The sequence below is a fragment of the Streptomyces sp. NBC_01481 genome (assembly GCF_026339995.1).
Lineage (GTDB): Bacteria > Actinomycetota > Actinomycetes > Streptomycetales > Streptomycetaceae > Streptomyces.
Genome location: NZ_JAPEPT010000002.1, coordinates 235001 through 290906, shown reverse-complemented (window position 1 = coordinate 290906; position 55906 = coordinate 235001). Strand labels below are relative to the sequence as shown.

The following is a 55906-nucleotide window of genomic DNA, read 5'->3' as shown; positions in this document are numbered from 1 at the left end:
CGAGGTATATCCGGCCGCTGCTCGGCTCGATCAGGCGATTGACCATCTTCATGGTGGTGGTCTTGCCGCAGCCGGACGGCCCGACGAGCGTGACCAGTTCGCCCTCGGCGACCTCGAACGACAGGTCGTCGACCGCTGTCGTTCCGTCCGGGTACCGCTTGGTGACGTGCTCGAATCGGATCATGGTTCCCCATTGTGACGGGTGTTGTGTGAAGGCCATGTTGCTGCAATGTGGCGGCCCTCGGCGATTGTCAGTGCTCAGGGATATGGTCGCCAGACATACGTTCGGCACTGCTGGGGAGGTGGGGGTGCATGGGTTCGCAGGTGGCTGCGCAGAGCTGTCTGGCAGCCAATGACTGGATCTGCGGGGAGTATCTGCGCACCCGCAGCCAGGAGTTGACCGACGCGACGATCCAGCATGTCTGGATCACCGTGGTGTCCGTCCTGATCGGGTTTGCCGTGGCCTTTCCGCTGGCTCTGCTCGCGCGCGCCAAACCGCGGTTCGCGGGCCCGGTCCTGGGGCTGACGACTCTGCTCTACACCATTCCGTCGCTGGCGATGTTCTCGCTGCTGCTGCCCGTCTTCGGGCTGTCGGCCGCGCTGGTGGTCACCGGCCTGGTGCTGTACTCGCTCACCATTCTCGTACGGAACATCATGGCGGGGCTCGACGCGGTGCCCGGCGAGGCGCGGGAAGCCGCGCGCGGGATGGGGTACGGCCCGGGGCGGCTGCTCTGGGAGGTCGAACTGCCTCTCGCGCTGCCCGCGTTGATGGCGGGCCTGCGCATAGCGACCGTCTCGACGATCGCGCTGACGACGGTCGGGGCGCTGGTCGGCAAGGGCGGTCTGGGCAATCTCATCGACGACGGAGTGCAGACCACCTTCAAGGCGCAGGTGCTGACCGCGTCCGTGCTCTGTGTGCTGCTCGCGGCCGTCGCTGATCTGCTGCTGCTCGGCCTGCAGCGGCTGCTCACCCCCTGGACCCGAATACGCACGGCGAAACCGGCAGCGGCGCCGGCGCCGAAGGTGAAGGTGGCGGTCTGATGGGAGTCCTCGCCGACGCGTGGACGTGGCTCACCACCGGTTCCAACTGGTCGGGGGAGAGCGGTGCCTGGCACCGGCTGGGCGAGCATGTGTACGTCAGCGGGGTGTCCCTGGCGCTGGCCTGCGCGATCGCCCTGCCGATCGCGCTGTGGCTGGGGCATCTGGGCAAGGGCGGCGCGCTCGCGGTCAACATCTCCAACGCGGGCCGGGCGATCCCGGTCTTCGCGGTCCTCGCCCTCTTCATGCTCACGCCGCTGCGCAGCGCCGGCTATCTGCCGACGATCATCGCCCTGGTGCTGTTCGCCGTGCCGCCGCTGCTGACCAACGCCTATGTGGGGATGCGAGAGGTGGACCGGGCGGTGGTCGAGGCCGCGCGGGGGATGGGCATGTCGGGCGGCCAGCTCTTCTTCCGGGTCGAACTGCCCCTCGCCTACCCCCTGCTCATGACCGGGCTCAGGTCGGCCGCCGTCCAGGTGGTGGCCACGGCCACGATCGCCTCGATGGTGGGCCAGGGCGGCCTGGGCCGGATCATCACCGCGGGATTCAACACGTACAACACCCCGCAGGTGGTGGCGGGCGCGCTCCTCGCGGCGCTGCTCGCGCTGTTTGTCGAGGGGGTTCTGGTCGCGGCCGACCGGCTGCTGAACCCCCTCCGTAAGAACGTGTGACAACACTTGGACGGAGAACCTGATGATCAAGACCTCGCGCATCGCGGGTGCTGTACTCGGTGTGGTGGCCCTGACGGGTTCTCTCGCCGCATGCGGCGGCGACAGCCTGGAGAAGGAGAAGGGCGGCTCGGCTTCGGGCGGCGGCTCGGACAACAAGGGCACGCTCGTCATCGGCGCCGCGTCCTTCACCGAGTCCAAGGTGCTCGCCGAGCTCTACGCACAGCTCCTGGGCGACGCCGGATACAAGACCTCGGTCACCACGGTGAAGAACCGTGAGCTGTACGAGCCGTCCCTGGAGAAGGGCGAGATAGACGTCGTACCGGAATACGCGGCGACGATCGCCGAATTCCTCAACGCGAAGGTGAACGGCCCGAAGGCGCCCGACGAGAAGCCGGTCGCGTCCGGCGATGTCGCGGCCACCGTCGCGGCTCTCACCAAGCTTGCCGAGCCGCGCGGACTGAAGGTGCTGCCGGCCGGTGCGGCCGTCGACCAGAACGCCTTCGCGGTGAGCAAGGAATTCGCCGAGAAGAACAAGCTCACGACGCTTTCCGACCTCGGGAAGTCGAAGCTCAAGGTGAAGATCGCGGCGGGCGACGAGTGCGAGGTGCGGCCCTTCTGCGCGCCGGGACTGAAGAAGACGTACGGCATTGATGTCGCGGGCATCGACCCCAAGGGCGTGGGCACTCCCCAGTCCAAGCAGGCGGTCAAGGACGGCGCCGACCAGCTGGTGCTGACCACAACCACGGACGCGGTGCTGGACGGACTGGTCTTCCTCGAGGACGACAAGAAGCTCCAGAACGCCGACAACGTCCTGCCGGTGGTCAATGCCAAGGACGCGGGTTCCCAGGAGATAGCCGACGTACTCGACAAGCTCACCAAGGTGCTGACCACCGAGGATCTTGCCGAGCTGAACCGCAAGGTGGACGCGGAGCGCGCGAAGCCCGAGGACGCGGCGAAGGCATATCTCGAGTCCAAGGGCCTGCTCAAGAAGTAGCGAGAGGCCGCCTTGGAAGTGGCGGCGGTGCGGCCCGGCGTTCTTGAGCGAGAGATTTGCCGGGCCGACACCCCATTCGGCGTCTACGCAGGGTAAATTTCGGGCCATGCCACGTGGACGCCACCGTCATTCCCCACCCCTTCACAGGCTGCTGCCGCCCTCGGCGGTCGCCGGAGCGTCGGTTCTGTGTGCCGCCGGCGCGTGGTTTCTCACCGAGCCAGTCATGCTCCGTTCGCTGGTCACCGCGGCGACGGCCGCGGCAGTGACCGGTGCGGTCCTCATGCGCAGTTGGGACCGTTCCGCGGGTCGCCGCGTCGCGGAGCTCACCCGCGCCCGCGCGAGCGACGCGTGGAAGACCGAGGAGCGCATAGCCGAACTCGAAACCGACATCGACGAATCGCGCGAGCTGCGCGCCAAGCTCGATGCGAAGCTGCGCGCCAAGCGCGTCGAGCTGGCGGCGCTCCGCGGTGAGCACGCGGCCCTGCTGCGGCGTTACGCGACGGCCGAGACCGACCGGGCCGGTGTCCTGGAGGACCGCCGGCAGCTCGCGCTGGAAGCCGCGTCCCCGGTCAAGGCGCTGCCCCCGGCGGGGACCACGCCCACCCCGGCGACCTATCTGCGGGCCAACAAGGCGCTGGACGAGCTGTCCCGCAACGCCGCGGCCCAGGAGGCGAAGAGAACCGTCGAGGAGGCCCGCGCCCGGGATCTGGCCGAGCGGTCCCGTGAGGCGGACGAGCCGCAGGGGAAGCACGCGGCGGTCGCCGGGGGAGAGCAGCACACCCGCCCGACGTCCGCCGTTCCCGCCCGTCGTCCCGTCCCCGCGGCCACCGCGATCGTTCCGTACGGCCCGCAGCGTCGCCCCGTCAAGCGCCCCGAGGGCGGCTTCGACTTCTTCGGCACGGCCGCCGAGGGCGCGGGCGCGCAGACGGCGATCGAGGCCGCGCAGAACGAGGATCTCGCCGATGTCGTGGGCGAGGAGGCCCTGGCCGCGGAGCATCCGGCGGACTCCCGTGCCGTCGGCAAGGTCATCGACCTGACCGCGCACGACGAAACGGAGACGCTCGACGTGGTCGAGCTGCGCGACGCGGTCAGCTGACCGGCCACTCGCCTACTTGTCGATGTCGCCGACGACGAAGAACAGCGATCCCAGGATCGCGACCATGTCGGCGACCAGCGTGCCCGGCAGCAGCACGGTCAGCGCCTGGATGTTGTTGTACGAGGCCGAGCGCAGCTTGAGCCGGTAGGGCGTCTTCTCGCCCTTGGAGACCAGGTAGTAGCCGTTGATCCCGAGGGGGTTCTCGGTCCAGGCGTAGGTGTGGCCCTCGGGAGCCTTCAGCACCTTCGGCAGCCGCTGGTTGATCGGGCCGGGCGGCAGTTCCGCGATCCGGTCCAGGCAGGCGTCCGCCAGCTCCAGCGCGTTGTGCGTCTGATCGAGCAGCACCTCGAAGCGGGCCAGGCAGTCGCCGTCCGCGCGCGTGACGACCTTGAGGGTGTCCTGCAGCTCCCCGTACGCGAGGTACGGCTCGTCGCGCCGCAGATCGAAGTCGACGCCGGACCCGCGGGCGATCGGGCCGCTCACTCCGAAGGCGTGCACCGCCTCGGCCGGGAGTACGCCCACGCCGCGCGTACGGCCGCGGAAGATCTCGTTGCCGAGGACGAGGCGGTCGTACACGTCCATCCGCGAATTGAGCTCCGCGATCGCGTGCCGTGCCCGGCCCAGCCAGCCCGCCGGCAGGTCCTCCTTGAGGCCGCCGACCCGGTTGAACATGTAGTGCATCCGGCCGCCGGAGACCTCCTCCATGACGTGCTGGAGCTCTTCCCGCTCGCGGAAGGCGTGGAAGATCGGGGTGATTCCGCCCAGTTCGAGAGGATACGACCCGAGGAACATCAGGTGGTTCAGCACCCGGTTGAGCTCGGCGAGGAGCGTACGGGTCCAGACCGCGCGCTCCGGGACCTCCATGCCGAGCATGCGCTCGACGGCCATGACGACGCCGAGCTCGTTGGAGAAGGCGGAGAGCCAGTCGTGGCGGTTGGCCAGCATGACGATCTGGCGGTAGTCGCGCGCCTCGAAGAGCTTCTCGGCGCCGCGGTGCATATAGCCGATGACCGGCTCGGCGTGCTGGATGCGCTCGCCGTCGAGGACGAGGCGCAGGCGGAGGACGCCGTGGGTGGAGGGGTGCTGGGGGCCGATGTTGAGCACCATGTCAGTGCTCTCCGCCGCGCCGCCGATGCCGACCGTCGTCTCCGTCATGCGGCCAGTATCCCTTGTGGGGCGAGCACCCGGGGCTCCGCCCCGGACCCCGGTCATCGGATGCGCTGCACCAGCCAGCCGAAGTCGCCGAGGCCGCCGCGGGCCGTCAGTTCCGCCGCCTCGCTCGCCGAGGCCAGCGCGCGGACGTAAGCCGCCGGGTTCGACGATGCCTGGGACAGCGGTGGGCGTGCGCCGGTCAGGCCCAGGTCGCGCAGCGCGTCCCGCTGGGTGCGCAGTTCCGCGCCCGGCAGTGCGCAGGCGTCCAGGGCCACGTGCGCCGTGATGTCGCAGTTGCCGTCAGGGACCGGGCGCACCTCGCGGCCCGCGCGGAAGCCCGTCAGCGTGCCGAACGGCGGCCGGGACCCGGCCGAGTGCGCGTAGTCGACCGCGACGGCGAGGCCCGCGCGCAGCGTGCCCACCGCCGACGCCCACGCCTCGTCGCGCGGGCGCCCGATCTCCGCCCGCGTTCCGGGCTCGGTCAGCGGCCACCAGCGCGCCAGCCACCTCGCGTCAGCGCCGTCGACGGGGGAGCCGAGGCGCTCGGTGCCGTCCGGGCGTACGAGGACGTAGCGCGCCACCCCGTCGGGGTCGGCCTCGGCGACGTCCACCGGGACGTTGTCCAGCCATTCGTTCGCGAACAGGAGTCCGCTCACGCCGGCGGGCGGCTCGGCGCACCACTCGATGCGCGGGTCGAGGTCCGCGGGCCGGGGAGCCTGTTCGACCGCGTACGCCCGGAGCGGGAAGCTCGAGGGGAGTGCGGCCAGTACGCCGGTGAGGAGCTCACCGCGGCCCGCGCCGACGTCGACGAGTGCCATGTCGTCGAGTTCGAGTGAGGTCAGCAGACGGGCCACTGCCGAGGCGAAGAGGGGCGAGGTGTGCACGGACGTACGGAAGTGCCCGGCAGGTCCCTCGGGCCGCAGATAGAAGCCGCCGGGACCGTACAGCGCGGCCTGAGCGGCTTCCCGCCAGCCCCGCCATTGACACGTCTCATCAGTCACGTCATCCATCACGCGCACAAGTCTCCACCTTGGGGAGTACGCCCCGGCCGCCCGGATCGCTCCTCCGGTTGACCCCTGCACCTATCTGCTTTCCCTACTCTGGGTTACGTGCAGCGCCTCTATGACTTCATCCGCAGACACCCGACGGGCGTCGACACCTTCTGGGCTGTCGTGCTCTTCGGTTTCTCCATGCTGTGGGTGATCGACGTGCCGGTCGGGGTCGAGACCCAGTGGTCGGCGGGATTCATCGTTCTCTTGCTGAGCGTGGTGGTGGCCCTTCGCCGCCGGATGCCGGAGAAGATGCTGATTCTCGCCGCGCTACTGGGTGCCGCCCAGCTCGCGCTCGACGTCGACGTCAACCCGGGCGACTTCGCGATGCTCGTGATCATCTACACCGTCGCCGCCCATGACGGGGCGCGCTGGACGTCCCGTCTCGCGCTCGCCGGAGGAATGTCCGCGGCCACCCTGGCGCAGCTGCGCTGGCCGGAGGAGGAAGGCGGCGTCGGCGGCAGGATCTTCGTCACGATCGTCATGACGGTGCCCTTCGCCCTCGCCTGGGTGCTCGGCGACTCGATACGCACCCGGCGGGCGTACTTCGCCCAGCTCGAAGAGCGTGCCACCCGGCTGGAGAAGGAGCGCGAGGCGCAGGCGAAGGTCGCCGTCGCGGCGGAACGGGCGCGGATCGCCCGCGAGCTGCACGACGTCGTCGCGCACAACGTCTCGGTGATGGTCGTGCAGGCCGACGGCGCCGCGTACGTGCTCGATGCCGCGCCCGACCAGGCCAAGCAGGCGCTGGAGACCATCTCCAGCACCGGCCGCCAGGCGCTCGCGGAGATGCGCAGGCTGCTCGGCGTCCTGCGCACCGGCGACGCCCCCGAGAGCGGGGAGTACGTCCCGCAGCCCGATGTGCAGCAGATCGAGGACCTGGTCGAGCAGGTGCGCCGCGCGGGCCTGACCGTCGACTTCAAGATCGAGGGCACACCGCGGCCACTGCCGAGCGGCGTCGAGCTCACGGCGTACCGCATCGTCCAGGAGGCGCTGACCAATACCCGCAAGCACGGCGGCCCCGAAGCCGGAGCCAGTGTGCGGCTGGTCTACTTCGACGACGGCCTCGGCCTGCTGGTGGAGGACGACGGCCGCGGTTCGGCGCACGAGCTGTACGAGGACGGCGGAGCCGACGGAAAGGGCCACGGCATGATCGGCATGCGCGAGCGCGTCGGTATGGTCGGCGGCACGCTCGACGCGGGGCCGCGGCCCGGCGGAGGCTTCCGTATCAGCGCACTGCTTCCCCTCAAGCCCGCCCACTAGGCCCGCCCACAAGAGACCGAGGAACCGACTGACATGTCCATCCGCGTGATGCTCGTCGACGATCAGGTGCTGCTGCGCACCGGATTCCGCATGGTGCTCGCCGCCCAGCCGGACATGGAGGTCGTCGCGGAGGCCGGCGACGGCGCGGAGGCGATCGAGAACCTCCGCTCCACGGCCGTGGACGTGGTGCTGATGGACGTACGCATGCCGAGGCTGGACGGGGTCGAGGCGACGCGCCGGATCTGCGCCGAGCCGACGGCGCCCAAGGTGCTGATCCTGACCACCTTCGACCTGGACGAGTACGCCTTCTCCGGGCTGAAGGCGGGCGCCAGCGGCTTCATGCTCAAGGACGTGCCGCCCGCCGAACTGCTCAGCGCGATCCGCTCGGTGCACAGCGGCGACGCTGTGGTCGCGCCGTCCACGACCCGCCGGCTGCTCGACCGCTTCTCGCCGATGCTGCCGAGCAGCGTGAACGAGCCGCAGCACAAGGAGCTGGAGCGGCTCACCGAGCGCGAGCGTGAGGTGATGATGCTGGTCGCGCAGGGACTGTCCAACGGCGAGATCGCCGCGCGTCTGGTGCTCTCCGAAGCCACGGTCAAGACCCATGTGGGCCGCATTCTCACCAAGCTGGGCCTGAGGGACCGGGTCCAGGTGGTGGTGCTGGCGTACGAGACCGGCCTGGTGCGGGCGGGCGGCGGACAGGCGTTCTGACGGGATGCTGCTCTGGATCAACGGCCCGTTCGACGGCGGCAAGACCCGGACCAACGCGAGACCGTGCTGCGGCGGCTGACCGAGCGGGGGCTTGGCCGTGGACTCAGGCGCGAGAGCTTCGCCGTGCGGCGGCTGGACCTGTGTCTGGAGCGTCTGCGCGGGCCGCAGTTCGCCGAGCACGTCCACACCGACCGGGTGAGCGTGCCTCAGGTGGCGGACCGGATCGCGGAGTCGGCGGGGCTGACGCTGGAACCCAACACGGACGGGGCGTTGCGGCACCGGCTGCGCCGCATCCGGATCGGCCTGCGGCACATCCGCTCCGATTGAGGTCCCGTCCGGCCGATCTTGCCGCGCTCGCGCCTGATCGGCCGGACAGGGCGCCCCAGAGCATGATCCAAACGGCAGGCCCTAGTCGATGACGACCGGGCCGTCCTTCGTGTCCGTGCCCTTGTCGGGCGCCGACAGGCGTCCCGGAAGCCCGAGCCTGCCGTCGGCCTTCTCCGGCTTCTCCGCGCGCTGATCGGAACCGCTCAGGTTCTGCCTGACCGAGTCCAGGATCGTCAGCCCCTGGCCGACCAGGCCCGCCGCGATCTCGCCGAGGCCGTCGGCGCCGTTGAGCACATTGACGTTGGCCCCCGCGAGGCCGCCCGCCGCCTCCTTCACGATCTGCGGCAGCTGGTCGATCAGCATCCGGTCCAGCGCCACCCGGTCGTACGAGGCGGCGGCCTCGGCCTGGATCTTCATCCGCTCCGCCTCGGCCACGGCCAGCACCCTGATCCGCTCGGCCTCGGCCTCGGCCGGCTTGACGATCTCGGCCATCAGCTCCTGCTGGCGGAGCTGGGCCGCCCGCTGGGCCAGCTCGGTCTGCGCGGCGAGCACCTCCTGCTGTGCGTGCGCCTTCGCCAGCGGCCCGGCCTGCGCCGCCTTGGCCTGTGCGCGCTCCACCTCCGCGGAGTACTCCGCCTTCACCACCGCGGTCTGCCGCGCGTACTCGGCCTGGTTCCGCGCGGCCACCTGCTGCGCCTCGACCGACGCCTGGGTGGCCTGGGCCTGGGCGATCTGGGCCTGCCGCTGGATGGCCGCCTTGTGCGGGGCCGACATGGCGTCGATGTAGCCGGTGTCGCCGTCGTCGATCGACTGGATCTGCAGCGAGTCCACGATCAGACCGATCTTGGCCATCTCGGTCTTCGAGGTGTCCAGGACCTCGGCCGCGAGCTTCTGCCGTTCGGTGACGATCTCCTCGACCGTCATCGAGCCGATGATCGCGCGCAGGTGGCCGGCGAAGATCCGCCCGGTCAGCACCGACATCTGGTCCTGGTCGGAGAGGAATCGCTGGCCCGCGTTGATGATGCTCTCGTGGTCATTGCCGACCTTGAAAGCGATCACGGCGCGGACGTGAAGTGCGATGCCCTGCCGGGTGACACACGTCTCGGTGACCTCGGACTCGCACATCGACAGGGTGAGGAAGCGCGTCTTGCGGAAGATCGGGAGCACGAACTTGCCGTGGCCTGTCACCACACGGAACGGCGCACCCCCAAGACCCCGCCTGCCTCCCGAGATCAGCATCGCCTCGTCGGGGGCCGGAACCCGGTAACCGAACATCCTTCGTCTCCTTAACCAGCGCCGACGGCGCCGCCGCCCAGCGCATCCAACGGATCGGCCCACTCGATGACGTCCACCTGGCGATGGCCGCGGGATCCGATCACCAGCACGGTCGCGCCCCTCGGCAGGGGTTCTTCGGACCAGGCGAGGAAGGTCTCGGATCCGCCTCTGACCCGTACCAGGATCTCGCCGGGACCGGCCGCTCCACGTGTGCCGATGAGCAGCTCTCCGGGGCAGCCGATCACGGCCTCGTCCTGTGCCACTGGCGGCCGCCTCCCATCGTTCTGTCCCCGATTTCAGACCTTAGACCCGCTGGTATCGGCGGCGTGTCCTCGGGGCCCAGTTTGATCCACAAGGCGGACGGGCGGTGGATCTCCCGGTCACTTCCGAACTAGCGGAGCACCGTCTCCAGGAAGTCGCTGCCGAGGCGGGCGACGGCGGTGACGTCCAGCTGGTGCAGTACGTAACGGCCGCGCCGCCGGGTGGAGATGAGCCCGGCCTTCTTCAGCACGGCCAGATGCCGTGAGACCTCCGGCGCGGTGATCGCGTACGTGTCCGCCAGCTCGCTCGTCGTGTACGGGGCGCGGGCGAGGTTGCGGCACAGGCGCATGCGCATGGGGTGCGCCAGCGCCTCCATCCGGAGCTTCAGCAGCTTTACGGGAGCCGGTCCCGGCAGCGCGGGCGAGCCGACCGGGTAGTGGATCACGGGCCGCCAGCCGGGCGCGTGCAGCACCGCCCGTGGGGAGCTACCCCACCCGCCGTACGAACTCCTCCACCGCGTCCCGCACGTTCTCACCCGTCCACTTCAGCCCCTCCGACCCCACCGTCACCTCAGTGACCGCGATCCCCGGCGGGCACCCCTCCGTGAACCAGTGGCGGAACAGCGTCACGCCCGTCTCCTCTGCCTGGGTCAGCGACGCCACGTTCAGCGCCTCCGCGTGGCCTGCCAGCCAGACCTGGAACTGGTGGGTGTGCGGCTCGCCGGGGTGGACCCGGAACCACGGCACGCCCGCCGCCGCCAGACCCTCCCGCAGCGCCGCCGCGACGAGCTTCGCGTGGGCCACGTACGACGGCAGCCGGGGCAGCTCGCGCTCCAGGCCGAGCAGTGCCGACAGTACGGCGGGGTACTGCTGGAAGAGCATGCCGCCGTACCGGTGGCGCCAGGCGCGGGCCTCGTCCATCAGGTCCGCCGGGCCCGCCAGTGCCGCGCCCGAGAGCGCGTCGAGCGACTTGTAGAAGGACACGTACACGCTGTCGGCGAGCGAGGCGATCTCCTCCAGCGGGCGGCCGAAGTGCGAGACGCACTCCCACAGGCGCGCGCCGTCGAAGTGGACCACCGCGTCGCGGGAGCGCGCCGCCTCGACCACGGCCACCAGCTCGTCCCACGCCGGCAGCACGAACCCCGCCTCCCGCAGCGGCAGTTCGAGCATCAGCGCCCCGAAGGGCTCCTCGAAGTCCCGTACGTCATCCTCTGTGGGCAGCCGCGGTTCACTCGTCGGGTGGACAGTGCGCAGCCCGCTCAGCGCACCGAACGCGCCCCGCTCGTGCACTTCCGGGTGCGCCCTGGGATGCAGCGCGACCGTCGTGTTCCCGGTACGTCCCGCCCAGCACCGCAGTGCCACCTGCTGCGCCATCGTTCCGGTCGGGAAGTACACCGCGGCCGGGAAGCCGAGCAGTTCGGCCACCCGCTGCTCCAGTTCGGCGACGACCCCGTTGCCGTAGACGTCGGTCCATTCGTCCAGGTCGTAGACGGATCGAGCGTCCGCCGCCAGAGCCGAGAGCCGCTCCCCGACGCGGCGGTCGGCCGAGCCCCGCGACAGCACCCGGTCACAGGCCCGCCATGCCGCAAGTCTGCGCCGGCGCTGGTCCTGCTCGCTCTGCTCAGTCATCCACAGATCATCGCCCACGCCCGTGTCGTACGAACGACCCACAGCCTGTGGACAACCGCAAGGGGTGGACAAGCGCTGGCGTAGCATGACGGGAAATCGTCCGGTACCCCCCGCGGACTGGAACGGAAGGCCCCGCCGCGTGAATGCCACAGCACCACAGGAACCGCTCGACCCGCGGGACCGTCCCGCCCGCCTGAGCGTCGGCGTTGTCGGAGCGGGCCGTGTCGGTCCCGCTCTCGCGGCGTCGCTGCGGCTCGCGGGGCACCGTCCGGTCGCCGTCTCCGGAGTCTCCGACGCGTCCGTGCGGCGGGCGGCCGCTCTGCTCCCCGACGTTCCCCTGGTGACACCCGCCGACGTACTCGCCCGCGCCGACCTGGTGCTGCTGACCGTCCCGGACGACGCCCTGCCCGCGCTCGTCGAAGGACTCGTCGATACCGGCGCGGTCCGCCCGGGGCAGCTGCTGGTGCACACCTCGGGGCGTTACGGCACGAAGGTGCTGGCCCCTGCCACGCGGGCCGGTGCGCTGCCGCTCGCGCTGCACCCCGCGATGACGTTCACGGGGACGAGCGTGGACGTCCAGCGGCTGGCGGGCTGCTCGTTCGGCGTGACCGCCCCCGAGGAGCTGCGGCTGGCCGCCGAGGCGCTCGTCATCGAGATGGGCGGCGAGCCCGAGTGGATCGAGGAGGAGAACCGCCCGCTCTACCACGCGGCCCTCGCCCTCGGCGCGAACCACCTGGTGACCCTGGTCGCCCAGTCGATGGAACTGCTCGGCAAGGCCGGGGTGGCCGCTCCCGACCGGATGCTCGGCCCGCTCCTCGGCGCCGCCCTGGACAACGCCCTGCGCTCCGGTGACGCGGCCCTGACCGGACCCGTCGCCCGCGGCGACGCGGGCACCGTCGCGGCCCATGTCGCGGAGCTGCGCAAGCACGCCCCGGGAACCGTCGCCGGTTATCTGGCGATGGCCCGCACCACCGCCGACCGCGCCCTCGCGCACGGCCTGCTCAAGCCGGAGCTCGCGGAGGATCTGCTGGGCGTTCTTGCGGAGGATGACCAGCGATGAGCCATGGTTTCGAACTCGTTCCGGCCGTGGACGAACTGAACCGCGTCCTCGGCCTGCGCGCCGTCCCCGGCCGCACCGCCGTGGTGATGACCATGGGCGCGCTCCACGACGGCCACGCCACCCTGATCCGCACCGCCCGCGCGCACGTCGGCCGCGAGGGTTTCGTCGTCGTCACGGTCTTCGTCAACCCGCTGCAGTTCGGCGCGGGCGAAGACCTCGACCGGTACCCCCGTACCCTCGACGCCGACCTCAAGACGGCCGAAGACGCGGGCGCGGACGTCGTGTTCGCCCCCTCGGCCGACGAGGTCTACCCCGGCGGCAAGCCACAGGTCACCATCGCCGCGGGCCCGATGGGGGAACGGCTCGAAGGGGCCTCGCGCCCCGGCCACTTCGACGGCATGCTCACCGTCGTCGCCAAGCTGCTCAACCTCACCCGCCCCGATGCTGCCTTCTTCGGGCAGAAGGACGCGCAGCAGCTGGCCCTGATCCGCCGGATGGCCCGCGATCTGAACTTCCCGGTCGAGATCGTCGGCGTACCGACGGTGCGGGAGCCGGACGGCCTCGCCCTGTCCAGCCGTAACCGCTATCTCTCAGCCGAGGAGCGCCGCACCGCCCTCGCGCTGTCGGGGGCGCTGTTCGCGGCCCGCGACCGGCTCACCGCCCAGCAGGCGCTGCGCGCGCGTGCCCGGTCGCAGCCCGCGTCGCAGTCCCGGGCAGCCGCGCTCTCCAAGCTCGGCGAGGCCCGCGCCGCTGCCGACGCGCACGCGGTGGCGCAGGCGGGACCGGGCGGCGCCGATGCCGTACGGGCCGCCGCCCGCGCCGTCCTCGACGAGGCGGCCAGGGCCAAGCCCCCGCTCGTACTGGACTATCTGGCCCTCATCGACCCGGCCGACTTCACCGACGTCCCCGACGACCACACCGGCGACGCCGTCCTGGCCGTCGCCGCCCGGGTGGGCACCACGCGGCTGATCGACAACATCCCCCTGACCTTCGGAGCCCCCGCATGACCGGAATACGGCTGAACGCTCCCGCCCCCGGCTGGGCCATCGACGCGGACGTCGTCGTGGTCGGCTCCGGCGTCGCAGGCCTGACCGCGGCGCTGCGCTGCGCGGCCGAGGGGCTGAGCACGGTCGTGGTCACCAAGGCCCGCCTGGACGACGGCTCCACGCGCTGGGCACAGGGCGGCATCGCGGCGGCGCTCGGCGAGGGGGACACCCCCGAGCAGCATCTGGACGACACCCTCGTCGCGGGGGCGGGGCTGTGCGACGAGGAGGCGGTACGCACCCTGGTCACCGAGGGGCCGGGCGCCGTACGCCGCCTGATCGCCACCGGGGCGCACTTCGACACCTCCGACGCCGGCGAGATAGAGCTCACCCGCGAGGGCGGGCATCACCGGCGCCGTATCGCGCACGCGGGCGGCGACGCCACGGGCGCCGAGATCTCCCGGGCGCTGGTCGAGGCGGTGCGCGACGCGGGCCTGCGGACCATCGAGAACGCCCTGGTCCTGGACCTGCTGACGGACGCCGAAGGCCGTACGGCCGGTATCACCCTGCATGTCATGGGCGAGGGCCAGCACGACGGCGTCGGCGCGGTCCACGCCCCCACGGTCGTCCTGGCCACCGGGGGCATGGGCCAGGTCTTCTCCGCCACCACCAACCCCGCGGTCTCCACCGGCGACGGCGTGGCGCTCGCGCTGCGAGCCGGGGCGGAGGTGAGCGACCTGGAATTCGTGCAGTTCCACCCGACGGTGCTCTTCCTCGGCGCGGACCGCGAGGGCCAGCAGCCGCTGGTCTCCGAGGCGGTACGGGGCGAGGGCGCCCATCTCGTCGACGCGTCCGGGACCCGCTTCATGCTCGGACAGCACGAACTGGCCGAGCTCGCGCCCCGCGACATCGTCGCCAAGGGCATCATGCGCCGGATGCAGGAGCAGGGCGTAGCCCACATGTATCTCGACGCCCGCCACTTCGGCGCCGAGATGTGGGCCTCCCGCTTCCCCACGATTCTCGCCGCGTGCCGCGCCCACGGCATCGACCCCGTCAGCGAGCCGATCCCGGTCGCGCCCGCCGCGCACTACGCCTCCGGCGGCGTCCGCACGGACCTGCACGGCCGCACCACCGTCCCGGGCCTGTACGCCTGCGGCGAGGTGGCCTGCACGGGCGTCCACGGCGCGAACCGGCTGGCGTCCAACTCCCTGCTGGAGGGCCTGGTCTTCGCCGAGCGCATCGCCGCCGACATCGCGTCCCGGGCCCCGCTGCGCGCCGGTGCGCCAGCCGCGCCGACGACCCCCTCCGTGCTGCCGCTCATCGCCCCCGAGACGCGCGCCGAGATCCAGCGGATCATGTCGCACGGCGCGGGCGTGCTCCGCTCGGCCGAAAGCCTCACCGCCGCTGCCGCCGCGCTCGATGCCGTCCACCGCGACGCCGTCGAGGGGCGCAACGGCTCCGCCGCCAAGACGGCCGAGCCCGGCGTCGAGTCCTGGGAGACCTCGAACCTTCTGTGCGTGGCCCGCGTGCTGACCACCGCCGCGCTGCGGCGCGAGGAGACCCGCGGCTGCCACTGGCGCGAGGACCGCCCCGAGCGCGACGACGCCCAGTGGCGCCGCCATCTCGTCGTACGCCTCGCCCCGGACCGGTCCCTCGTCGTCAGCCGCACCGAGAACACCGCATTCGCCCCGACCGTCCCCGCCGTCCCCGTCGCCCCCAGGGAGCCCCAACCGTGAGCACGCCCGAAGAACGTCCGCGTCCCGTGGACGTACCGCTGATCCAGATCGGCGCACCCGCCGCGGCCTCCACCGGCGGTTGCGGCGACGCGTGCGGCTGCGGAGGCGACGAGGAGGGGTACGACGACCTGGAGTGCGGCCTCGACCCCGGCCTCGCCCAGCTGCTGGCCGACGCGGGCCTCGATCCCGTACAGGTCGAGGACATCGCGCACCTCGCCCTCGCCGAGGACCTCGACGGCGGCGTGGATGTCACCACGGTGGCAACCGTCCCCCAGGACGACGTCGCCACCGGCGACTTCACCGCCCGCGAGGCCGGTACGGTCGCGGGCCTGCGAATCGCCGAGGCCGTCCTGTCGATCGTCTGCACCGACGCCTTCGAGGTCGAGCGGCATGTCGAGGACGGCGAGCGCGTCGAGGCGGGCCAGAAGCTGCTGTCCGTCACCACCAACACCCGCGATCTGCTCACCGGCGAGCGCAGCGCCCTGAATCTGCTGTGCCGCCTGTCCGGCATCGCGACCGCCACGCGCGCGTGGGCCGACGTGCTCGAAGGCACCGGCGCCAAGGTCCGCGACACCCGCAAGACCACGCCCGGACTGCGCGCCCTGGAGAAGTACGCGGTGCGCTGCGGCGGCGGCGTCAACCACCGCATGTCGCTCTCGGACGCCGCGCTGGTCAAGGACAACCACGTGGTGGCCGCGGGCGGCGTGGCGGCTGCCTTCAAGGCCGTACGGGACGCCTTCCCCGACCTCGCCATCGAGGTCGAGGTCGACACCCTCCACCAGGTCCGCGAGGTCCTGGACGCGGGTGCCGACCTGATCCTGCTGGACAACTTCACCCCCGCCGAGACCGAGGAAGCCGTCGCGATCGTCGCGCACCGCGCCCTGCTGGAGTCCTCCGGCCGCCTCAGCCTCGACACCGCCCGGGCCTATGCCGAGACGGGCGTCGACTACCTGGCGGTGGGCGCGCTCACGCACTCCTCCCGGATCCTCGACATCGGCCTCGACCTGCGCGAGGCAGGCATCTGATGCTGCTCACGATCGACGTCGGCAACACCCACACCGTCCTCGGCCTGTTCGACGGAGAGGAGATCGTCGAGCACTGGCGCATCTCCACCGACGCCCGGCGCACCGCCGACGAACTCGCGGTCCTGCTGCAGGGCCTGATGGGCATGCATCCGCTGCTCGGCGACGAACTGGGCGACGGCATCGAGGGCATCGCGATCTGCTCCACCGTCCCCTCGGTCCTGCACGAGTTGCGCGAGGTGACCCGCCGCTACTACGGCGACGTCCCGGCGGTCCTCGTCGAGCCCGGCATCAAGACCGGCGTGCCGATCCTGATGGACAACCCCAAGGAGGTCGGCACGGACCGCATCATCAACGCGGTCGCCGCCGTCGACCTGTACGGCGGTCCGGCGATCGTCGTCGACTTCGGCACGGCGACGACGTTCGACGCGGTCAGCGCACGCGGTGAGTACGCGGGCGGTGTGATCGCCCCCGGCATCGAGATCTCCGTCGAGGCGCTCGGCGTCAAGGGTGCCCAGCTCCGCAAGATCGAACTGGCCCGCCCGCGCAGCGTGATCGGCAAGAACACGGTCGAGGCGATGCAGTCGGGCATCATCTACGGCTTCGCGGGCCAGGTCGACGGCGTGGTCCGCCGCATGAAGGTCGAACTGGCCGACGATCCGGACGACGTCACCGTGATCGCGACGGGCGGCCTGGCACCGATGGTCCTGGGCGAGGCGTCGGCAATCGACGAGCACGAGCCGTGGCTGACGCTGATCGGGCTGCGGTTGGTGTACGAGCGGAACGTCTCGCGTATGTAGCCGGGGGCCGCCCCCAGACCCCCGTATGCGACTTCGGCCGCACGTCCTCAAACGCCGGACGGGCTGAAATGTGCGGCCAGGCCGCACATTCCAGCCCCGTGGGGGTCCCCCCGGACGAAGTCTGGGGGAGTTTGAGGAGCTGGGAGGTTGGGGGTCCCCCCGGACGGAGTCTGGGGGAGGGCGGGGCGGGGACAAGCCAGCCGCGGGCGCACCCCCCGCCCCCGCACCCCGGACCGCCCAGGCAGCCGCAGGCGCCCCGCCGCGCCCGGATTCCCGGAATTAACCCGATTTTGTCCAAGTCGCACGTATCGTCGCCCCATGCCCACGCCATACGGATCCCGCGGCGGCATGGCCTTCAGCGCAGACGAGCTGCGTGTGCTCCGACGCGCCCTCGCCAGTGCCCTCCATCCCGCCCCTCTCGCCGACGAGGACGTCCAGGACTGTCTGCGTCTGGCCGATTCCGTTGACGAGGCGGTACGCGAGGCCGGCCGGCTGCGTACGTTTCTCCTCGCCGACCTCGCCCGATACCGCGAAGCGCTCCCCGGCTCGGCAGCCGGCTATCTGGCGCTCCTCCAGGACGCCCTGGCCGCCGGCTACGACCCCCGCCCCGAGGACCTGGCCGCGCTGCGCACCCTGCGCGGCCATCCCGTCGGTGCCGCCGTCCTGCGCCGCTGCCAGACGCTGGCGGAGCACTCCGTACGCGCCCGGCTGGCCGGCCGCGCGGTACGGACCGAGTCGCGCGCCCCGGCGAGCGCCCCGACCCCCCGCACCCGACTGCACGCGCTCCCCGGCGGCCGCGCCGCCGACGAGCCGAAGCCGCAGCAGAAACCCCGCGAGAAGCCCCAGCAGGAACCGCAGCCCAAGGCGCCCGCACCCGGCGAGCGCCCGGTGCCCAAGCCCTCCGAGGTCTTCCCGCCCCGCCGCAAGCCCGTCCCCCCACCGGAACAGCTGGCTGCGGGATAGCTACTCTGGGAGCCATGGACTACGTATCCGCGCTCCTGCCCCCCGTGGTGATGGCCATTTTCTTCACCTTCCTGGTCGTGACGATCGTCAAGAGCCAGGGCGGCCCGAACAAGGCCAAGGAGGATGCGATCGTGGACGCCGCGCTCGCCCGTGCGGCATCCACCCGCCAGGCCGGCCGCGACGACTGACGTTCACCGGCGGACCCCTTCGCACCGAGGACGTACGGCAGATTTCCCGTCGTACGTCCTTTTTGCTGCGGCAATAACAGGCCATTCCGGCACAACTCGCACTATGGTGGCGCTGTGCCCCGCCAATTGGGAGAGCTGGAAGACGCCGTCATGACTCGCGTCTGGCAATGGAACCGGCCGGTCACCGTCCGGGAAGTCCTTGAAGACCTTCAGCAGGAACGGTCCATCGCCTACACCACCGTCATGACCGTAATGGACAATCTCCATCAGAAGGGCTGGGTGCGCAGGGAAGTCGACGGCCGCGCCTATCGATATACCGCGGTCTCCACCCGCGCCGCCTACTCGGCAGCACTGATGAACGAAGCCTGGTCCCGGAGTGACAACCCCGCCGCCGCACTGGTCGCCTTCTTCAGCATGATGTCGCCGGAGCAGCGCGAGTCCCTGCAAGCCGCGGTCCGCATGGTTCAGGACGACGAGGCCCCCGAGGGCGGTACGCCGCCGGGGCGATAGCGTCGGGCCATGCCTTATGCCGCAGCAAATGCCATCACCGTCAGGCGGGCCAGGACCAGCGATGTGCCCGAGGTCCGCCGACTCGTCGACCCGTACGTGAGTGAAGGCATCCTGCTCGACAAAGCGACGGTCACCCTTTACGAAGACATCCAGGAGTTCTGGGTCGCCGAACGCGACGAGGATGCCCGGGTGGTCGGCTGCGGCGCACTGCATGTCATGTGGGAAGACCTCGCGGAAGTACGCACTCTCGCCACCGATCCCGTCGTCAAGGGCACCGGCATCGGTCATCAGGTGCTCGGCAAGCTACTGCAGACCGCCCGCTGGCTGGGGGTGCGCAAGGTTTTCTGCCTCACCTTCGAAGTGGACTTCTTCTCGAAGCACGGCTTCGTGGAGATCGGTGAGACTCCGGTCGACGGAGATGTCTACAGCGAGCTGCTGCGTTCCTATGACGAGGGCGTCGCCGAGTTCCTCGGGCTCGAACGAGTGAAGCCGAACACCTTGGGCAACAGCCGGATGCTTCTGCACCTGTGATCACCGCAAGAGTCGGAACCCTATGTCCGAATCGCGCATGTTTCCCGCGTTCTTGAGGTTCTGAACCTCTCCCAAGGGTTTGTGTTTTCCAGGGAAAAGCGGTTTCCTTTCCGCGTACTGCATTTTCGATGAAAGGAAATCCGGTGGCACAGAAGGTTCAGGTCCTTCTTGTCGATGACCTCGACGGCGGCGAGGCGGACGAGACCGTGACGTTCGCTCTGGACGGCAAGACCTACGAGATCGACCTCACCACCGCCAATGCGGACAAGCTCCGTGGTCTCCTCGAGCCGTACGCCAAGAGCGGTCGGCGCACGGGTGGCCGCGCCGCATCCGGCCGTGGCAAGGGTCGTCCCGCCGCGGGCGGTAACAAGGACACCGCAGAAATCCGCGCCTGGGCCAAGGCGAACGGCTTCGAGGTGAACGACCGCGGCCGTGTCCCGGCCACGGTTCGTGAGGCTTACGAGAAGGCCAACGGCTGAGTATTAGTGCGCGGCGTATTCGTACGCAGCAAACGGGCCCGGTGGCACTCGGTCGCCACGGTGGCCACGAGTCGTACGAGATCGGGGCTGATACCCCCACCTGTTCCGGCACTGCGTCCGAAAGGGGCCAGAGCCGGCAGCGTCGGCTCCACCTCGCGCCCCGGCACGGGGGGTCGCAGCCATACGGCGGCCCCCCGCGAGCCAGGCCATCCGGGCGGCGGCGGGGCGGTCATCAGTCCGCCCACGCCGATGGCGGTCAGATCGAGCGCGATCCCGCCCCACTGAAGCCAGTCGAGCAGACCGGGCAACTCCTCCGCGCTTCCCGCGGCCACCAGGAACCGCATTCTGCGCCCCATCAGAACCACCGGACCGGCCGTCTCGGCCCGGCGCAGCACGGCCGCGCCCGCGTCCGCCGGCAGCTCCAGCACATCGAAGCGCAGCCCGGTGAGCAGCCGCACCGGCGACCCCTCCGCGGCGGCCCAGCCGAGTTCGTTCTCGTACCACCGCGCGGCACTGCCGTCGCAGGACGCGCGGGGAAGCGGGACGATGGAAGCCATACCCCCGGGAACGGGAGAGCCGCCCCGGGAGTTACGCAGAGTGTGAGTGCGATCGCACAGGGTGTCCGAGTCGAGGGCGTATGCGCGCTTCAGCAGGCGCAAGGTTGTTCGCCCGTAGCTGAGGGAACCGGTGCGCTCCGCATGGAGTGTCAGTGCTTGCGGGTAAGACATTCCTAGTGGGGAGGGGCGACACGCTCGCAGGTGCAGGCTCACGTTCGCCATCGGCGTAGCGGTGGTGAGGGTAACTGCCTGGCCTGCGGGAACATCGTCTCGCACCATCGGGTTGAGCAGTTGTCGGCGTTCAGCGGTCAGGAGGCCACAGACGGGTGTCGGCAGTTGGAATGAGCGGTCCCCGCTTGCGGGACTAAGCTGCGGAAGGACAGGGAGGGGACCGACCCCTTACTGCCTGACCGCTCTGAGGAGCGATTAACGATGTTCGAGAGGTTCACCGACCGCGCGCGGCGGGTTGTCGTCCTGGCTCAGGAAGAAGCCCGGATGCTCAACCACAACTACATCGGCACCGAGCACATCCTCCTGGGCCTTATCCACGAGGGTGAGGGTGTCGCCGCTAAGGCCCTGGAGAGCCTCGGGATTTCGCTCGAGGCGGTCCGCCAGCAGGTGGAGGAGATCATCGGGCAGGGCCAGCAGGCTCCGTCCGGGCACATCCCCTTCACCCCCCGTGCCAAGAAGGTCCTGGAGCTGTCGCTCCGAGAGGCCCTTCAGCTGGGCCACAACTACATCGGCACGGAGCACATCCTGCTCGGCCTGATCCGCGAGGGCGAGGGCGTCGCCGCCCAGGTCCTCGTGAAGCTCGGCGCCGATCTCAACCGGGTGCGGCAGCAGGTCATCCAGCTGCTCTCCGGCTACCAGGGCAAGGAAGCGGCCACTGCAGGCGGCCCGGCCGAGGGCACCCCCTCGACCTCGCTCGTCCTGGACCAGTTCGGCCGGAATCTCACCCAGGCCGCTCGTGAATCCAAGCTCGACCCGGTCATCGGGCGCGAGAAGGAGATCGAGCGGGTCATGCAGGTGCTCTCCCGCCGTACCAAGAACAACCCGGTTCTCATCGGCGAGCCCGGCGTCGGCAAGACGGCGGTCGTCGAGGGCCTGGCTCAGGCCATCGTCAAGGGTGAGGTGCCCGAGACCCTCAAGGACAAGCACCTCTACACCCTGGACCTCGGTGCGCTCGTCGCCGGCTCCCGCTACCGCGGTGACTTCGAGGAGCGCCTGAAGAAGGTTCTCAAGGAGATCCGCACCCGCGGCGACATCATCCTGTTCATCGACGAGCTCCACACCCTGGTGGGTGCGGGTGCCGCCGAGGGCGCGATCGACGCCGCCTCGATCCTCAAGCCGATGCTGGCCCGTGGTGAGCTGCAGACCATCGGCGCCACGACGCTGGACGAGTACCGCAAGCACCTGGAGAAGGACGCCGCGCTCGAGCGCCGCTTCCAGCCCATCCAGGTCGCGGAGCCGTCGCTGCCGCACACCATCGAGATCCTCAAGGGCCTCCGGGACCGCTACGAGGCCCACCACCGCGTCTCCATCACCGACGAGGCGCTGGTCCAGGCCGCGACGCTGGCGGACAGGTACATCTCGGACCGCTTCCTGCCGGACAAGGCGATCGACCTGATCGACGAGGCCGGTTCACGGATGCGCATCCGCCGGATGACCGCGCCGCCGGACCTCCGCGAGTTCGACGAGAAGATCGCGGGCGTCCGCCGCGACAAGGAGTCGGCGATCGACTCCCAGGACTTCGAGAAGGCGGCCTCTCTCCGCGACAAGGAGAAGCAGCTGCTCGCGGCGAAGACCAAGCGCGAGAAGGAATGGAAGGCCGGCGACATGGACGTCGTCGCCGAGGTCGACGGCGAGCTCATCGCCGAAGTCCTCGCCACGGCGACCGGCATTCCCGTCTTCAAGCTCACCGAGGAAGAGTCTTCCCGGCTGCTGCGCATGGAGGACGAGCTCCACAAGCGCGTCATCGGTCAGAAGGACGCCATCAAGGCGCTCTCGCAGGCCATCCGCCGTACGCGAGCGGGTCTGAAGGACCCGAAGCGCCCCGGTGGCTCGTTCATCTTCGCCGGCCCGTCTGGTGTCGGTAAGACCGAGCTCTCCAAGACGCTCGCCGAATTCCTCTTCGGCGACGAGGATGCGCTGATCTCCCTCGACATGTCGGAGTTCAGCGAGAAGCACACGGTTTCGCGTCTCTTCGGTTCCCCGCCCGGATACGTGGGTTACGAAGAGGGCGGCCAGCTCACCGAGAAGGTGCGCCGGAAGCCGTTCTCCGTCGTCCTCTTCGACGAGGTCGAGAAGGCCCACCCCGATATCTTCAATTCCCTTCTGCAGATCCTGGAGGACGGTCGGCTGACCGACTCCCAGGGCCGGGTCGTGGACTTCAAGAACACGGTCATCATCATGACGACCAACCTCGGGACCCGGGACATCTCGAAGGGCTTCAACCTGGGCTTCGCGGCGCAGGGCGACGTCAAGTCGAACTACGACCGGATGAAGGTCAAGGTCAACGAAGAGCTGAAGCAGCACTTCCGGCCCGAGTTCCTCAACCGTGTCGACGACACCGTGGTCTTCCACCAGCTGACCGAGGAAGACATCATCCAGATCGTCGACCTCATGATCGCCAAGGTGGACGAGCGCCTGAAGGACCGCGACATGGGTCTGGAGCTCAGCCCCACGGCCAAGTCGCTGCTCGCGAAGAAGGGCTACGACCCGGTTCTGGGCGCCCGGCCGCTGCGCCGGACGATCCAGCGCGAGATCGAGGACATCCTGTCGGAGAAGATCCTCTTCGGCGAGCTGCGCCCCGGTCACATCGTGGTCGTGGACACCGAGGGCGAGGGTGAGGAGAAGAAGTTCACCTTCCGCGGCGAGGAGAAGTCGGCGCTGCCGGACGTTCCTCCGATCGAGCAGGCGGCCGGCGGAGCCGGGCCGAACCTGTCGAAGGACGCGTAAGCGTTCTGAGTGTCCGAAGGGGCTGCCCCGGACCGTTTCGTACGGTCCGGGGCAGCCCCTTCTTCTGCCTGTCCCGTCGGTGAGACCCTGAGCGGGCCACCGGCGTTTCAGCAGAACTTCGGCTTCTGCCAGGAGCATTCGAGGTTGGACGGAAGCTCCTGGGTGCGCACCGCGTTCGGGGCCACAGCGGCGATGGCGCCCGCCCCCGTGTCAGACTTCGCGAGGGTGACGACGATCGCGTCCTCGATGCTCTTCACCGAGGACGCCAGGTAGTTGTTGAGGACGATGCTGTAGACCAGCTCACGGCCCGCAGCGTCCTTCACATACCCCGACAGCGCCGAGGCGCCCGTCAACGACCCTGTCTTGCCACGGGCGTTGAGAGCCGCAGGGGTCCCGCACATACGGGAGCGCAGGGTGCCGCCGATCGCGCGGTCGGTGTTGCAGGCCACCGGAAGGGATGCGTACCAGTCGGCGTACCAGGGAGCGTCCCGTACGGAGAGGAGCAGGGTGGCGAGCTGTTCGGCCGGGAAGAGATTCATACGGGTCAGGCCCGAGCCGTCGAACTGGCGGATCGTGGAGGTCCGTACGCCTTCCTTCCCCAGGTAGCCGCCGATTGCCGCGAGGCCCGCTTCCCAGGTACCGCGGCCTGCCGTCTCGTAGCCGATCGTCTTGGTGAGCGTCTCGGCGTGCATGTTGTTGGACAGCTTCATGAAGGGGAACATCAACTCCCGCAGCGGCATGGAGTTGTGAGAGGCCAGCAGCTTCGCGCCGGGCGGGGTCGCACGGCCGAGGCGGGGGCTCCCCGACATGCGTATGCCGTGCTCGGCGAGCGCGTCGGAGAAGACCGCGGCGGCGTAGCCCGTGGGCTCCCAGGTGGCCACCCACTCCTTGGTCGCGCTCGCGCCGACGGGGATGTTCCCGCTGATGATGATCGTGTTGGTGCCGTGCTGCCGCTCGATGGCGAGGGTGTCGGTCTGCCCGGCGGGGACCGTGGTGCCGCGGTTGTCGACGCGTACGTAGTCGGTGAGCGGGGTGAGGCTCACGCGCGGCTTGTCGCCGGGGGCGGCGCCCGGCAGTGCCTCGACGATGACCGTGCCGGAGTCGTAATCGGTATCCGGCGCGAGGGTGAGCGGTGAGATCTGCGCGGAATAGTACGAGGACTCGTCGTCGGCGGCCCAGGAGCGGCCGAGGCGCTGGGTGTCGAAACGGGTGTCGTCCGCGACGATGCGGCCGGTGACGCGCTTCACGCCCGAGGCCGCGAGGTCGGCGGCGAGCCGGTCGTAGTCCTTGGCGAGGGTTGTGGGATCGCCGCCGCCGCGCAGATAGAGATCGCCGCGGAGGGTGGATTCGTGACGGCTGCCGGTGGACAGGACGTCGGTGTGGAAGCGGTATTCGGGACCGAGCAGGGCCATCGCGGCGGCGGAGGTGGCGAGTTTGGTGTTGGAGGCGGGCATCAGGCGGTCGCCGCCGTCGCGCTGGTAGAGCCGCTCCCCGGTGGCGGCGTCGGCGATGACCACGCTCGCGGCCCCGCCCTCCATGCGGGCGTCGGCGAGGATCGCGTCGATGGCGCCCTTGAGCCCGGTGTCGGAGGGTCCGGCTCCGGCGGGTGCGCTCCAGGTGAGTGTGGACGTGAGGATGCAGGCGAGGCCTAAGAGGGCGGGCCTGAGCCGGCTGCGGAGCTGTCCGCGGCCTCGGGTCGGGCGAATCACGGGTCTACTCATGGCACAGGAGCATCCCGGAGGCGGGGCGGGTCGGGAAGGTGGCGGTTCGGTCGTATGGGCGCCACTTCCGGAGTGTCGATCTGGGGCGAAACCGGCATTTGCGACACGGGAGTTGGTGTGTCGCGGCTAACATTCGCGGCCCCCGGCGGGCCCCGGGTCCGTGACAAGGCACACAGGCTCATCCGGCCCTACTAGCCGGGATAGGAGCACTTGTCACCCCTCGAAGGGGGTCCTCCGTCCAGGATCGCGGCGAGACCTTTGGTCCATAACTGGGCGAGAGGTGCTTATCCGGGCGGGATGTCGGTTTCGGCCGGTTCACACAAGGGCTTAAACCTCTCCATGCTGGGATATTTTGTCCGCTTTTCGAGCGACTCCGGTGGGGATGGGAATGGCGTCAAGAGTTGAATTCCCGGGGTGACGGCTACGACGCAATGTCGTAGATGGGGTGTTTGAGGTGGAACGGGAGGACGGGTTACCAAGGGATGGCCAGCCCGGTGCCAGCGCGCCGGGTCCATTCATGCCCGGAGGTTCTCCCGTATGTCGAAGCGCGTCATCAACCACCGTCTCCGCCCGTCCGTGCTCCGTAACCGTGGCACCGTCGTCGCCGCCGGACTCGGCGCCGTGATGGTCGTCGGAGCCGGTGCCGGTGTCGCCTCCGCAACTGCGGGCAAGGCGGCAGCCACGACTCCCGCAGCCGCCGTGGCCGTCCAGGCCGACGTGCAGGCCAAGGCCGCCGCGACGGCGAAGGCTGCAGCGGCCGCCAAGGCCGCCGCCAACGCGAAGGCCCTCAAGGCCGCCGCGAAGGCCAAGGCCGCGAAGGCTGCCGCGGTGAAGGCCGCTGCCGCGAAGGCCGCCAAGGCCAAGGCCGCCAAGAAGGTCGGCTGGGTCAAGCCTGTCGCCCGCTACACGCTGAGCGCGAGCTTCAACCAGGGCGGCGCCATGTGGTCCCACAAGCACTCCGGCCAGGACTTCGCCGTTCCGGTCGGCACCGTGGTCAAGGCCACCCACGGCGGTGTCGTCGTGAAGGCCGGCCCGAACGGCGGCGGCGACGGTTCCGCGTACGGCAACGCCATTGTGATCAAGCACGCCAACGGCACGTACTCGCAGTACGCCCACCTGTCGAAGATCAACGTGTTCGTCGGCAAGCACGTGAAGACCGGCCAGACGATCGCCCGCTCGGGCAACACCGGTAACTCCTCCGGCCCGCACCTGCACTTCGAGATCCGTACGACCCCGAACTACGGCTCCGCGGTCAACCCCATGGCCTTCCTGCGTGCCGAGGGCGTCTCCATCTGACGCACCGAGCCGGACGCACCAGGCCGGACCCACTGGGCCCGGTGCGCCGAGCTTGACGCCGCAGCGCGTCAGCCCTTGACGCCGTGAGCCTGGCTCACGAGATCGGTGGCGACCTCGAGGACGGCCATGCGCTTGTCCTCCGGGTCGCCTTCGACGTCCTTGAGCAGGAACATCCCGGCGTGCATCGTGAAGAGTGCGCTGAAGCAGCGGACCTGGTCGGACAGCGCCGCCTCGGGCTCCTTGATCAGCTCCACCATCGCCAGCATCCGGTCCTTGAAGGTCTCGCCGATGCTCAGATCGCGCAGCGTCGCCTGGTTCTCCTGCATGAAACGGAAGAGCGGGGCCGCGCCGAGCAGTGCCTGGCTGTAGCGGCGCAGGATCTCCTTCTTCGTCTCCAGGGTGTGCGGCTGCGTCTGTGCCCACTCGATCAGCTCGTCCATCGGCCTCGTGAGGTCCTGGAAGAGGCTGATCAGGATGTCTTCCTTGGTCTTGAAGTGGTAGTACAGCGCGGCCTTGGTGACGTCGAGGGCCTCTGCGATCTCGCGCAGCGAGGTCTTCTCGTAGCCCTGCTCGGCGAAGAGCTCCAGGGCCACGTCCTGAATGCGCTGGCGGGTGTTGCCTCTGGCCATGGGGCTCTCCTGAAAACTTACTTGACGCCCGGCTAGTTGCGGGTCTACCTTCCCAGTGTAGTCAGCTAGCCGGGCGGCAAGTAAGTGTCGGGGAGTTGGAACGATGGCCGGTATATCGGGAGACAAGAAAAAGCCGAGCGCCGAGGCGCCGGGGGAGCAACAGGCGAAGCAACCGTCACAGGCGCAGCAGGAGGCTCAGCCTCAGGAGCGCAGCGTCCGGGTCGTGATCCTCGCGCTCATGATCGCCATGCTGCTGGCCATGCTCGACAACATGATCGTCGGCACCGCCATGCCGACCATCGTCGGTGAGCTCGGCGGCCTGGAGCATCTCTCCTGGGTCGTCACCGCGTACACCCTGGCCACCGCCGCCTCCACCCCGATCTGGGGCAAGCTCGGCGACATGTACGGCCGCAAGGGAACCTTCCTTACCTCCATCGTGCTCTTCCTGATCGGCTCGGCACTCAGCGGCATGGCCCAGGACATGGGCCAGCTCATCGGCTTCCGCGCCATCCAGGGACTGGGCGCGGGCGGACTGATGGTCGGCGTCATGGCGATCATCGGCGATCTGGTTCCGCCGCGGGAGCGCGGCAAGTACCAGGGCATGATGGCGGCCGTCATGGCCGTCGCGATGATCGGCGGACCGCTGGTCGGCGGCACCATCACCGACCACCTCGGCTGGCGCTGGAGCTTCTACATCAACCTGCCGCTCGGTGCCGTCGCGCTCGCCATGGTCACCGCGGTGCTCCACCTGCCGAAGAAGGAACGGACCAAGGCGCGCATCGACTATGTGGGCGCCGGGCTGCTGACCGTGGGCATCACCTCGATCGTGCTCGTGACCACCTGGGGCGGTACGGAGTACGCCTGGGACTCGGCCGTGATCATGGAGCTCATCGCGATCGGCGTGGCCGCGCTCACCGGCTTCTTCTTCGTCGAGACCAAGGCCGCCGAACCGATCATGCCGCTGCACATCTTCCGCAGCCGCAACTTCTCCCTCATGTCGGTGATCGGCTTCCTGACCGGATTCGTGATGTTCGGTGCGGTGCTCTTCCTGCCGCTGTACCAGCAGTCGGTCCAGGGCGCCTCCGCGACCAACTCCGGCCTGCTGCTGCTCCCGATGCTGATGTCGATGCTCGTCGTCTCGATGATCGCGGGCCGGGTCACCACCAGCACCGGCAAGTACCGGCTCTTCCCGATCATCGGCGGCGGGCTGATGATGGTCGGCCTGTACCTGCTCTCGACGATGGACACCGAGACCTCGCGGCTGACCTCCAGCCTGTACATGGCGGTGCTCGGCGCGGGCATGGGCTTCCTGATGCAGATCACCATGCTGGTCGCGCAGAACAGCGTGGAGCTGAAGGACATGGGCGTCGCGTCCTCCGGCGCCACCCTCTTCCGTACGCTCGGCAGCTCCTTCGGCGTCGCGATCATGGGCGCGCTGTTCACCAGCCGGGTGCAGCACGAGATGGCGGCCAGGGGCGGCTCGGCGATCACCGAGCGGTCCGCGCAGTTGGACGCCGCGAGCCTGGCGAAGCTGCCGGACCCGGTGAGGGAGGCGTACGAGGTCGCGGTGTCGTCCGGCACCCACGCGGCCTTCCTGCTGGGGGCGGCGGTCGCGGTGATCGGCTTCCTGGCGGCGTTCTTCGTCAAGGAGGTACCGCTGCGCGGGGCGGCCCCGGCGCCCGCCGCGGAACCGAACGCGGACGCTCAGCAGAGTGCGGACGCGGAGGAGAGTGCGGATGCCGGCGGCGAGAAGGTCGCCGAGAGGGTCTGACCGCGCCCGAACCCCGCAGAATGCCCGGCCGACGGCCCCCGGTGTGCACACCGGGGGCCGTTGTCAGTGGTCCGGGAGCGGCATCATCGGGAAGCTGCCCGTGTTCGTCGGCGCGTGCTCGGGCAGCCACAGCACCGCGATCGCGCCGCCGGACTCGCCCAGCGGCGTCTGCATCCCTTCCGGCGCGGCATTGCGGAAGGTCAGCCGTGCGCCGAGGACGCGTGCCTGGCCCGCCGCGATCGTCAGACCCAGGCCGTGGCCCGTGCCCGCCCGGTCGCTGGCGCCCGTACGGAAGCGGCTCGGGCCCTCGCGCAGCAGCGCCTCGGGATAGCCGGGACCGTGGTCGCGGACCCGCACCACGCGGCCCTCGACGGTGACCTCGACCGCCGGTTTTCCGTACTTGGCGGCGTTGGTCAGCAGATTGAGCAGGATGCGTTCGAGGCGACGCGGATCGGTGCTGACCCAGGACTCGTGCACGACCCGGACCACCACGTCCGGATTCAGTGCCGTGATCCGGCGGCTGACGAACTCGCCGAGCGCGATCTCCTGGAGTTCGGCCCGCTCCGACGCGCTGTCGAGCCTTGCCACCTCCAGGACGTCCTCGACCAGCGTCCGCATGGCCTGTGCCCGGTCCCGTACGAGCTCGCTGGGGCGGCCGGGCGGCAGCAGCTCGGCGGCCGTGAGCAGCCCGGTGACGGGGGTGCGCAGCTCGTGCGCGATATCCGCGGTGACGCGGCGCTCCGCCTCGATGCGTTCGTTCAGCGCGTCGGTCAGGGCGTCGACGGCACGGGCGAGATCGTCGGTCTCGTCGCGTACGACACCGCCGATGGCGTCCCTGACCCGTACATCCGTCTTGCCCTGGGCGACATTGCCGGCTGCCGCGGCGGCCTTGCGCAGTCTGCGCGAGAGCTGTCCGCCGATCAGCACTCCGAGCGCGCAGCCGCCGAACACCACCGAGACCGAGCCGATGATCAGCGCCCGGTCGAGGTCGTTCATGACGGTGGCGCTGCGTCCGGCGAACTGGCTGTGCAGGGAGAGCACATCGCCGTTGGACAGGGGTACGGCGGCCCAGATGTCGGGCGTGCTGCCGTGGCCCTCGTAGACGTAACTGCCGCGCCGCTTCTCCCGCATCAGCTTCTGGAGCGACTTGGGCAGCGCGGGGTCATTGATCTTGGTGTTGAAGCGGGGGTCCTTCTTGGACGTCTCGTACCAGCGCTGCGCGAGCAGCACCCGGTCCATCTGGACATCGCGCGCGTTGTCCAGCATCGAGACGCGGGCTGCGTTGTGCACAACAAGACTCAGCGCCACGGCGATCAGTGCGCCCACCCCTGCGATCGCGATGCTGATCTTCCACCGGACGCCGGTGCGCAGTACGAGCCGCCTCATGCCTTGAGCTTGTAACCGAAGCCGCGGACCGTCTCGATCCGGTCCTGTCCGATCTTGGTGCGGAGCCGCTGGACATGGACGTCCACCACCCGGGTGTCGCCGCCCCAGCCGTAGTCCCAGACCCGCTCCAGCAGCTTGTCGCGGGAGAGCACGGTGCCGGGCGCGGAGGAGAACTCCAGCAGCAGCCGCATCTCGGTCGGCGTCAGCGCCACCGGATCACCGGCCTTGCGCACTTCCATGCCCTCCGTGTCGATCTCGAGATCGCCGAAGACCAGCAGCGCCTCCTGCGCCTCCTGGCCCGCGGGGCCCGACTCGCCGCCCGCCGCGCCGCCCGCGTGGCCGAAGCGGCGCAGGACCGCGCGGATACGGGCGACCAGCACCGCGCCGTCGAAGGGCTTGGTGACGTAGTCGTCGGCGCCGGCCTCCAGGCCGAGCACCACATCGATGGAGTCGGCCCGCGCGGACAGCATGATCACCGGCACGGTCGACTCGTCCCGGATACGGCGGCACAGACTCACGCCGTCAAGGCCCGGCACCATCACATCGAGCAGCGCGATGTCCGGACGGTTCGCCCGGAACGCGTCGAGGCCCTGCAGCCCGTCGGGCATCGCGGTCACCCTGAAGCCGTCGCGCTCCAGCGCCAGCTGGGTCGCCTCGCGGATGACGTCGTCGTCCTCCACGAACAGGACATGGGTCTCGGCCATCCCGCTGCTCTCTCAGTTCTCGCTCGTCGATGACGGTTCGGGGACGACTGCTTCGCCCTCGCCGACCGATCTGCTGAATTCGTTGCGCACCCAGTACTGCTGGACGAACTTCCCGCCCGCCCAGTGCCACGTGGTGACTTCCTCGCCCGACGGCTCGGCGGCCGGATCACCCTTGGCGTACACCTGCTTGGTCACCACCAGGTCGCCCCGGTCGATCGCGGAGTACACCGCGGGCTCCTCGGCCGCGAAGACATTCTCGTACCTCTCGCCGTTGTCGCGGTACACATACGTGCCCATGCCAACCGCGTCGCCGCACGTCAGGACGTTGACGACCACATCCGGCTTGGTCCCGCCGGTGAGGTTTCCATAGGACGTGTCCAGCGGGTAGGAGTCCCGGGCACACGGCTTGAGGTCGGCCTTGACCCGTTCGCTGACCTTGGGGTCACTCATGATCAGCTTTACCGGGTTCGCGCCCTCGGTCTTCTGCGCACCGCTCGTGGGGCTCGAGTTGGGCGAGGGGGTGGCCTTCGCGACCACGTCGGCATGAGCCGCGCCCTCGTCGTGGACCCCGGTGCCGCCCGAGGAGCAGGCGACGGTGAACACGCCTACGGCGGCGAGCCCGGCCATCGCCGCGCCGCTCGCCGCCAAGCCCTTGTTGCCGCCTCTGACTTTCAGGCCGCGCACCGCTCCTGCCCCCGTTCGTCGAGCTCACGGTCACGCCGCAGTTCGCCGCGCTCAAGGGCGCGGGCGTCCAGGTCCCGGCTCTCCAGCTCCTGGCGGAGCCGGGCGAGGGCCCGGTGCAGCGTGCTCTTCACCGTACCGGCCGACATGCCCAGCGCGGCAGCTGTCTCTTCGGTGCTCATCTGCTCCCAGTGTCGCAGCACGACGACGCTGCGCTGCTTGGGAGCCAGAACTTTCAGTACGTCCATCAACAGGGCGCGGTCCGCGCGCTGCTCGCTGCCGTCCTCGACGCTCGCGTCCGGCAGCTGCTCGGTCGGAACCTCTTCGAGCTTGCGGGCCCGCCACCACTCCGTACGCGTATTGATCATCACGCGGCGGAGGTAGGCGTCGGCCAGCGACTTGTCGGCGATGCCGTCCCAGCGGCCGTAGGTGCGGACCAGAGCGGTCTGCAACAGGTCCTGGGCGTCGATCGGGTCGGGTACGAGACGCCGGGCGCTTCGCAGCAGAGCCTCCTGCCGGTTGCGTACGTACTCTTCGAATTCGAGCACCTCGCCGTGCGCCATTTCAACCGCCTCCATCCCCGTGAATCCCCGTGACAAGCAACTGCCGTCCCCTTACGCCAGATGAAGCTACGGAGCTGTTGTCACGGGGCTGTGCGGTCCAGCCGTCGGAGGGCGCACGGCCATCCATCGGTTGTGTAACAGGAGAGGTTTCAGGCACGGTTCGGGTGGGAAACGGCACCCGGGCGTGTTGCGGACCGGGCCGCGGGCACGGCTATCCGGGGCGGCTCGGCGTCTGCTCTGTGTCTGCTCGGCGTCAGTTCTGGGGGAGGCGGTAGACGCCGTTCTCCAGCGGCTCCACAAGGCCGTCCGCGACCAGACCGTCCAGCGCCCGGGCCCGCTGCACCGGCTCGTGCCAGACCGCGTCCAGCGCCGACTGCGGCACCGGCACCACGGCCTCGCGCAGCACGGCAAGGAGCCTGCCGCGCACCTGGCGGTCCGTGCCCGCGTAGGTCTGGGCGCGGCGCGCGGGCCCCTGGTGCGCGGGCTTACCGGCCAGCCGCCAGGCGCACCGCGTGGCGATCGGGCAGCGCGCGCAGTCCTCGTTCTTCGCGGTGCACACCAGCGCACCCAGCTCCATGGAGGCCGCTGCCCAGCGGGCGGCGGTCTCCTCGTCGTCGGGCAGCAGTGCCCGTGCCAGCTTGCGCTCGGCCGCGGTCGTCGCGGTCGGCGGGTACTGGATGCCGCTCGCCGCGCGGGCGAAGACCCGGCGGACATTGGTGTCGAGGACGGCATGGCGCTGTCCGTACGCGAAGGAGGCCACCGCGGCCGCCGTGTACTCCCCGATGCCCGGCAGTGCGAGCAACTGGGCGTGGTCGCTCGGCACATCGCCGCCGTGCCGGTCCGTTATCGCCTGCGCGGCCCCGTGCAGGCGCAGCGCACGGCGCGGATAACCGAGCCGCCCCCAGGCGCGGACCGCCTCGCCGGGCGCATCGGCCGCGAGATCGGCAGGGCGCGGCCAGCGGGCCAGCCACTGTTCGTACACCGGCAGTACCCGGTTGACCGGGGTCTGCTGCAACATGAACTCGCTGACCATCACACCCCAGGCGCCGGCCTCGGGGCGGCGCCAGGGCAGATCGCGTGCGTGCTCGTCGAACCAGGCGATGACGGGGGCGTGGAGGCCCGCCGCATCGGCCGGGGCAGGGTCTGTGGTGGTTTCAGTCATCACTCCGATCCTGGCACGTCCCGGCGAGCCGATGCTGCATACGCTCCGTGAGGCCGTCGCCTTCTCTCGGTGACGGGTGTACGGACTGGTCGATGCCGCCCGGGATGATGATCGGCAGAACTTGCGAACTCCGGCGGCGGGTGGGGCCGGAGTTGGACCGGATCTCTCGTAGAGTTTGGGCCGTGGGATCTCTGCGCAATCCGATCGGGCCGCTCCCCTCCTCCATCTACTGGCGACGGAGGGCAGTCGCGGCTTCGTTGATCGCGCTGCTCGCGATGCTGATCGTATGGACCGTCAGTTCCGGCGGCGGTGGCAACGGAGGCACGGGCGACGGCGACAGTGCCAACGGCTCGACGCCCGCCCGCACCATCACCCCCGGACCCTCGCAGTCCGGCACCGCGATCAGTGAACAGCCGGGCGGGCGCGACGAGTCGGGCGAAACCGGCGGCAGCGACGGCACCGGTGACGGCGGCGGTACGGGCGACAGCGCGGGCGGCGACGGTGGCACCACCGCGGGCAAGAACGGCGACAACGTGGCGGGCGGCGCGGCCAATGGCGGCGCGGGCGGCCAGCAGGTCCCGGCCGGCTCCAGCCTGCCCGACTGCGCCCCGGGCGCACTGAAGTTGACCCTGCGCAGCGTCGAAGTCGCTTACGGGCCGGGGGAGAAGCCCGCGTTCCATCTGGTCGCCGCCAACTCCTCGGCGACGACGTGCAAGGCGGACTTCGGGCCCAAGGCCGCCGTGCTCACCGTCACCGACGACGAGGACGACGCGGTGTGGTCGTCGAAGGACTGCCCGCGGGCGGCGGGGAGTCTGCTGCTGAGGGTCCCGGCGGGGGCGAGCATCACGCACACCGTGGAGTGGGACCGCAAGCGGAGCGCACCTCAGTGCGCCACGCCGCCCGCGGGGGCGGTGGGTCCGGGCACGTATCTCGTGGAGGCGGCGTTCCCGGGGGTGACGGTGCTGCCGGCGTCGTTCCGCCTCGAAAAGGACTGAGTCGGAGCCTGGGCCGCGCGGTCGGGGTTTGTCGTCAATCGCCGGACGGGCCGGCAGATCCGGCCCGTCCGGCGATTGAGGACAGGGACCTCAGACGTACCGCTCGAGGATCGAGGACTCCGCCAGCCGCGACAGGCCCTCGCGCACGCTCCGTGCCCGTGCCTCGCCCACGCCGTCGACCGTCTGCAGATCGTCGACGCTCGCCGCCAGCAGCTTCTGCAGGCCGCCGAAGTGCTCGACGAGCCGCTCGATGATCGCGCCGGGCAGCCGGGGCACCTTCGCCAGCAGACGGTAACCGCGCGGCGAGACCGCGGAGTCGAGCGTCTCGGGCGAGCCGCTGTAGCCCAACGCCCTTGCCACTATGGGCAGTTCGAGCAGCTCGGTGTGCGTGAGGTCGTTCAGCTCGGCAAGCGCCTCGTCCACCGTGCGCGACCGCTTCGCCGTGGGCTCGGGCACGTAGTCGCGTACGACCAGCTCCCGCTCCGGCTCGACGCCCGCGATCAACTCGTCCAGCTGCAGCGAGAGAAGACGGCCGTCGGTGCCCAACTCCACCACGTACTCGGCGATCTCGGTCGCGATCCGGCGCACCATCTCCAGGCGCTGCGCCACCGCCGTCACGTCGCGGACCGTCACCAGGTCCTCGATCTCCAGCGCGGAGAGCGTGCCCGCGACCTCGTCGAGGCGGAGTTTGTAGCGCTCGAGGGTCGCGAGAGCCTGGTTCGCGCGGGAGAGGATCGCGGCCGACTCCTCAAGGACCCGCCGCTCCCCGTCCACGTAGAGCGCGATCAGGCGCATCGACTGGGAGACGGACACGACGGGGAAGCCGCACTGGCGCGAGACCCGGTCCGCCGTGCGGTGGCGGGTGCCGGTCTCCTCGGTGGGGATGGAGGCGTCCGGGACCAGCTGCACACCGGCCCGGTGGATCTTGCTGATGTCCTTGTCGAGGATGAGCGCGCCGTCGAGCTTGCACAGCTCGCGCAGCCGGGTCGCGGTGAACTCCACGTCCAGCACGAAGCCGCCGGTGCACATGGATTCGACCGTTTTGTCCATGCCGAGGACGATCAGGCCTCCGGTGTTGCCGCGGAGGATCCGCTCGAGGCCGTCGCGGAGGGCCTGCCCGGGCGCGACCGCGCTCAGTGCGGCGCGGATCAGTGCTTCGTTGCCGGAGCCCCCGCCGGACTTTCCGGGTGCACCTGCCCCGTCCTTGGCTGCCACTGCACTCCTCCGGCTCGTACGGATGGGCGAGACCAGGGCAAAGTCTACCGGCGCGTGTCGCCCGCCCGTGGGGCCTCGGTGCGCTCTTTCCCCGCGGCGGTCTACTGACCCCTTCCGGAAGCTCTCTCGGAGCGCCTTTCGGAACCGTTGTCGGGAGCCGTACGGCGACCGCGCGGGAGCACCCTGAGAGCGTCCCCCATGTCGGCGACTTCCGTGACCTTCATACCCGCAGGGATCTTGCCCGGATCGGTGGGGACAAGGGCATGTGTGAAGCCGAGCCGGTGCGCCTCGGCGAGCCTTCGCTGGACGCCCGTCACCCTTCTGACCTCGCCCGCGAGGCCCACCTCGCCGATCGCGACCAGATTCTTGGGCAGTGGGGTGTCGCTGGCCGCCGACGCCAGGGCGAGCGCGATCGCGAGGTCCGCCGCGGGCTCGGAGAGTTTCACGCCGCCAACCGTCGCGCTGTAGATGTCGCGTTTGCCCAGGGCGGTGATCCGGCCGCGCTGTTCCAGTACGGCCAGCATCATCGAGACCCGTGAGGTCTCCAGGCCCGAGGTGGTGCGCCGGGGCGAGGGGATCTGCGAGTCGACGGTCAGCGCCTGCACCTCGGCGACGAGAGGGCGGCGGCCTTCGAGGGTGACCGTCAGGCAGGTGCCGGGGACGGCCTCCGCGCGGCGGGTGAGGAAGAGGCCCGAGGGGTCGGCGAGGCCGGTGATGCCCTCGTCGTGCAGCTCGAAGCAGCCGACCTCGTCCGTCGCGCCGTAGCGGTTCTTGACGCCTCGTACGAGACGGAGGCGGGCGTGCCGGTCGCCCTCGAAGGACAGCACGACGTCCACCAGGTGCTCGAGGAGCCGCGGTCCGGCGATCGCGCCGTCCTTGGTGACATGGCCGACCAGGAGCGTGGACATGCCCCGCTCCTTGGAGGCGCGGATCAGTGCGCCCGCGACCTCGCGGACCTGGGCCATGCCGCCGGGTGCCCCGTCGATCTCGGGTGATGCGACGGTCTGTACGGAGTCGAGGACCAGCAGCGAGGGCTTGACCGCGTCCAAGTGGCCGAGGACGGCCGAGAGATCGGTCTCGGCGGCGAGATACAGGTGGTCGTGCAGCGCGTTGATCCGGTCGGCGCGCAGGCGGACCTGGCTCGCGGACTCCTCGCCGGTGACATACAGCGTGCGGTGTTCGTCGCTCGCGGCCTTGGCGGCGACGTCGAGGAGCAGCGTGGACTTGCCGACGCCCGGCTCGCCCGCCAGCAGCACGACGGCTCCCGGCACGAGGCCGCCGCCGAGGACGCGGTCCAGCTCGGCCACACCGGTGGAGCGGGCGGTCGCCTGCCGGCCGTCGACCTGGCCGATGGGGAGCGCGGCGGTGGAGACGCGCCCGGCGGCGGTCGTACGGACAGCGGGTGCGCCGTACTCCTCGACCGTGCCCCAGGCCTGGCATTCAGGGCAGCGGCCGAGCCACTTGGCGGTCGTCCAGCCGCAGTCGGTGCAGCGGTAGGACGGCCGGTCCTTCGCGGATTTCGTACGGACAGCCATGCAGGAACCGTATAGGGGACCACTGACAACGAGGTCTCCCGCGGCCTGTCATGGCCGCAGGGCGGACCGGTAGGGGTGGAATTAACGATTCCTGTCCCCCTTCGAGCGATGTGTTCACCCGTAAGGATTAAAAGTGTTCAAGGGGTACGAAGGGGATGTGTTTCAGCGCCTACGGTCACGGCGTGACGAGCAGCAGGCTGGAGCCACCGACCCACATCACCGGCGCACACCGGGGACACCGGCGTGCGCCCCGCCCCTGCGCACAACGGCCGCCCGCGCGTTATGAGCCGTACCTCGACGGCTTGTTCACCTACTGCCTCTCCGTGCTCTGCGACCACGACGCCGCGACCGCGCTGCTCGGCGACGTACTCGCCATCGCCGAGCGGCATGAGGGGCGTTGCCCTTCGGGCGAGGCCGAGCGGAAGGCATGGCTGTACGCGCTTGCGCGCTGGGCCTGTCTGCGCCGACTGGCCGAACAGCGGCGCCAGCGGCAGGGGGCGCACACCGGGCGGCCGACGCGGCCCGCCGTCCCGGACGAGGCCCCGCGGGTCTGCGAGGACGTCGCCGAGCGCCGCCGCGGCGAACTGGCGCTGCTGGCCTGGCCCGAGGCGGCCGGTACGACACCCGAACAGCGCGAGGCCCTCGAACTCGCCGTCCGGCACGGGCTCGGAGCCTCCGAAGTCGCCTCGGTCCTCGGCCTCGGCGCACTCGCGGCGCGCGAACTGCTCGCCGCGGCCGCGTGCGAGGTCGAGCGCACCCGGGCCGCGCTCGCCGTCGTCGAGACCGGCAACTGCCCGGCCGTCGCCCGGCTCACCGACGACCACCGCGTCCTGCTCTCCGCCGCGCTGCGCCAGGAACTCGTCCGGCACGTCGACGACTGCCCGCGCTGCCGCCGCGCCGCCGAGCGCGCCGGTGCGGGCGGGCCCTGGCCGGGGTCCTGTGTCACCCCGGCCGAGCTGCCCCTGGTCGAGGCGCCGCGGGCCGCCGCGTACAGCGCGATGCTGGACGTCCCGCGCGCCCGCGCGGGCGCGCCGCGCTTCGGCCCCCGCGGCTTTCCGCTCGACCCCAAGGACCACGCGGCCCGGCGTGACCGGCTGCGGGCACGCGCCGTGACGACCACGGTCGTGGCGACCGTCGTCGCGGCGCCGGTGCTCGCGCTGTGGGCGGCGTACCGGGGCGCGCCGCAGACGGGGGAGGGGCACAACGGGTCCTCGGTCACCGCGAGCGAGGCGGACGGTCCTGGCGGGCTCGACGGCGAGCCGTACGACTACTACGAGAACGCGGGCAACGCGCGCGCGGAACCGGATCCGAGGTTCACGGCGGGCATGCGCTCGCCCGACGTCTCGGTCGAGGTCATCAGCGCGGGTGCCTCGTTCCCACCGGCCCGCCCCGGCGTTCCGGGACCCGGCCGCATCACGGTCGAGGCGGAGCCCGCGGGCGACACGACCCGCATCACGCTCAGGGCGTCGGGCGGGGCTCCGGTGGCCTGGTCCCTGTGGACGGACGCGCCCTGGCTGTATGTGAGCCGCTCCTCCGGGACGCTGCGTCCGGGCGAGTCGGTCACGATCTACGTGAGCGTGGATCACGGGCGGGAGCCGGCGGGGCCGTGGAGTGCGCGGGTGGGGGTGGACCCGTCGGGAGCGGTCCTGGAGATCGACGGCTACGGCACGACCCCGACGCCGCCCTCTTCGGACCCGACGCCGACGCCCACGCCGACGCCCGCAGACCCGACGCCGACCCCGTCGGATCCGCCCCCGACGCCGACAGACCCGACACCGACCCCGACGCCGGCGTCTTCTGATCCGACCCCGCCCCCTTCGGACCCGTCGCCCACGGACCCCTCCTCGCCGGGGCAGGACCCGTCGGACCCGCCGCCGTCCCAGGCGGAGACGCAGCCGTCGCCGTCGGGCTGAGGGCGGGGTGGGGAAAAGGCCCCGCGCAGCGGCCACCTGCACCACCCGCGGCCCCCCGCCGCTCAGTCCCTCTTCGGGTCCGCCGGATGCGGCGCCACCAGGGGAAGCTGGGACGACAGCCGCGCCTCGCACAGCTCCGCCAGTACCTCGTACGCCGCCTTGCCCATCAGCTCCGTCAGCTCCGGCCGGTACGTCACGTACACCGGCTCCCCCGACCCGTGCGCCGACGTCGCCGACGTGCACCACCAGTGCAGGTCGTGGCCGCCCGGGCCCCAGCCCCGGCGGTCGTACTCGCCGATCGAGACCTGCAGCACCTTCGTGTCGTCGGGCCGCTCGATCCAGTCGTACGTCCGCCGCACCGGCAGCTGCCAGCACACGTCCGGCTTGGTCTCCAGCGGCTCCTTGCCCTCCCGCAGCGCCAGAATGTGCAGCGAGCAGCCCACCCCGCCCGCGAACCCGGGACGGTTCTGGAAGATGCAGGAGCCCTCCCAGCGCCGCGTCTGGCGTTCGCCGTCCTCGTCGAGCTGGACCCAGCCGGTTACCGCGCCCACGTCGTGGAACTGCCACAGCTCGGGGGTGAGCCGGGCGACATTCTCCGCGACCCGCTTCTCGTCGTCCTTGTCGGAGAAGTGCGCTCCCAGCGTGCAGCACCCGTCGTCCGCGCGGCCCGCCTGGATGCCCTGGCAGCCGCTGCCGAAGATGCAGCTCCAGCGCGAGGTCAGCCAGGTCAGATCGCAGCGGAAGACCTGTTCGTCGTCGGCGGGGTCCGGGAATTCGACCCACGCGCGGGCGAAGTCCAGGCCCTTCTCGTCCGGCACGGCGCCCGGTACAGCGTTCTGCACGCCGTCCCGGTCGCGCTTGCTCTGCTTCGGGGGCTTGGCTTTGCCCGGCTTCGCCTTTTTCGTCTTTGGCACAGGCCAAGAGTATGTCCGCGACCGCAGTAGCGTTCGGTCCATGAGACTCGGAGTCCTCGACGTCGGTTCGAACACAGTGCACCTGCTGGTGGTGGACGCGCACCCCGGCGCCCGCCCCCTGCCCGCCCACTCCTACAAGGCGGAGCTGCGGCTCGCCGAACTTCTCGACGACGACGGGGCGATCGGCCCCGCCGGAATCGACCGGCTGATCGAGACGATCGCCAGGGCGGTGCAGGCCGCCGAGGACCAGGGCTGCGAGCAGGTGCTGCCGTTCGCCACATCCGCGGTGCGCGAGGCCACCAACGCCGACGCGGTGCTCGCCCGGGCCAAGGCCGAGACCGGTGTGGATCTGCAGGTGCTGACCGGCGAGGAGGAGGCCCGCCTCACCTTCCTCGCGGCCCGCCGCTGGTTCGGCTGGTCCGCCGGAAGACTGCTGGTCCTGGACATCGGCGGCGGCTCGCTGGAGATCGCATACGGGATCGACGAGGAGCCGGACAAGGCCGTGTCGCTGCCGCTGGGTGCGGGCCGGCTGACGGCCGGGATGCTGCCGGGCGACCCGCCCGACCCCGAGCACGTGAGGGCGCTGCGCCGCCAGGCACGGACCGAAATCGCCCGTACGGTCGGAGAGTTCACCCGGCTGGGCAAGCCGGACCACGTCGTGGCGACGTCCAAGACCTTCCGGCAGCTGGCCCGTATCGCGGGCGCCGCGCGCTCCACCGAGGGGCTGTACGTGCAGCGTGAGCTCAGTCTCAAATCGCTGCGGGAGTGGGTGCCGAAACTCGCCACCATGACGGTCGAGCAGCGCAGCACGCTCCCCGGTGTCTCCGAGGGCCGCGCCCGCCAGCTGCTCGCAGGAGCCCTGGTCGCGGAGGGTGCTATGGAGCTGTTCGGCGTACCTGTCCTGGAGATCTGTCCCTGGGCGCTGCGCGAGGGCGTCATCCTGCGGCGTCTCGACCACCTCCCGGCTTCCTAGTGTTGGCCCGTACGCTGTCTCCCGTGGCAGAACCAGTGGTGCGCATCCCGGATGCGAAGGTTGTCCTGTCGACGGCTTCCGTCTATCCGGAGTCCACGGCGACGGCCTTCGAGATCGCCGCACGCCTCGGGTACGACGGCGTAGAGGTCATGGTCTGGACCGATCCGGTCAGCCAGGACATCGAGGCCCTGCGCCGCCTGTCCGACTACCACCAGGTCCCGATCCACGCCGTCCACGCGCCGTGTCTGCTGATCACCCAGCGGGTCTGGTCCACCGACCCCTGGGTGAAGCTCCAGCGGGCGCAGGCGGCGGCCGAGAAGCTGGGCGCGTCGACGGTCGTCGTGCACCCGCCGTTCCGCTGGCAGCGGCAGTACGCCCGTGACTTCGTCAGCGGGATCTGGCGCATGGCGCACGAGACGGACGTCCGCTTCGCTGTCGAGAACATGTACCCCTGGCGCTACCGGGACCGCGAGATGCTCGCGTACGCCCCCGACTGGGACGTCACCAAAGAGGACTACCGGCACTTCACGATCGACCTCTCACACACCGCGACCTCCCGCGCCGACACCATGGCCATGGTCGACCGGATGGGCGACCGGCTCGGTCATGTGCATCTCGCCGACGGCAAGGGATCGTCGAAGGACGAGCACCTGGTGCCCGGGCGCGGCAATCAGCCCTGCGCCGAGCTACTCGAACGGCTCGCCCGGTCCGGCTTCGACGGCCATGTCGTCATCGAGGTCAACACCAGGCGCGCGATGTCGGCAGCCGAACGCGAAGCCGACCTCGCCGAGGCGCTCGCCTTCACCCGGCTGCACCTCGCGTCGGCCGCCTCCTCGGGAGTGCGCGGCTCATGACCAATGCGGCGGCTCCGCGGCGGCGCGGCCGCCCGGCCCGTTCCAAGACCGACGAGGGGCCCGGCGCCCGGGACCGGATCCTTGAGGCGGCCCGTACGGAATTCGCCGAACGCGGCTACGACAAGACGACCGTCCGCGGCATCGCCAGGGCCGCGGGCGTCGACCCGGCCCTCGTGCACCACTACTTCGGTACCAAGGACGAGGTCTTCGCGGCCGCCATCGAGGTCTCCTTCGAGCCGGCCCTGGTCGTCCCGGCGATCCTGGGCCAGGGCAACGAGGGGATCGGCGAGCGGCTCGCCCGCTACTTCATCGGGGTGTGGGAGAACCCGGCGACCCGGGGCCCGCTGCTGGCCATCGTCCGCTCCGCGCTCACGCACGAGGCGGCGGCCACGGTGCTGCGCGGCTTTGTGCTGCGCCGGCTGCTGGAGCGGATCGCGGGGGAGCTCGACGTACCGGATCCGAAGTTCCGCGCGGAGCTCGCGGCCTCGCACATGATCGGCATCGCGATCCTGCGCTACGTGATCAAGGTGGAGCCGCTGGCCTCGGTGGATCCCGAGGAGATCGTGCAGATGGTGGCTCCCACGCTCCAGCGGTATCTGACCGAAGCGTGAGCGGTCGAAGAGTGACGGCCGAGGCGTGAGCGGTCGCAGCGTGAGCGACCGAAGCGTGAGCCGCGCGTCCCGTATAGCGGACAGAGTGTCCAGATCTTGGAGCCTCGGCGTACGCTCGATTGCAGTCCTATCTGTCTGAAGGATCTGCCTGAAGGATCCGTCCGAAGGAGCGAGCGACGATGCCCGAGCTGCGGTCCCGCACTGTCACCCACGGCCGGAACATGGCGGGCGCCCGCGCCCTTATGCGGGCCTCGGGCGTAGCGAGCTCGGACATCGGCAAGCCGATCATCGCGGTCGCCAACTCCTTCACGGAGTTCGTCCCCGGGCACACCCACCTCGCCCCGGTCGGCCGGATCGTCTCCGACGCGATCCTGGCCGCGGGCGCCGTGCCCCGTGAGTTCAACACGATCGCGGTCGACGACGGCATCGCCATGGGCCACGCGGGCATGCTCTACAGCCTGCCTTCCCGCGACCTGATCGCCGACTCCGTCGAGTACATGGTCGAGGCGCACTGCGCGGACGCGCTGATCTGCATCTCCAACTGCGACAAGATCACCCCGGGCATGCTGATGGCCGCCCTGCGCCTCAACATCCCGGTCGTCTTCGTCTCCGGCGGCCCCATGGAAGCCGGTCAGGCCACCCTCGTCGACGGTACGGTCCGCAAGCTCGACCTGATCAACGCCATCGTCGACGCGGTCAACGAGAACGTCTCGGACGAGGACGTGCTGCGTATCGAGGAGAACGCCTGCCCGACCTGCGGCTCCTGTTCCGGCATGTTCACCGCCAACTCCATGAACTGCCTGACCGAGGCCATCGGCCTCTCCCTGCCGGGCAACGGCTCCGTCCTCGCCACCCACACCGCCCGCAAGGCGCTGTACGAGAACGCCGCCCGCACGGTCGTCGAGATCACCAAGCGCTACTACGAGCAGGACGACGAGTCGGTCCTGCCGCGCAATATCGCCACCCGCGCGGCCTTCGACAACGCCATGGCCCTCGACATCGCCATGGGCGGCTCGACCAACACGATCCTGCACCTGCTCGCCGCCGCCCAGGAGGCCGGGCTCGACTACGACCTCAAGGACATCGACGCGGTCTCGCGCCGGGTGCCCTGCCTGGCCAAGGTCGCGCCGAACGTCGCCCCCGGCGGCACGTACTACATGGAGGACGTGCACCGCGCGGGCGGCATCCCCGCGATCCTCGGCGAGCTCTACCGGGCAGGACTGCTCGACGAGGACGTGCACACCGTCCACTCGCCCGGCATCAAGGAGTGGCTGGAGGAGTGGGATGTGCGCGGTGGCTCGCCGTCGGACGAGGCCGTCGAAATGTGGCACGCGGCGCCCGGCTGCGTCCGCTCGGCCACGGCGTTCTCGCAGTCGGAACGCTGGGAGACGCTGGACACCGACGCGGCGGGCGGCTGCATCCGCGACGCGGCGCACGCGTACTCCAAGGACGGCGGCCTCGCCGTCCTGAAGGGCAATCTCGCGGTCGACGGCTGTGTCGTGAAGACCGCCGGTGTCGACGAGTCGATCTGGACCTTCGAGGGCCCGGCCGTCGTCTGCGAGTCGCAGGACGAGGCCGTCGACAAGATCCTCCGCAAGGAGATCAAGGAGGGCGACGTCGTCGTCATCCGTTACGAGGGCCCCAGGGGCGGCCCCGGTATGCAGGAGATGCTCTACCCCACGTCCTTCCTGAAGGGCCGCGGCCTCGGCAAGGCCTGCGCGCTCGTGACGGACGGCCGCTTCTCCGGCGGCACGTCGGGCCTCTCGATCGGCCACGCCTCACCGGAGGCGGCGTCGGGCGGCGTCATCGCCCTGGTGGAGGACGGCGACCGCATCCGTATCGACATCCCGAACCGCTCGATCGAACTCCTCGTGTCGGAGGACGACTTGGCGGCCCGTCGTGAGGCGCTTGGTGGCGTCTACGCGCCGAAGAACCGCGAACGGAAGGTCTCGGCGGCGCTGCGGGCGTACGCGGCGATGGCGACGAGCGCGGACAAGGGAGCGGTCCGGGACGTGTCCCGGCTGGGCTGACCAACCGGGGGCTCCGCCCCCGGACCCCCGCGCCTCAAACTCCCCCAGACTTCGTCCGGGGGGACCCCCACGGGGCTGACATGTGCGGCTGGGCCGCACATGTCAGCCCGTCCGGCGTTTGAGGACATGTGGCCGGAGGTCGCATACGGGGGTCTGGGGGCTTGCCCCCAGTTCGGGATGGGGGTACCTCCCACGGCCGCCAGGCCGTAGGGGGAGGGCGGGTCGGGGAACAAGCCCGCCGCAGGCGCACCGCGCCCGCACCGCAACCCGCACCGCGCCCCTCACCACCCCGCCGCGCCCCGCCCGTCCAGCGCGAACACCGACCCGTCCGGCGCCATCCCGTACACCCTCCCGCCCCCCGCCACCGGCGCCGGCAGCGCCGACGCGAAGGTGTAACGCCCGTCGTCCATACGCGGTTTCGACTGACCGGTCAGCACGCCCCGCACCGCGTCCACCGCCAGCAGCCGCCCGTCCCCCGCCGTCACATACACCGCGCGCCCGTCCGCCGCCGGGCGCGAGAGATGCGTGACCTGGGTCTCAAGACGCCACAGCTGCGCGCTTTTCCTCCCGCTCGTGTCGAGAGCGATCAGCGACCCGCCCGACCCGCTCAGGTAGACGACGTCCCCCGCCCCCGCCACCGTCGCCTGCGCCTGGTCGAGCGGCGCGGACAGCACGATCCGGCGGACAGCACGCTTGCCGCCCGCGGTGTCGATGCGTACCACCGCGTCCGTGAAGCCGTCGGCGTTCGCGGCGAGCAGATACAGCGACCCGCCAACGAACCGCACGGGGCTCAGCGCCCCCTTGACCTGCTTCTCCCACAGCAGCTTTCCACTGCCCGGATCGACCGCGCTCACCAGCGTCGTCGTACCGTCCGGTGCGGGCGTCGCGCTCAGCGCGGGCCCGTCGCCGCCCGGGGACGAGACCCACTGGGTGCCGCGTCCGCCGCGCTGCCCGGTCCAGCGTTCCTTGCCTGTCGCGGCGTCGACCGCCCGCACCCGCCCGCTGTCGGTCACCAGCAGCACCACGTCGCCGCTGTACCGGACGGAGGAGTACGGGGAGATGTCGAGGTCCCAGCGCACCGTGCCGGATGCGGGGTCGAGTGCCTCAAGCCGGTTCCCGCCGGGCGCGACCACCTGAAGCAGACCTCCGGAGAGCACGGGCGTCATGCCCTCGTCGGTCTGGGCCGCACTGTCGGCGGCCTTCTGCGACCAGAGGATCGTGCCGTCGTCGGGGTCCAGCCGGGCTGCCTTGATCCCGGGCGCCGCGCAGTACAGCCCGCCGTCCGCGGTCGCGCAGACCGGTGTCCTGTTCTCGGCGTTCCCGCCGCGCAGCGGCACACTCCAGCCGTGGAAGCCCTGTTCGGCGCGCGGCGCGGAGGGAGGAGACCCGGGGCTCTCGCCGTTCACCACCGTCGCGGCGACCACGACCCCCGCCGTGACCAGCACCGCCACCGCCACCCCCGCGGCCGCCCACTTCACCTTCCGGCCCAGCCGCCGCCGTGGCCGGGCCCCGGCGGCGAGGCCCGGGGGCACGTTCTCGCGGGGGTCCGGCGTCCGCTGCACCGGTATGTAGGCCTGCGTGTCGTACGAGGACGAGGGTGACGAGCTGCGAAGCGCGACCATCAGCTCGTACGGCGTCGGCCGCTCGTCCGGGTCCTTCGCCAGACAGCGCCGGAACAGCGGCACGAGGTCCGCGGGCACCCCCGCCAAGTCCGGCTCGTTGTGCACCACTTGGTACGCCACGATGTACGGGCTGTCCGAGTCGAAGGGCCCGCGCCCGGTCGCCGCGTGCACCAGCACCGCGCCCATGGCGAACACATCGGCGGCCGGCCCGACCTCGCGCGGGCGCTGGAACTGCTCGGGCGCCATGAACGGCGGCGTACCGATCAGCTTGCCCGTCTCCGTACGCAGATCGCTGTCCGCGGGACGGGAGATGCCGAAGTCGATGACTTTGGGACCGTCGGGCGCGAGAAGTACGTTGCTCGGCTTGAGATCGCGGTGCACCACGCCGGCGCGATGGATGTCGCGCAGCGCCTCGGCCAGGCCCGCGCCCGCCTTGCGCAACTCCTGTGCGCCCAGCGGCCCGTTCCGCTTCACCCGCTCGGCGAGTGTCGGGCCCTCGATGAACAGCGTGGCCATCCAGGGCCGTTCGGCCTCCGGGTCGGCATCGACCACAGGCGCGGTGAACGCGCCGCTGACCTTCCGGGCGGCGGCGACCTCCTGCCGGAACCGGGCTCTGAACTCCGGGTCCGTCGCATGCTCGGCATGGATGACCTTGACGGCGAGGCGCAACCCCGAGGCAGAGGTGGCCAGATGGACGACCCCCATACCGCCGTTGCCGAGGCATGCCTCAAGCCGGTACTGCCCGGCATATTCCGGATGCTCCGCTTCCGGGAACTGACCGGTGCTGCGCAGCGGTGGCATTTCCCCACCCCCGTGATGTTCGTGCACACGCGCGACGCACGGAGCCTAGTCGATGATGCGTCCGATGCCGGTGTGGCTTGCTAGCCTGCGCGGCGTACGGGCGAACCGTACAGATCAAGCCACATGGGCCCAAGCCACATTGACGGGGGAGAGTTTCATGGCTGTCGAAGAAGTGCGGAGCGAGTCGGAGAGCTTCGCGGAGACCACGGTCAAGCGCTACCCGGTCGCGCCGGGCGTCGCGCTGAACGTCCGCAGCGGTCCCGGCACCAACTACCGGCTCATCAGGGTGCTGCCGGTCGGGTCGCGGGTGCCGATCAACTGCCAGAAGCCGGGGGAGTGGATCAGCGGCCCGTACGGCACGTCCAACCTGTGGGACAACATCGCGAACGGGGAGTTCGTCTCCGACGCGTATGTGAACACGGGCAGCGACGGCTATGTGACCATCCGCTGCTCGTGACGGTACGGGGATAATCGCCCCGTGAGCGAGCAGATCCAGAACACCACTGGCGGCGCCGGTGACGGCCCGCAGCCCGAGCCCATCCGTTTCTTCGGCACGACCTGGGTGGGTCACGACGGGGGCTACGGGCCGCGCCGTGCCGCCGTCGCCGCCGGTTCGCTCGTCGCAGCGCTCGCGGGCTGCCTCGTCCTGCGCTTCGCCTACCAGGGGCTGGCGGTCGCCGACATCGGCGGCTTCGTCAACATGCTGGTCGTCGTCATGTTCGCGGTCTGCAGTGCCGTCGCCTTCCGCAAGACCTGGGAGGGCTTCGCCCGCCGCCCCACCGGCTCCGTCGGCGAGGACTCGCTGCGCAGCCTCAAGGCGATCGGCTTCGTCGGCGTACTCCTCGCGTACTTCTTCCGCTCGCTGGGCGAGGCGCCGGGCGAGAAGCTGCACCGCGAGGAGTACGAGACGGCTCGCAGCCAGTACGAGAAGCGCCGCGGTGCCCGCGCGGGCAACCCGGCCGCGCGCAGGCCGAAGGGCGCCAAGTCCAAGCGTAAATAGCCGTGTCGCGGTGAGGATGGAGCGCATGACGAATAGGGATCACGCGCAGCGCGGGCTCTCCTTCGACGCTGCGGCAGCTCAGTACGACGCGGCCCGCCCCGGCTACCCGCCCGCCCTCTTCGACGCCGTCGAGGATCTGACCGGCCGTCCCCTCAAGGGTTCCCGGGTCATCGACGTCGGCGCGGGTACGGGCATCGCGACCCGGCTGATGCGGGAGCGCGGCGCCCGCGTCACCGCGGTGGAGCCGGGCCCCGGCATGGCGGCCCAACTGCGCAGCGCCCTGCCGGACATACCGCTCGTGCTGGGTCTCGGCGACGCGCTGCCGCTGGCCGACGGCTGCGCCGACCTCGTCGCGTACGCCCAGTCCTGGCACTGGACCGACCCGCAACGTGCCTTCCCGGAGGCGCTGAGGGTGCTGCGGCCGGGCGGTGCGCTGGCACTGTGGTGGAACGTCTCGGACAGCGACGTCCCGTGGATAGCCGCGCAGGACGAACGGCTCCGCGGCGAGTTGAAGGACGGCGCCCATGGAGCCGTCGGCCCGGCGCGGCGCCTGCCGGACGGGCTGGAGCGCACGGAGCGGCGGGTCCACTGGACCCGGCGGGTCTCCCTCGACACCCATCTCGACAACCTCGGCAGCCACTCCCTTTTCCTGGTGCTGGGTGCGCAGGCCACCGCCTCCTTCCTCGCCCGGGAGCGCGTCGAACTGCTGAAGGTCTTCCCGGACGGCGTCGTCGAGGAGGCGTACGCGGTCGAGCTCAGTGTCACTGTCCGCGCGTCGGGATCGTCCACCCGGTAAATCCCGCGCGCGTATGCCGACTCCCCCACGCCCGCCTCACCGCCGGCCCCGCGACACCCGCCCCACCACCCCCACCACACCGACCACCAGCGCCCCCCGCCACAGCCCCTCCCACAGGCTGCCGAAGAACCCCTGTGACGTCAGCACCTGCCGCACCACCACGTCCGCCGCCACCATCAGCGCCCCCGGCACCGCCGCGACCCGCCACGGGTGGGCCGCCGCCCAGCGGCGTATCCGGCGGTCGGTATCGGCCGCCCCGGCGGCCGACGGGCCACCGCCCAGCACCGCCCCCGCCCCGCCGACCATGAAGAACAGCATCAGCGCGACCGACAACGCCCCGGCCAGCATCCCCAGTCCGATTCCGTCGTCGATCGCGCCGAACGCGAGGGCAACCCCGCCGCCCAGCCCGCCGACCGCCGCCGCCGCGCGCCACGGCCCGAGCGTCGCCGACGCGATGGCGAGACGCCGCCGCTCGGCCTTCGAGATCTCACTGTTGTGGCTCATATGTCCACGGTCCGCCCCCTTTCCCCGGGAGCGCCATGGGGGATGCCCCTGACGCACCCCCCATCTCTTGACGCGGTCCAGCCTCGGGCGCATTATTCATCGCATGATGAATTCTTCTGGCTTGGCCGTTCTGGCCCGCGGCCTCACCGTCGTACGAGGAGACCGCACCGTCCTGCGCGGCATCGACTTCACCGTCCCGCCCGGCCGTATCACCGGCCTCCTCGGCCCGTCCGGCTGCGGAAAATCGACCCTGATGCGAGCCGTCGTCGGCACGCAGGCCAAGGTCACCGGCACCCTCGAGATCCTTGGCAAGCCCGCCGGCGACGCCTCCCTCCGCTCCCGGATCGGCTATGTCACCCAGGACCCCTCCGTCTACGACGACCTGACGGTCCGCCAGAACCTCGACTACTTCGCCGCCGTACTGGAACCCGGCCGCCGCCGTCGCGACGCCCGCCGCGAACACGTCGCCCGCGCCATCGCCGACGTCGATCTCACCTCGCACGCCGACTCCCTCGCAGGCAGGCTCTCCGGCGGCCAGCGCACCCGCGTCTCCCTCGCCGTCGCCCTGCTCGGCGCACCCGAACTGCTCGTCCTCGACGAACCCACCGTCGGCCTCGACCCCGTCCTGCGCCGCGACCTGTGGAACCTCTTCCACCGCCTCGCCGAAGAGCGCGGCGCGGCGATCCTCGTCTCCTCGCACGTCATGGACGAGGCCGAGCGCTGCCACCGCCTGCTGCTCATGCGCGAAGGCGAGATCCTCGCCGAGGACAGCCCCGACGACCTGCGCCTGCGCACCCGCTCGGAGACCGTGGAGGCCGCCTTCCTCCACCTGGTCGACGAAGCCAACGCCCGCCGGGCCGACGACCGCGCCCCCCGGATGCCGAAGACCCAGGCCATTGAGGAGAACGCCCGATGAGCACCTCACGCACCCTCGCCACCGCCGCCCGGGTCCTGCGCCAGCTGCGCCACGACCCGCGCTCCATCGCGCTGATGGTCTTCGTTCCGTGTCTGATGCTCTTCCTGCTGCGGTACGTCTTCGACGGCAGCGAGCGGACCTTCGACTCCATCGGCGCCTCGCTGCTCGGCATCTTCCCGCTGATCACGATGTTCCTGGTGGCCTCCATCGCCACCCTGCGCGAACGCACCTCCGGCACCCTGGAACGCCTCCTCGCCATGCCGCTGGGCAAGGGCGATCTGATCGGCGGCTACGCCCTGGCCTTCGGACTCGTCGCCGTCGTCCAGTCCCTCCTCGCCACCGGCCTCGCGCTGTGGGCACTGGGCCTGGACGTCATCGGCTCGCCCTGGCTGCTGCTCCTCGTCGCACTCCTCGACGCCCTGCTCGGCACGGCACTCGGCCTCTTCGTCTCTGCCTTCGCCGCCTCCGAGTTCCAGGCGGTCCAGTTCATGCCGGCCGTGATCTTCCCGCAGCTGCTGCTCTGCGGTCTGTTCATCGAGCGGGAGAAGATGCAGCCCGTCCTGGAGGGGATCTCGAACGTCCTGCCCATGTCGTACGCCGTCGACGCGATGAACCAGGTCCTGCGCCACCCGGACGCCACGGGCGACTTCACCCGCGACGTCCTGATCGTCGCGGCCTGCGCGATCCTCGTCCTGACCCTGGGCGCGGCGACCCTGCGCCGCCGCACGGCCTAGCTAGGGCCTGTCGTTCGGATCTTGCCGGGTTCGCGTGCCCCGGCACGCACTCCCCCGTAGCCCTTCGGGCACGGGAGGTGCCCCCATGCCGCGTTGCGTCAGTCGCCGACGCTCCGCGTCGGCTCTCCCCCTGCCTTCGGCGGGGGGACCCCCGTCCTCCGGCCTGCGATCGCACGCACCACAGTGACATCAGCCGCTCCGCGGCGGGCCGCTCACTGATCCGGCCTGATCCAAACGACAGGCCCTAGTTCGGGACGATCACGTCCCCGACGTCGAGCTGGTCGTAGACCCACTTCGCGTCGGCAGAGCCCACTGCGATCACGTTCGAGGAAGACCTCGTGTTCTTGGACGCCTGCGCGATGTAGACGGGAGAACCGCCCGTCCTGGTCAGTTTCACCACCCACTGGGCGCCGTACACGTACTTGCCCGCCGGGAACAGGTCGTCGGGCAACGCGTCCTTGGGGTACTTGTCGGCGACGGTGAGCCGGATCAGGGCAGTGCCTTCCTTCATCCAGACGTCGATCGAGCGCGACCGGCCATCGCGCCCGGTGACGGTCAGCACCTTGTTCTGGGTGTCCAGGCTGGCCGCCGACAGGGGCGGCGGTTTCGGCAACGAAGGGCTCGGCGTCGACGCGGCAGGCGGCTGGGAGGCCTCGCCCGCACCCATCACCTGTGGAACCCCGAGCGCGACGCCTGCCACCAGCGCAACGGCCACAGCCGCCGTCCCCACCGCCCGCCGACGCCTGCCCCGCGCCTCACCGCGACGCCGGATCTGCCCGCCCGACAGCGACGGCGGCGCCTGTGCATCCGCGGCCAGCACCCGCAACGCGGAGCCGAGCTCGTCCCGCTCCTGCTCAGACATGGCTTCCCTCCCTCTCGTCGGCGGACTCCCCGGGAGACAACAACTTCGCGAGCGCGGCCCGCCCACGAGACAGTCGCGCCTTGACCGTACCGGCGGGGGACCCCGTCTCCGCGACGATCTGCTCGATGCTCAGGTCGCAGAGGTGGTGGAGCACCACCGCCTGCCGCTGCGCTTCCGGCAGCTGCCGCAACGCCTCCACCAGCACCGTGTGCTCCGGCCCAGGACCCGGCGTACGGTCCGCCGGCGGATGGTGCCGCACCAGCTCAACCCACCGCCTCGCCCGCCGCCAGCGGCTCACCGCGAGCCGCATCGCGACCGTACGGATCCACGCCTCCGGAGCCGCCTCGGCCAGGAAGGAGACACGACGGTCCCAGGCTCGTACGAACGCCTCCTGGACCACGTCCTGAGCCTCGCCGTGATCCCCCGTCAACGCATACAACTGCCCCACCAGGCGGGGGAAAGAGGCCGCGTAGAAGGTGTCGAATTCCTCCTCGGTCACGAGCGGTAGGACAGCCGACGCGCCCCCGCGGTTCCCTCGGAACTTTCCGCGCCACGCCTGCAACCTCCCCCTCTCCCCACGCGTACAGAAGCCGAACGCACAGCTGACCATCAGCTGACCCAGGGGGAGGAACCATGCGAGGACACATCGGCGCCGCCGTACTCGGCCTGATCTGCGCACTGTCGCTCACCGGCTGCTCGCGAGCGAGCGTCGCACCGGATGCCGCGGCGGCATCGGCGCGACCGGCCGACAACAGTTCAACCACGTCCCCCGGAGCATCCCGGCTCACGGCCACCCCGCCGACGGCCGCCACCCTCGCCCACCTGTCCGACGCCTCCGTCAACGTCACCGATGGCGAGCGGGGCGGCGTCGGCATGCCGGTCTCGGTCACCTTCAAGCGCCCGATACCCGAGCCGGAGCGCGCCGACGTGGAGCGTCGGCTGAAGGTCACCGCCACCCCCGCAGTCACCGGCTCCTGGGCCTGGATCAAGGACCGCAACCTCCACGACGGCCAGCGCGTCGACTTCCGCCCCGAGACCTACTGGAAGCCGGGCACCAAGATCGGCCTCACGGCCCCGGCCCTCGCCCGCTCCTTCACCATCGCCCGTTCGCTCGTCGCGACGGTCGACGTCCGCAGCCACAAGATGACCGTGGCCCAGGACGGCGAGGCCACCCGGACCGTCCCGATCACCGCGGGCGCTCCCGGCTACGACACGTGGAACGGCACGATGGTCGTCTCGGACAAGCAGCGCCGCGTCTATATGGACTCCCGCACCGTCGACATCGCCGACTCCTACCAGGGCTGGTACGGCTACGCCGTCCACCTCACGACCTCCGGCACCTACCTCCACGAGAACGACCGGGCCAACACCTTCGCGGGCCGCAGCAACATCACCCACGGCTGCATCGGCCTCGCATCAGACGGCACCGCCCGCCGCTTCTACGAGCAGATCATCCCGGGCGACGTCATCCGCGTGACCAACTCCAAGGACACCCTCGCCGCGGGCAACGGCTACGGCGACTGGAACCTCTCCTGGTCCGCATGGCGCTCCCGCAGCGCCCTGTGATCCCGCCCCTCGGACGTCACGGCACCGTCACGCCCCCGGTGCGAGGATGGCCGCACGTATCCCCACCGGCGAGGTGAACAGAGCCATGACCCAGACAGTCGCAGTTCTCGGTACGGGCAAGATCGGCGAGGCGCTCCTCAGCGGCATGATCCGCGCCGGCTGGCGCCCCGCCGACCTGTTGGCCACCACCCGCCGGGCCGACCGGGCCGACGAGCTCCGTACCCGCTACGGCGTCGAGCCCGTCACCAACGCCGAGGCCGCCAAACGAGCCGACACCCTGATCCTGACCGTCAAGCCCCAGGACATGGGCAAGCTCCTCGACGAACTCAGCCCGCACATCGCCGCGGACCGTCTCGTCATCAGCGCCGCGGCCGGTATCCCCACCTCCTTCATCGAGGAGCGCCTGACCGCGGGCACCCCCGTCGTCCGCGTCATGCCCAACACCCCCGTACTCGTCGACGAGGGCATGTCCGTCATCTCGGCCGGCAGCCATGCCACCGCCGACCACCTCGCCCACGCCGAGGAGATCTTCGGCGGCGTCGGCAAGACCCTCCGCGTCCCCGAGTCCCAGCAGGACGCGGCCACCGCCCTGTCCGGCTCGGGTCCGGCGTACTTCTACTTCCTCGTCGAAGCCATGACCGACGCCGGCATCCTCCTCGGCCTCCCGCGCGCCCAGGCGCACGACCTGATCGTCCAGGCCGCCATCGGCGCCGCCGTCATGCTCCGCGACAGCGGCGAACATCCCGTCAAGCTCCGCGAAGCCGTCACTTCTCCCGCCGGCACCACCATCAGCGCGATCCGTGAACTCGAGAACCACGGTGTACGGGCCGCCCTCATCGCGGCCCTCGAAGCGGCCCGCGACCGCAGCCGCGAGCTCGCCTCCGGCAACGGCTGAGAGTCGGCCCACCGCCGTGGTGCCGCGGCGGTGGGGGCGAACCGCCCCCCCGCTACCCCGCTAAGCGGGCAGCAGCCCGATCGCCCGATAGGCCGCGTCCACCCTCGGCCTGGCCATCACCCTGGCCCGCTCTGCTCCCTTCCTCAGTACGTCGTCGACATGTCCCGGATCCGCCGCCAGCGCGGCATGCCGCTCCCTGACCGGGCGGAGCAGCTCCACCACCGCCTCGGCCGTGTCCTTCTTCAAGGCGCCGTACGACTCATATGAACCGGCCAGCTCGATGGGGTCCCCACCCTCACAGGCCGCCAGCACCTCGAGCAGATTCGCGACGCCGGGCCTGGCCGCTCGGTCGTACTCGACCTCGCGTCCGCTGTCCGTCACCGCACGCATGATCTTCTTGCGGACGACGTCGGCCTCGTCGAGCAGATAGACGATCCCCGCCCCGGCCTCGTGCGACTTCCCCATCTTCGACGTCGGGTCCTGCAGATCCATGACCCGCGCGGCCACGGGCGGATGCGTCGCCTTCGGCACGGTGAACGTGTGCCCGTACCGCTGGTTGAACCGCACCGCCAGATCCCGGGTCAGCTCCACATGCTGGGTCTGGTCGTCCCCCACAGGGACCTCATCGGTCCCATAGGCCAGGATGTCCGCCGCCATCAGCACCGGATACGTCAGCAGCGACAGCCGCACACTCTGCCCGGCCGCCTGCGCCTGCGCGGCCTTCTCCCTGTACTGGATCATGCGCCGCAGCTCGCCGTCCATTGCCGTGCACTCCAGCAGATACGACAGCCGTGCGTGCTCGTCCACATGACTCTGTACGAATACGGTGCACAGCTCCGGATCCAACCCGGCCGCCAGCATCAGCGTGGCAGCCTGCCGACTGAGTCTGCGCACCCGCGCGGGATCGTGCTCCACGGTCAGCGCATGCAGATCGACCACGCTGAACAGCGCGTCCGCCTGGTGCTGATCGACGTCGACCCACCGGCGCAGCGCCCCGAGGTAGTTGCCCAGCGTCAGATGCCCCGTGGGCTTGATCCCGCTGAAGATCCGCGTCATCACGCTCTCCGTCTCTGTCGGAGCCGCCGCCACCAGCGGCCGGACTCCCGGAGGGAGAAACACGAACGGCCGCCGAAGCGGCGGCCGTTGAGTACATGCGCAGGTGCCGGCCGCCGTCAGGCGGCCCACCACTGAAGGAGGCACGTACGCATAGTCATGCGAACGAGAGTACGCTGGCAGGCACCAGGTTGACAGCGGATTCCCACATCCGTACTGTTCTCCGAGTTGTCCGGCGTGAGAGCCGACTTCGGCCGGTCCCGGGACAACTATTCCGCAAGATCCACTACAGCAAGCGACTCTCCGTCGCCCGGCTTTCCGTGCGCTTTTGCGAAATGAGGAATCGGCGTTCGAACGGACGCAACCCCGATTAGCGTCGGGGGCAAGGATTCCGCTAAAGTCTCACTCGTCGGAACGGCTGAACGGCCGGAATGACAACCCGAGTTCGACCGGGAATCAGGCCCGAAAGGATCTGATAGAGTCGGAATCGCCGGAAAGCCGAAAGGCCGGAAAGCGAGCCCCGCCGACGGGGAATCGGACACGAAAGCGTCTGATAGAGTCGGAAACGCAAGACCGAAGGGAAGCGCCCGGAGGAAAGCCCGCGAGGGTGAGTACGAAGGAAGCGTCCGTTCCTTGAGAACTCAACAGCGTGCCAAAAGTCAACGCCAGATTGACAACCCCGGCCCATTTCGGTGGGTTGAGGTTCCTTTGAAAGTCCTGTCGGCCCATGTGGCGGGCAGGCAAATAACACAGCGAGGACGCTGTGGATGACTGGTCTTATTCCGACCGGTTGTCCCGCTCTTGTGGTGTTCGACCCGATTACGGGTAAACATTCATGGAGAGTTTGATCCTGGCTCAGGACGAACGCTGGCGGCGTGCTTAACACATGCAAGTCGAACGATGAAGCCCTTCGGGGTGGATTAGTGGCGAACGGGTGAGTAACACGTGGGCAATC

At 70.4% G+C, this 55906-nt stretch carries 54 protein-coding genes, 1 rRNA gene and 2 pseudogenes (2 of these 57 cut by a window edge); 34 read left to right on the top strand and 23 right to left on the bottom strand.

Features of this window, described 5'->3' with window-relative positions:
- Positions 1-184 carry the beginning of an ABC transporter ATP-binding protein gene (locus OOK40_RS11790; protein WP_266479709.1) on the bottom strand. The gene continues 980 nt to the left of window position 1, outside the view, so 184 of the gene's 1164 nt are visible here — the first part of the coding sequence; the start codon lies at positions 182-184; its stop codon lies beyond the left edge, outside the window.
- Between the two features lie 128 nt (positions 185-312).
- On the opposite strand from OOK40_RS11790, the gene OOK40_RS11785 reads away from it, so the two are divergent.
- The 4 genes from OOK40_RS11785 to OOK40_RS11770 all read left to right on the top strand — a co-directional run bounded on the left by OOK40_RS11785 (position 313) and on the right by OOK40_RS11770 (position 3799).
- Entirely contained in the window at positions 313-1041 is a 729-nt protein-coding gene (locus OOK40_RS11785; protein WP_266479706.1) for an ABC transporter permease, read from the top strand.
- On the top strand, positions 1041-1709 hold the full coding sequence (locus tag OOK40_RS11780) for an ABC transporter permease (protein WP_266479704.1): 669 nt from the start codon (positions 1041-1043) through the stop codon (positions 1707-1709). The genes OOK40_RS11785 and OOK40_RS11780 overlap by 1 nt, the downstream gene beginning before the upstream one ends.
- A 22-nt stretch (positions 1710-1731) precedes the next feature.
- Positions 1732-2703, top strand: coding sequence for an ABC transporter substrate-binding protein (locus OOK40_RS11775; protein ID WP_266479701.1), 972 nt, complete (start codon positions 1732-1734; stop codon positions 2701-2703).
- Positions 2704-2809: 106 nt separating this feature from the next.
- Positions 2810-3799: a hypothetical protein gene (locus OOK40_RS11770; RefSeq protein ID WP_266479699.1), complete on the top strand. Its 990-nt coding sequence runs from the start codon at positions 2810-2812 to the stop codon at positions 3797-3799.
- A gap of 12 nt (positions 3800-3811) precedes the next feature.
- Here the strand turns inward: OOK40_RS11770 and OOK40_RS11765 are convergent, their stop codons facing one another.
- Together OOK40_RS11765 and OOK40_RS11760 are read right to left on the bottom strand one after the other, a co-directional pair.
- Positions 3812-4954, bottom strand: a complete 1143-nt coding sequence (locus OOK40_RS11765; protein ID WP_266479696.1) for an NADH-quinone oxidoreductase subunit D — start codon at positions 4952-4954, stop codon at positions 3812-3814.
- A 53-nt stretch (positions 4955-5007) separates the two neighbouring features.
- On the bottom strand, positions 5008-5961 hold the full coding sequence (locus OOK40_RS11760; protein WP_266481604.1) for an SAM-dependent methyltransferase: 954 nt from the start codon (positions 5959-5961) through the stop codon (positions 5008-5010).
- A gap of 99 nt (positions 5962-6060) precedes the next feature.
- Here OOK40_RS11760 and OOK40_RS11755 point away from each other — a divergent pair, with 99 nt between their 5' ends.
- From OOK40_RS11755 to OOK40_RS11745, 3 genes and pseudogenes are all read left to right on the top strand, one after another.
- A complete protein-coding gene (locus OOK40_RS11755) occupies positions 6061-7260 on the top strand; it encodes a sensor histidine kinase (protein ID WP_266479694.1) in 1200 nt (399 codons plus the stop codon).
- Between the two features lie 33 nt (positions 7261-7293).
- Positions 7294-7971, top strand: coding sequence for a response regulator transcription factor (locus OOK40_RS11750; protein WP_266479688.1), 678 nt, complete (start codon positions 7294-7296; stop codon positions 7969-7971).
- A gap of 51 nt (positions 7972-8022) precedes the next feature.
- A pseudogene (locus OOK40_RS11745) lies at positions 8023-8298 on the top strand (ATP-binding protein); the annotation flags it as partial.
- An 81-nt stretch (positions 8299-8379) separates the two neighbouring features.
- Here the strand turns inward: OOK40_RS11745 and OOK40_RS11740 are convergent.
- The 4 genes and pseudogenes from OOK40_RS11740 to OOK40_RS11725 all read right to left on the bottom strand — a co-directional run bounded on the left by OOK40_RS11740 (position 8380) and on the right by OOK40_RS11725 (position 11462).
- The gene (locus OOK40_RS11740) at positions 8380-9573 is read right to left on the bottom strand and encodes a flotillin family protein (protein ID WP_266479680.1); all 1194 of its coding nucleotides are present in this window, start codon (positions 9571-9573) and stop codon (positions 8380-8382) included.
- Positions 9574-9584: 11 nt separating this feature from the next.
- Positions 9585-9836 (bottom strand): hypothetical protein, encoded by a 252-nt coding sequence (locus tag OOK40_RS11735; protein ID WP_266479677.1) that lies wholly within the window; start codon positions 9834-9836, stop codon positions 9585-9587.
- A 128-nt stretch (positions 9837-9964) separates the two neighbouring features.
- Positions 9965-10306, bottom strand: a pseudogene (locus OOK40_RS11730) (metalloregulator ArsR/SmtB family transcription factor); the annotation flags it as partial.
- A 13-nt stretch (positions 10307-10319) separates the two neighbouring features.
- On the bottom strand, positions 10320-11462 hold the full coding sequence (locus OOK40_RS11725) for a low specificity L-threonine aldolase (RefSeq protein WP_266479675.1): 1143 nt from the start codon (positions 11460-11462) through the stop codon (positions 10320-10322).
- Between the two features lie 139 nt (positions 11463-11601).
- Between OOK40_RS11725 and OOK40_RS11720 the strand changes: the two genes are divergently transcribed.
- From OOK40_RS11720 to OOK40_RS11675, 10 genes are all read left to right on the top strand, one after another.
- Positions 11602-12522: a Rossmann-like and DUF2520 domain-containing protein gene (locus OOK40_RS11720; RefSeq protein ID WP_266479672.1), complete on the top strand. Its 921-nt coding sequence runs from the start codon at positions 11602-11604 to the stop codon at positions 12520-12522.
- A complete protein-coding gene (gene panC / locus OOK40_RS11715) occupies positions 12519-13529 on the top strand; it encodes a pantoate--beta-alanine ligase (RefSeq protein ID WP_266479669.1) in 1011 nt (336 codons plus the stop codon). The genes OOK40_RS11720 and panC overlap by 4 nt, the downstream gene beginning before the upstream one ends.
- Positions 13526-15241 (top strand): L-aspartate oxidase, encoded by a 1716-nt coding sequence (locus OOK40_RS11710; protein ID WP_266479667.1) that lies wholly within the window; start codon positions 13526-13528, stop codon positions 15239-15241. Before panC ends, OOK40_RS11710 begins: the two co-directional genes overlap by 4 nt.
- Complete coding sequence (gene nadC / locus OOK40_RS11705) at positions 15238-16266, top strand: carboxylating nicotinate-nucleotide diphosphorylase (RefSeq protein ID WP_266479665.1); 1029 nt, start codon at positions 15238-15240, stop codon at positions 16264-16266. The genes OOK40_RS11710 and nadC overlap by 4 nt, the downstream gene beginning before the upstream one ends.
- Positions 16266-17063 carry a type III pantothenate kinase gene (locus OOK40_RS11700; RefSeq protein ID WP_266479662.1) on the top strand — a complete coding sequence of 266 codons (798 nt, stop codon included), beginning with the start codon at positions 16266-16268 and terminating at the stop codon, positions 17061-17063. Before nadC ends, OOK40_RS11700 begins: the two co-directional genes overlap by 1 nt.
- 348 nt (positions 17064-17411) lie before the next feature.
- Positions 17412-18026 (top strand): hypothetical protein, encoded by a 615-nt coding sequence (locus OOK40_RS11695; protein ID WP_266481601.1) that lies wholly within the window; start codon positions 17412-17414, stop codon positions 18024-18026.
- Positions 18027-18040: 14 nt separating this feature from the next.
- Positions 18041-18214, top strand: coding sequence for a hypothetical protein (locus OOK40_RS11690; RefSeq protein WP_266479660.1), 174 nt, complete (start codon positions 18041-18043; stop codon positions 18212-18214).
- Positions 18215-18328: 114 nt separating this feature from the next.
- The gene (locus tag OOK40_RS11685; protein ID WP_266479657.1) at positions 18329-18724 is read left to right on the top strand and encodes a BlaI/MecI/CopY family transcriptional regulator; all 396 of its coding nucleotides are present in this window, start codon (positions 18329-18331) and stop codon (positions 18722-18724) included.
- A gap of 9 nt (positions 18725-18733) precedes the next feature.
- On the top strand, positions 18734-19255 hold the full coding sequence (locus OOK40_RS11680; RefSeq protein WP_266479655.1) for an amino-acid N-acetyltransferase: 522 nt from the start codon (positions 18734-18736) through the stop codon (positions 19253-19255).
- A 143-nt stretch (positions 19256-19398) separates the two neighbouring features.
- Positions 19399-19734 carry an Lsr2 family protein gene (locus OOK40_RS11675; protein ID WP_142214397.1) on the top strand — a complete coding sequence of 112 codons (336 nt, stop codon included), beginning with the start codon at positions 19399-19401 and terminating at the stop codon, positions 19732-19734.
- Here OOK40_RS11675 and OOK40_RS11670 read toward each other — a convergent pair.
- Complete coding sequence (locus OOK40_RS11670) at positions 19713-20291, bottom strand: SCO3374 family protein (RefSeq protein WP_266479647.1); 579 nt, start codon at positions 20289-20291, stop codon at positions 19713-19715. The two genes, OOK40_RS11675 and OOK40_RS11670, sit on opposite strands and share 22 nt — an antisense overlap.
- 432 nt (positions 20292-20723) lie before the next feature.
- Between OOK40_RS11670 and OOK40_RS11665 the strand changes: the two genes are divergently transcribed.
- A complete protein-coding gene (locus OOK40_RS11665; protein ID WP_266479644.1) occupies positions 20724-23249 on the top strand; it encodes an ATP-dependent Clp protease ATP-binding subunit in 2526 nt (841 codons plus the stop codon).
- Positions 23250-23356: 107 nt separating this feature from the next.
- On the opposite strand, the gene dacB is transcribed toward OOK40_RS11665, so the two are convergent.
- Positions 23357-24970, bottom strand: a complete 1614-nt coding sequence (dacB, locus tag OOK40_RS11660) for a D-alanyl-D-alanine carboxypeptidase/D-alanyl-D-alanine-endopeptidase (protein WP_266479641.1) — start codon at positions 24968-24970, stop codon at positions 23357-23359.
- Between the two features lie 537 nt (positions 24971-25507).
- On the opposite strand from dacB, the gene OOK40_RS11655 reads away from it, so the two are divergent.
- Entirely contained in the window at positions 25508-26266 is a 759-nt protein-coding gene (locus OOK40_RS11655) for a M23 family metallopeptidase (RefSeq protein ID WP_266479638.1), read from the top strand.
- Between the two features lie 68 nt (positions 26267-26334).
- Here OOK40_RS11655 and OOK40_RS11650 read toward each other — a convergent pair whose 3' ends face one another.
- Entirely contained in the window at positions 26335-26895 is a 561-nt protein-coding gene (locus OOK40_RS11650; RefSeq protein ID WP_266479636.1) for a TetR/AcrR family transcriptional regulator, read from the bottom strand.
- Positions 26896-26998: 103 nt separating this feature from the next.
- On the opposite strand from OOK40_RS11650, the gene OOK40_RS11645 reads away from it, so the two are divergent.
- A complete protein-coding gene (locus OOK40_RS11645; RefSeq protein ID WP_266479634.1) occupies positions 26999-28666 on the top strand; it encodes an MDR family MFS transporter in 1668 nt (555 codons plus the stop codon).
- Between the two features lie 63 nt (positions 28667-28729).
- On the opposite strand, the gene cseC is transcribed toward OOK40_RS11645, so the two are convergent.
- The 5 genes from cseC to OOK40_RS11620 form a co-directional block, all read right to left on the bottom strand.
- Positions 28730-30052 carry a two-component system sensor histidine kinase CseC gene (gene cseC, locus OOK40_RS11640; RefSeq protein WP_266479631.1) on the bottom strand — a complete coding sequence of 441 codons (1323 nt, stop codon included), beginning with the start codon at positions 30050-30052 and terminating at the stop codon, positions 28730-28732.
- Positions 30049-30756 (bottom strand): two-component system response regulator CseB, encoded by a 708-nt coding sequence (gene cseB / locus OOK40_RS11635; protein ID WP_266479629.1) that lies wholly within the window; start codon positions 30754-30756, stop codon positions 30049-30051. Before cseB ends, cseC begins: the two co-directional genes overlap by 4 nt.
- 12 nt (positions 30757-30768) lie before the next feature.
- Positions 30769-31440, bottom strand: a complete 672-nt coding sequence (locus OOK40_RS11630; protein WP_266479627.1) for a hypothetical protein — start codon at positions 31438-31440, stop codon at positions 30769-30771.
- Positions 31428-32000, bottom strand: a complete 573-nt coding sequence (locus tag OOK40_RS11625) for a SigE family RNA polymerase sigma factor (protein ID WP_266481599.1) — start codon at positions 31998-32000, stop codon at positions 31428-31430. The genes OOK40_RS11630 and OOK40_RS11625 overlap by 13 nt, the downstream gene beginning before the upstream one ends.
- Before the next feature lie 253 nt (positions 32001-32253).
- Positions 32254-33162, bottom strand: a complete 909-nt coding sequence (locus tag OOK40_RS11620; RefSeq protein WP_266479625.1) for an A/G-specific adenine glycosylase — start codon at positions 33160-33162, stop codon at positions 32254-32256.
- 182 nt (positions 33163-33344) lie between these two features.
- Between OOK40_RS11620 and OOK40_RS11615 the strand changes: the two genes are divergently transcribed.
- Positions 33345-34157 carry a hypothetical protein gene (locus tag OOK40_RS11615; RefSeq protein WP_266479623.1) on the top strand — a complete coding sequence of 271 codons (813 nt, stop codon included), beginning with the start codon at positions 33345-33347 and terminating at the stop codon, positions 34155-34157.
- Positions 34158-34247: 90 nt separating this feature from the next.
- On the opposite strand, the gene disA is transcribed toward OOK40_RS11615, so the two are convergent.
- Both disA and radA read right to left on the bottom strand, forming a co-directional pair.
- On the bottom strand, positions 34248-35372 hold the full coding sequence (disA, locus tag OOK40_RS11610) for a DNA integrity scanning diadenylate cyclase DisA (protein ID WP_266479620.1): 1125 nt from the start codon (positions 35370-35372) through the stop codon (positions 34248-34250).
- A gap of 101 nt (positions 35373-35473) precedes the next feature.
- Positions 35474-36907, bottom strand: a complete 1434-nt coding sequence (gene radA / locus OOK40_RS11605) for a DNA repair protein RadA (protein ID WP_266479618.1) — start codon at positions 36905-36907, stop codon at positions 35474-35476.
- 155 nt (positions 36908-37062) lie between these two features.
- On the opposite strand from radA, the gene OOK40_RS11600 reads away from it, so the two are divergent.
- The gene (locus OOK40_RS11600; RefSeq protein ID WP_266479615.1) at positions 37063-38820 is read left to right on the top strand and encodes a hypothetical protein; all 1758 of its coding nucleotides are present in this window, start codon (positions 37063-37065) and stop codon (positions 38818-38820) included.
- 62 nt (positions 38821-38882) lie between these two features.
- Here OOK40_RS11600 and OOK40_RS11595 read toward each other — a convergent pair whose 3' ends face one another.
- Positions 38883-39734, bottom strand: coding sequence for a hypothetical protein (locus tag OOK40_RS11595; protein ID WP_266479612.1), 852 nt, complete (start codon positions 39732-39734; stop codon positions 38883-38885).
- Between the two features lie 40 nt (positions 39735-39774).
- Here OOK40_RS11595 and OOK40_RS11590 point away from each other — a divergent pair, with 40 nt between their 5' ends.
- The 4 genes from OOK40_RS11590 (at position 39775) to ilvD (ending at position 44202) form a co-directional block, all read left to right on the top strand.
- Positions 39775-40707 carry a Ppx/GppA phosphatase family protein gene (locus OOK40_RS11590; protein ID WP_266479610.1) on the top strand — a complete coding sequence of 311 codons (933 nt, stop codon included), beginning with the start codon at positions 39775-39777 and terminating at the stop codon, positions 40705-40707.
- 23 nt (positions 40708-40730) lie between these two features.
- Positions 40731-41561 carry a sugar phosphate isomerase/epimerase gene (locus OOK40_RS11585; protein ID WP_266479607.1) on the top strand — a complete coding sequence of 277 codons (831 nt, stop codon included), beginning with the start codon at positions 40731-40733 and terminating at the stop codon, positions 41559-41561.
- Positions 41558-42172 carry a TetR family transcriptional regulator gene (locus tag OOK40_RS11580; RefSeq protein ID WP_266479604.1) on the top strand — a complete coding sequence of 205 codons (615 nt, stop codon included), beginning with the start codon at positions 41558-41560 and terminating at the stop codon, positions 42170-42172. The genes OOK40_RS11585 and OOK40_RS11580 overlap by 4 nt, the downstream gene beginning before the upstream one ends.
- A gap of 179 nt (positions 42173-42351) precedes the next feature.
- Entirely contained in the window at positions 42352-44202 is a 1851-nt protein-coding gene (gene ilvD, locus OOK40_RS11575) for a dihydroxy-acid dehydratase (protein WP_266479601.1), read from the top strand.
- Positions 44203-44483: 281 nt separating this feature from the next.
- On the opposite strand, the gene OOK40_RS11570 is transcribed toward ilvD, so the two are convergent.
- On the bottom strand, positions 44484-46625 hold the full coding sequence (locus OOK40_RS11570) for a PQQ-binding-like beta-propeller repeat protein (protein ID WP_266479598.1): 2142 nt from the start codon (positions 46623-46625) through the stop codon (positions 44484-44486).
- A gap of 157 nt (positions 46626-46782) precedes the next feature.
- Between OOK40_RS11570 and OOK40_RS11565 the strand changes: the two genes are divergently transcribed.
- The 3 genes from OOK40_RS11565 to OOK40_RS11555 are packed head-to-tail and all read left to right on the top strand — an operon-like array spanning position 46783 to position 48421.
- Complete coding sequence (locus OOK40_RS11565; protein ID WP_266479595.1) at positions 46783-47082, top strand: peptidase; 300 nt, start codon at positions 46783-46785, stop codon at positions 47080-47082.
- Positions 47083-47103: 21 nt separating this feature from the next.
- On the top strand, positions 47104-47625 hold the full coding sequence (locus OOK40_RS11560) for a hypothetical protein (protein ID WP_266479589.1): 522 nt from the start codon (positions 47104-47106) through the stop codon (positions 47623-47625).
- A gap of 25 nt (positions 47626-47650) precedes the next feature.
- Positions 47651-48421: a class I SAM-dependent methyltransferase gene (locus OOK40_RS11555; RefSeq protein WP_266479586.1), complete on the top strand. Its 771-nt coding sequence runs from the start codon at positions 47651-47653 to the stop codon at positions 48419-48421.
- A 36-nt stretch (positions 48422-48457) separates the two neighbouring features.
- Here the strand turns inward: OOK40_RS11555 and OOK40_RS11550 are convergent, their stop codons facing one another.
- Positions 48458-48925 (bottom strand): hypothetical protein, encoded by a 468-nt coding sequence (locus OOK40_RS11550; protein WP_266479584.1) that lies wholly within the window; start codon positions 48923-48925, stop codon positions 48458-48460.
- A gap of 103 nt (positions 48926-49028) precedes the next feature.
- On the opposite strand from OOK40_RS11550, the gene OOK40_RS11545 reads away from it, so the two are divergent.
- Positions 49029-49841, top strand: coding sequence for an ABC transporter ATP-binding protein (locus OOK40_RS11545; RefSeq protein ID WP_266479582.1), 813 nt, complete (start codon positions 49029-49031; stop codon positions 49839-49841).
- Entirely contained in the window at positions 49838-50575 is a 738-nt protein-coding gene (locus OOK40_RS11540; protein WP_266479579.1) for an ABC transporter permease, read from the top strand. The genes OOK40_RS11545 and OOK40_RS11540 overlap by 4 nt, the downstream gene beginning before the upstream one ends.
- A 244-nt stretch (positions 50576-50819) precedes the next feature.
- Here the strand turns inward: OOK40_RS11540 and OOK40_RS11535 are convergent, their stop codons facing one another.
- Positions 50820-51437 (bottom strand): hypothetical protein, encoded by a 618-nt coding sequence (locus tag OOK40_RS11535; RefSeq protein ID WP_266479577.1) that lies wholly within the window; start codon positions 51435-51437, stop codon positions 50820-50822.
- Positions 51430-51936, bottom strand: coding sequence for a SigE family RNA polymerase sigma factor (locus tag OOK40_RS11530; protein WP_266479575.1), 507 nt, complete (start codon positions 51934-51936; stop codon positions 51430-51432). The genes OOK40_RS11535 and OOK40_RS11530 overlap by 8 nt, the downstream gene beginning before the upstream one ends.
- Positions 51937-52070: 134 nt before the next feature.
- Between OOK40_RS11530 and OOK40_RS11525 the strand changes: the two genes are divergently transcribed.
- On the top strand, positions 52071-53003 hold the full coding sequence (locus OOK40_RS11525; RefSeq protein WP_266479573.1) for a L,D-transpeptidase: 933 nt from the start codon (positions 52071-52073) through the stop codon (positions 53001-53003).
- An 85-nt stretch (positions 53004-53088) separates the two neighbouring features.
- Positions 53089-53898 carry a pyrroline-5-carboxylate reductase gene (proC, locus tag OOK40_RS11520; RefSeq protein ID WP_266479570.1) on the top strand — a complete coding sequence of 270 codons (810 nt, stop codon included), beginning with the start codon at positions 53089-53091 and terminating at the stop codon, positions 53896-53898.
- 60 nt (positions 53899-53958) lie between these two features.
- On the opposite strand, the gene trpS is transcribed toward proC, so the two are convergent.
- A complete protein-coding gene (trpS, locus tag OOK40_RS11515; protein ID WP_266479568.1) occupies positions 53959-54954 on the bottom strand; it encodes a tryptophan--tRNA ligase in 996 nt (331 codons plus the stop codon).
- 829 nt (positions 54955-55783) lie between these two features.
- On the opposite strand from trpS, the gene OOK40_RS11510 reads away from it, so the two are divergent.
- A 16S ribosomal RNA gene (locus OOK40_RS11510) occupies positions 55784-55906 on the top strand (it continues 1403 nt past the right edge of the window).

Coding starts and splice junctions, on each gene's coding strand:
- OOK40_RS11565 (WP_266479595.1), top strand. CDS start 46,783: ATGGCTGTCGAAGAAGTGCGGAGCGAGTCGGAGAGCTTCGCGGAGACC.
- OOK40_RS11570 (WP_266479598.1), bottom strand. CDS start 46,625: ATGCCACCGCTGCGCAGCACCGGTCAGTTCCCGGAAGCGGAGCATCCG.
- OOK40_RS11555 (WP_266479586.1), top strand. CDS start 47,651: ATGACGAATAGGGATCACGCGCAGCGCGGGCTCTCCTTCGACGCTGCG.
- OOK40_RS11655 (WP_266479638.1), top strand. CDS start 25,508: ATGTCGAAGCGCGTCATCAACCACCGTCTCCGCCCGTCCGTGCTCCGT.
- OOK40_RS11525 (WP_266479573.1), top strand. CDS start 52,071: ATGCGAGGACACATCGGCGCCGCCGTACTCGGCCTGATCTGCGCACTG.
- OOK40_RS11590 (WP_266479610.1), top strand. CDS start 39,775: ATGAGACTCGGAGTCCTCGACGTCGGTTCGAACACAGTGCACCTGCTG.
- OOK40_RS11780 (WP_266479704.1), top strand. CDS start 1,041: ATGGGAGTCCTCGCCGACGCGTGGACGTGGCTCACCACCGGTTCCAAC.
- OOK40_RS11775 (WP_266479701.1), top strand. CDS start 1,732: ATGATCAAGACCTCGCGCATCGCGGGTGCTGTACTCGGTGTGGTGGCC.
- OOK40_RS11670 (WP_266479647.1), bottom strand. CDS start 20,291: ATGGCTTCCATCGTCCCGCTTCCCCGCGCGTCCTGCGACGGCAGTGCC.
- OOK40_RS11695 (WP_266481601.1), top strand. CDS start 17,412: ATGGCCTTCAGCGCAGACGAGCTGCGTGTGCTCCGACGCGCCCTCGCC.
- radA (WP_266479618.1), bottom strand. CDS start 36,907: ATGGCTGTCCGTACGAAATCCGCGAAGGACCGGCCGTCCTACCGCTGC.
- OOK40_RS11750 (WP_266479688.1), top strand. CDS start 7,294: ATGTCCATCCGCGTGATGCTCGTCGACGATCAGGTGCTGCTGCGCACC.
- OOK40_RS11710 (WP_266479667.1), top strand. CDS start 13,526: ATGACCGGAATACGGCTGAACGCTCCCGCCCCCGGCTGGGCCATCGAC.
- OOK40_RS11645 (WP_266479634.1), top strand. CDS start 26,999: ATGGCCGGTATATCGGGAGACAAGAAAAAGCCGAGCGCCGAGGCGCCG.
- OOK40_RS11765 (WP_266479696.1), bottom strand. CDS start 4,954: ATGACGGAGACGACGGTCGGCATCGGCGGCGCGGCGGAGAGCACTGAC.
- OOK40_RS11785 (WP_266479706.1), top strand. CDS start 313: ATGGGTTCGCAGGTGGCTGCGCAGAGCTGTCTGGCAGCCAATGACTGG.
- OOK40_RS11550 (WP_266479584.1), bottom strand. CDS start 48,925: ATGAGCCACAACAGTGAGATCTCGAAGGCCGAGCGGCGGCGTCTCGCC.
- OOK40_RS11540 (WP_266479579.1), top strand. CDS start 49,838: ATGAGCACCTCACGCACCCTCGCCACCGCCGCCCGGGTCCTGCGCCAG.
- OOK40_RS11680 (WP_266479655.1), top strand. CDS start 18,734: ATGCCTTATGCCGCAGCAAATGCCATCACCGTCAGGCGGGCCAGGACC.
- proC (WP_266479570.1), top strand. CDS start 53,089: ATGACCCAGACAGTCGCAGTTCTCGGTACGGGCAAGATCGGCGAGGCG.
- OOK40_RS11535 (WP_266479577.1), bottom strand. CDS start 51,437: ATGTCTGAGCAGGAGCGGGACGAGCTCGGCTCCGCGTTGCGGGTGCTG.
- cseB (WP_266479629.1), bottom strand. CDS start 30,756: ATGGCCGAGACCCATGTCCTGTTCGTGGAGGACGACGACGTCATCCGC.
- OOK40_RS11665 (WP_266479644.1), top strand. CDS start 20,724: ATGTTCGAGAGGTTCACCGACCGCGCGCGGCGGGTTGTCGTCCTGGCT.
- dacB (WP_266479641.1), bottom strand. CDS start 24,970: ATGAGTAGACCCGTGATTCGCCCGACCCGAGGCCGCGGACAGCTCCGC.
- OOK40_RS11725 (WP_266479675.1), bottom strand. CDS start 11,462: ATGACTGAGCAGAGCGAGCAGGACCAGCGCCGGCGCAGACTTGCGGCA.
- OOK40_RS11690 (WP_266479660.1), top strand. CDS start 18,041: ATGGACTACGTATCCGCGCTCCTGCCCCCCGTGGTGATGGCCATTTTC.
- OOK40_RS11625 (WP_266481599.1), bottom strand. CDS start 32,000: ATGGCGCACGGCGAGGTGCTCGAATTCGAAGAGTACGTACGCAACCGG.
- OOK40_RS11770 (WP_266479699.1), top strand. CDS start 2,810: ATGCCACGTGGACGCCACCGTCATTCCCCACCCCTTCACAGGCTGCTG.
- OOK40_RS11700 (WP_266479662.1), top strand. CDS start 16,266: ATGCTGCTCACGATCGACGTCGGCAACACCCACACCGTCCTCGGCCTG.
- OOK40_RS11740 (WP_266479680.1), bottom strand. CDS start 9,573: ATGTTCGGTTACCGGGTTCCGGCCCCCGACGAGGCGATGCTGATCTCG.
- OOK40_RS11545 (WP_266479582.1), top strand. CDS start 49,029: ATGATGAATTCTTCTGGCTTGGCCGTTCTGGCCCGCGGCCTCACCGTC.
- cseC (WP_266479631.1), bottom strand. CDS start 30,052: ATGAGGCGGCTCGTACTGCGCACCGGCGTCCGGTGGAAGATCAGCATC.
- OOK40_RS11650 (WP_266479636.1), bottom strand. CDS start 26,895: ATGGCCAGAGGCAACACCCGCCAGCGCATTCAGGACGTGGCCCTGGAG.
- ilvD (WP_266479601.1), top strand. CDS start 42,352: ATGCCCGAGCTGCGGTCCCGCACTGTCACCCACGGCCGGAACATGGCG.
- trpS (WP_266479568.1), bottom strand. CDS start 54,954: ATGACGCGGATCTTCAGCGGGATCAAGCCCACGGGGCATCTGACGCTG.
- OOK40_RS11580 (WP_266479604.1), top strand. CDS start 41,558: ATGACCAATGCGGCGGCTCCGCGGCGGCGCGGCCGCCCGGCCCGTTCC.
- OOK40_RS11760 (WP_266481604.1), bottom strand. CDS start 5,961: ATGGATGACGTGACTGATGAGACGTGTCAATGGCGGGGCTGGCGGGAA.
- OOK40_RS11620 (WP_266479625.1), bottom strand. CDS start 33,162: ATGACTGAAACCACCACAGACCCTGCCCCGGCCGATGCGGCGGGCCTC.
- OOK40_RS11600 (WP_266479615.1), top strand. CDS start 37,063: ATGTGTTTCAGCGCCTACGGTCACGGCGTGACGAGCAGCAGGCTGGAG.
- panC (WP_266479669.1), top strand. CDS start 12,519: ATGAGCCATGGTTTCGAACTCGTTCCGGCCGTGGACGAACTGAACCGC.